This window comes from Streptomyces sp. NPDC054840 (assembly GCF_053611065.1).
In genome coordinates this window covers 1-56,483 of sequence record NZ_JBSGZP010000001.1, presented here as the reverse complement: position 1 = coordinate 56,483, position 56,483 = coordinate 1, and the positions used below count along the sequence as shown (strand labels likewise).

The following is a 56,483-nucleotide window of genomic DNA, read 5'->3' as shown; positions in this document are numbered from 1 at the left end:
GGACGTCGACGGTCTACTCAGAGGGCGGTGCGTGAGGTGATGTCCGTTTCGCTTTTTCGGGAGGGGCAAGCGGGCTGGCCACGGCGTCACCGGGCGGCTCCGGCCGCGGCTGGGTGAACAAGCCTTGCTCGGTCTCGACCACGACTGATCCGCAGATCCCACGACCACCTCCGAGATCAGTCGCGGCGTACAGCAGCGCTGCCGCTTCGATTGCTCACGGGAAGATCGCGCGGCAACGGGAGGCCTGCCGCGTGTCCCTGCGACATCGGTCGCAGCCAGCAGCAGTTCAAGTACGTTCACGCCGACGGTTCCCCTTCCGGTCGGCAAAGCAGTTTGCTCTCTTGGCGTCCGATGCTTTCTCATGATCTCGGAAGCCGTACAGGGAGGGCGGGATCATGAAATGGCGATGGGACAGGCAGCACCGAACGCAGAAGGGGTTCGGCGGAGCGGAGGCCCCGGAGAGCCGGGTGCTGCGGCACTGGGGCCTTCAGGGCGTCGAGTGGTGGCCGTGGCTGCGCCGCTCGCCGGTGGCCGTCGACCTGCTCGCGTGGTGGGGACACGCGGACGCCTACCGGGCCCTGGTCGGGGAGGATGCGTACCGGGAGCGGGGGCGCGAGCTGTTGTCCCGGGCGTCCCCCCGTGACTGCGCGGCGGCGGGCATGGGGTGCGAACGGCGCATCGACCGGGCGTGTCGCACTCCGGAGATCTGCGCTCTGGAGCCGGCCGCGCCGGGCCGTCGCGAGGGCCCGGCGCCGGGAGCGTGCAGCGGTTTCTACGGGGACACCTGGCTGAGGGTGAGGTTCAGCCCTGACGACCGGCATTGTGCGGTGTCCTGTCGTGAGGACGAGAAGTGGGCATCTCGCCTGTGGGTGGACGGCGTCCAGGTGGAAGCGGACGTGGCCCTGGACTTCGGGGGCCACTGGCAGGGGAACCGGTTCTACGTGGTGCAGGCCATGGGCCCGGACGACCATCCGATGCAGAGATGGGGCCCGGGAGGGGGCTGGATCGCCTCGTTGCTGATCCACGATATCGAGCGGGGCGCCTCGCGCCTGCTCGTGCCGGAAGACACCGAGGCGTGGACCGATCCCCTCGTCGTCCTGACCGGGGACGAGCTGAGGGTCTACGCGGACCGGGCGGCCCACGACGCCGACGAACCCGGCCGTGTGCTCCGCCTCGGCGAGGCCGTCGCCGACGACGGCACCGAGCCCGGGACCGACGGCTACTGAAGGAGGGCAGCCGGAATACGGGGAAAGGTGCCGTAGGGAAGCCGAGCCGGGTGGCTCCGGACTGGTTCCGCACCCGCTTCATGTCGTCTTCCAGCAGCGTCCCCTCTCCACCAGGTTCAGCCACGACGCGCTGGTGGGTGTGAAGTGCAGGTGGAACCGCGGGTGCGCCAGCAGCCACTTCTTCCCGTCCGGTGTCTTGTGGGTGGCGTAGTTGTCGAGGAGCAGATGGACCTGGAGGTCTGCGGGCACTTCCTTGTCGAGCTTGGTCACGAACTTCTCGACCTCGGCCGCCCGAAGATGACTTGCCAGTGGCGACTTCCAGGGCCGCGTAGAGGGTGGTGGTGCCGGCGCGGATGTAGTCGTGGCTGCGGCGTTCTGGAACGCTGGGCATCATCGGCAGGACCGGCTTGGACCGGTCCAGGGCCTGGATCTGCGGTTTCTCGTCCACGCAGAGGACCAGGGGCCTTCTCCGGCGGGTCGAGGCAGAGCGCGACGACGGCGCGGTCCTTGTCGATTAACAGCGGGCCCGTAGGACAGCTTGAACGTGTGCGACCCGTGCGGGGCCAGGGCGAACGCCGCCAGCTCCATGAGACCGTCCACTGCGACATGCCCGTGGCCGCGGCCAACGACCGGGTCGACCAGTGCGTCGCGTTCTTCGGCTTCTCTTCGAGCGTCTTGACGATCACCCGCTCGACATCCGCGTCCGTGATCTTCCGTGGGATACCCGGCCGTGGCTCGTCGCCCAGCACGTCTAGGCCGTGCTCGAAGGAGCGCCGCGCCAGGTGCGGACTCCGGAGCGATCCGCAGCCGCCGCGACACCTCCATGACCGAGTGCTCCTCTGCGCACTCCAGTACGGTCCGCGACCGCTGAGAAGACAACGGCGGAATCTCCGGACCAGGACGACTCATACCCAACTCACGACACACCTCAGACCCAGGTCACTAGCGCAGGGCAGGCAGCGACGCTGCCGGTGTGCTGGCAGCTGCCGCTCCGCTGCCGGATGTGGTGGCCGAGCTGACGGTGGCGCGAGGCGTACGAGACGTTAAAGGGGAGCGCCACCGACCGGTGCTCGCCGCTCAGCCGACTCGTGCAACCCTGCCGTTGTGCGCTGCCGGGCTACCGACACCAGAGCTTGTATCACTGCTTGGTCGGCACTCATCTCGGGGTGCCACTGCACGCCCAGGGCGAAGTGGTGCCGGGTGCTTTCGATGGCCTCGACTGTGCTGTCTTCGGCGTAGGCCGCGACCGCCAGGCCTGCGCCGAGGAGGTCGGCTGCCTGGTGGTGGTGCGTGGCCACCTGTCTGGTCCCGGGCAGGAGCGCGGCCAGACGGGTGCCCGGCACGGTGGTGATGGCATGCGGCGTGAAGAGTCCGAGATACCCGTTGTGGCCGTCGTGACCCACCTTCTCGGGCAGGTGCTGGATCAACGTGCCGCCCGCGTGAACGTTCATCAGCTGCATGCCCCTGCAGATTCCGAGGACGGGAATGTCACGGTCCAGACTGTTCTTGAGGACAGCGCGCTCCCACCGGTCGCGGGCGGGGACCGGAGTCCCCGCACACGGGTGGGGCTCGGCCCCGTACAGGGCGGGATCCAGGTCCTCACCTCCGGCGAGGATGACGCCGTCCAATCGCGCGATGACGTCCGCCGCCGCGCCCGGCGCATCGGGCGGCAGAAGGACGGCCCGGCCTTCGGCAGCCTGAACGCATGTGGCGTACGCTGCGGGCAGCAGTGCGGCGGGCAGCTCCCACTCTCCCCACCGCGCGTCGGTGAGGTAAGTGGTGATTCCGATAAGTGGCTTGCGCACGCAGCGCCCCTTTTCCCATGCAGCAGTCAAATCCAGTCAGATGACTGACCGCCCCCTGAAACCCCGGCCCGGCGACGGTTGCGGGCAACGCTGCACGGTGGGGCGGCAGGGCTCCGTTGCACGGACGGCGGTGCACGGGTGCACCTCGCGGCATGGGTACGGGGGCGGCCACGGCACGGAGCGAGACGGGTCACGCCCCTTGCCTGGTGGCAGAATCCTGCTGGCGTTCGTCCTTAAGCACAAGAAATGACATCTTTGTGTGAGGTAAGCCAGTCTTAACTCATGCAGATGCCAGATCCCCGCTTGCTCGCCACCTTGGAGTCCGTGGTGCGCCACGGCTCGTTCGCTGCCGCCGCCGGCGAACTCGGTTACAGCGCCCCCGCCGTCTCTCAGCAGATCGCCGAACTGGAACGCCGCGCAGGCCTTCGAGTCTTGGAGCGCCGTCCCGTGCGTCCCACGCCCGCCGGCCAGGTCCTCCTCGATGCCGAACAAGGGGTACGCTCCGCGCTGGCCGCAGCTGCCCTGGAACTCGACGCCCTGCGTGCCGGCACGTCCGGGCGGATCCGGCTCGGCGCTTTCGCCTCGGCCGCCACGAGCATCGTCCCGAAGGCTCTCGCGCAGTTGCAAACGTCGTACCCCGACGTCCGGGTCAGCCTCTCGCAGCTGGAGCCCGAGGCCGGCTACGGCCGGATCAAACGGGGAGACGCCGACCTTGCCGTGACTTATGACTACGACTTCATTCCCCAGCCGCCGCCGCGCACACTGCGCCGGACCTTGGTTGCACGGGACCCCGTCGTGGCGGTGCTTCCCGCGGGCCACGAGCTGGCCAGCCGGGAGGTCATCGACCTGGCGAGCCTGGCCGACGAGACGTGGGTAGCCGCGCCCGAGGCCGCGCTGCGGCTGGAGCTGCTTGCCCAGATGGCCAAGACATCAGGCTTCGAGGCCCGACTGGAGTACGAGGGCGACGACTTCAACACCATCCTGGGCTTCGTTGCCGCGGGCCTGTGTGTCGCGGTACTGCCCCGCTTGGCCCTGCCCCGCGGTGTGGCCAATGTTGTCGCGAGACCGCTGGCCAACCCGGAGCTGACACGGTTCATCTACACCGTACGCCTCGACACCCGCCACGCCCCCGAAGCGCTGCTGGCGCTCGAGCGAATGCTGACAATACAGGTCCGGGCAGTCATTGCCTGAGCCCCCGACCAGCCGTTCGGCGGTGCACTGACACATTCGATCATTTGTGAATACATACATCGTGGCGCCTGTCCCAGGTCGGGTGCTGCCAAACAATCGCCCTCGGGAGGCTCCTGGGGAGCTGACCGCTGTCGTGTAGTGACGTGACGCGGAAACCTCTTTCCGCATGAGCGCTGCCGTGATTCGACGTGGCGACATCGTGGCGCTGACTGATCACCGGTCTCGTGGCCGCGAACATGGCAGCCCGGCGTGGGCATGAGCGTCGCCCCCCGACATGGACGCCTCGGCGGTGGAGGAACACCGCCGACAGCCGATCACGCCGGTGGGGGGTCGACCTGGACTGGACGACGTGACCGATCAGGACTGGCCATGGGCATGAAGACCCGATCTCCGCCGGCCACGACCGAGTCGAGCCATGCGCCCGCCACGATGAGTACTCCCGCCGTGCCCGGCCGTCCCTGCCGGCTCGCAACCCGAGGCCCAAGCACGCGCAGGAAACGGGTGGCGGCTGTGAGCGGGCGCATCATGAGGGTGAGGCGTCGGATACGGCCCTCATCGTCGAGATCGAGATACTGGGTCTCCTCCAACCGCAGGCGACCGACATAACCCGCGGCGCGCAGGACCGCGTGCTGTCCTTCCTGGAACTGTGCCTCGTAGTGGATGCCGGTGAACACTTCGAATACGCTCGTCAGGAGTTCCTCGAGTTCACGGTGCCCCCGAAACGTGAACCGGTCCGTCAGTGGCGAAACGAGCTCAACCTCCTCGGACAGAGCGGCCACTGCCGCGCTCGCGTCCCCCGCCTCGCCGGCCATTCGCCAAGCTGCGACGTGATCAGTCATGCCATCCCCGCAAGGCGCTCGGCAATGACGAGAGTGCCGGGCGCTGCGCGCCCGCCCGGGCCCGGCTGGACCGAGACGCCCTCCGGATGAACCGCTCCACTGCAGGCACGACACGTGACGGACACCTCTAGAACCTCTCCGCAGTGGTGCCGAAACACGATTGGCGGACCATCCGGCGCGTGCCAGCGGTCGCCCCACTGGGTGAGTGCCAAAAGCACCGTCACGAGCTCCCGTCCTGATGCGGTGCGCACGTAACGGAACCGCTGGGGACGCGTGGAGTACTCGACCCGTTCCAGCACATCGCCGTCCACGAGTCTGTCGAGCCGATTCTTCAGCAGTGCGCGGGACACGCCAAGGTCGCGGACCAGCTCCTCAAAAGTGTCAATGCCTAGAGAGACGTCGCGCAAGACCAGCGGTGACCACCAGTCACCCATCACATTCAGGGAGCGCGACAGCGAACAGTGGAACGCTGCGAATGAGGCACGAGGCATGGCCACAACCTAGTGCATTCATATTCTGAACGCACTCACGAATCGGTTCGGCGGCTGCTGCGCTGGGGCCGCTCCTGGAATTGCCATCACCCACGGGCGCGAGATCCCGCACTTCGCGTGCCACCGATGGTTTGCCCTGAGCTGCATCGGGCGGCAGGTGCCTCGTGGCGTGATAGCCCTTTCGGTGAGGCGATGCCGGCACCCTATGGCGGGGATTCCACTCGTCCTGCCGGCGCCCACGACCAGTCCGCGAATACTGTGCCGCCCGACTCGTGTGGTGATCAAGTGGGAGTTTCCGAGTAATACCGTTGGAAAAAAATGACTGTTTATGGTCGTGTTATGTTTGCCGGGCTTTAGCGGCTGTGGGCCGCGGGTCGGCACCAGGGGATCGCCCTTGACGGATCTGCAGCGGGTGGGTGAGAACCGTGCGCGCCTCACTCCATCGCACTGCTGTGGACCGGGACGAAGCAGGCTCCGCGGGGCTTTATCCGTCACGGAAACCAGCAAGCGGCACGACCGCCGACCATGCCCGAGTAGACCGCTGAGGCAATGCCCGTCGCCCTGCCCCGATTTCGGGCGGGTGATAATGACGAAATGAAATGAGTGGAATGACTCGCCATCAATACCGCTGCTCAGTCCGTTGGTCGGACATGGACGTCTACGGGCACGTCAACAACGCCGTCTTCCTCACCTATCTGGAGGAAGCGCGCAGCGACATACTCGGTGGCCATGCCGCAAGAGCTGGTGTGGACACCTTCACAGCGGGCTGCGTGAGCGCGAAGCACGAGATCGAGTACAAGGCGCCCTTGGAGTGGCGCGAAACGCCAGTCACCGTCGAGGTCTGGGTTACCGGCCTCAGGGCGGTGTCATTCAGCCTCGCCTACGAGGTGAAGGACGAAGGGACTCTGTACGCGAGGGCAGCCTCCACGATGGTTCCCTACGACCTGGAGGGCAAGCGCCCGCGGCGCCTCACCGAGGCTGAACGCGCCTACCTCACAGAATTTCTGACGCAGCAGTGACCGCTTGACCGAGCCGGCCCGAGTCACCCCCACAGGACGACCGCTGACATGGGCGAGTGGACCCGCTGAACAAGTGCCATCGCCATACCGTGATGCGGGTAGGAAACAACGACGAAATGAAATGACTCGAATGACATCCCTGCTGCTCGGCCTGGGGGGCGCGGCCTCGCCGCCTCAATCCGTCTTCGCCCGCGGCTCATCCGTCGTGCTGCGGGATGAGTAGGTCACAACCTCCGATGAGGCAGGACGTCTGACCCGCCTCACTCGCACAAGAAAGAAACAAGTGAAGAATCGCTTTGCCCTATTCTGTGTTGTGTGTCTGTTGAGCCTGAGTGCGTGTTCCACGAATGGTCAGGTAATGCAACCCGCCGAGACGTCGTCGAGCATAACTCAGGCGGCACAATACCCGAACACGGATGCAGGTTTCCGGAAGCTGATCATAGCTGCACGTTTTGACAATGATGTGGTGGCTTCACTGGAGCCGAATGCCGCCGACTATGCAGCGGTCTTCGAGCCGGAGTTCGCGGCCAAAGCCGAGAAAATGTACGAAGAGTGGATCTGGTCCAAGCCCACCGCCACGCTTGACGTTGACCCTGAGAAGACCGAAATCAAGGTGGCGAAGGCTACCACAGACGCCATCAGGGATTGGTCGAATGAGGTTAGCGAAGAATTCCCCGGTGGATACGAGAGGGTGGCCCCTTACCTCAAGCCGGGAACGACGATCTATCAGTGGGAGTATCTGGAGCCGGGCGAAGTGCTCGGTATGGCGTACGACGGCATGGCATACGTCAATGGGCGCTGGGTGTGGTTCCCGAAGCCGTGGCGCGCCCTCGACTAGCCTGAGCCGAGCCCGTGTCCACGTGGTGAGGCGTCATTGGCCTCGAGTCTGGGGCGGGGACGCCTACGCGCTGGTCAGTGGTTGCGCCTGGCGGGCGCCCGGTGCCGCCGGCGTCTGCGATCAGTCCGCCCGGGGCTCAGGGCGCCCGGACCGTCGGCGGCGAGGAAATCACGGCAGGCAGCGTTCGGAGGGCACAACTTGGCGATGAGGGGAGGCAGCCCGCGCTGTGCGCTGCGCGTTGATCAGGCACCTCATCGACTCCATGGCCTGGGCGGCCGTTCCGCGGACGGGCCCGGTTGCGTCGGTCGGGTCACACGCCGCTGGTGCGGCAGGCTGGGGTACGGCCCGCGGCGGTGTCGAGCTGTTTGAGCCTGGTTTGTCAGGCCGGCTGAGCTCTGGTCGTCGACAGCAGCGCGGTTTCCGGGCGCCGTGGAGGCGAGAGACGGGGGGTCTACCGCGGCGGCGCGCAGTAAGCATGGCTTATCCGACACGAAGGTGTCTTTATTTGCGCTTACTTCTGTGCGACTGCAGGATTCTGCCGCGGGCAGGAGCGTGAGTCGCACGTGCCACCGCAACCTCTTCGTCGAGCGCGCCCGTGGTTCCCGTGTGTGATGCCTGCTCCGAGCCCGGATATGTCACCTCCCTCACAGGTCGGGCAGATCCGGTATCCCGGGCGGGGGATGACGGGCTGAGAGCACCGGCGGGAGCCCTACGTGCAAGAAGGGACAACGAGTGCACCCACCACCACGGTCGGTCGTTCCTGCACTGTCGGCCGTCGCAGCGGGGGAGTTGCCGCAGTTGACGGCAACTAGCCTGGGGGAGTGGCGACTTGGGCTCCGTCTTCTTCATCGGAGCGGGCGGCGTGCGGGCACCTCGTGAGTGCGTGGGGGACCAGTTCTGACGGACGGTGCCCGTGGCAGGTGCCGGGACAACTAGTGAGTCCGGCCTGTAGCCGGGAGTAGTCATCGACGCCTGGTGGGCTACGGCCAGTCTGTCTTGTGACAGGGGTCCGAACCAGCAGGCGAGGAGACGGCTTGCGGTGCCGGCTGCCGGATTGATGCGATCTGTCGCCAAATTCTCTAAACAGTTGAGCGTTTGACCTCTGATGTTCACGCTTTACCTGTCAAGTGCCCAGAGGCACGGCCTCGGGCCCCACCGATTCAGAAGCGAGTCGAGCATGGTGCGTGTCCGTTCATCCTTGACACAGCTGCCCGCCTATGTTCCGGGCCGCAAAGTGCCCGGCGCGGTAGTGCTGGCCAGCAACGAATCCCCCTACGGGCTGTTGCCCGGTGTAGCCGCAACGCTTACGGAGCTGGCCGGCGGCGTGTCGAGGTACCCCGACCTGAGCGCCACTTCCCTCGTGCGGGCGATAGCCGGGCACCACGAGGTCGAGCCGGAGCGGATTGCGGTAGGCGCCGGATCCTCGGAGGTCTGCGGACAGCTGCTGCACTCGGTCGTCGGCTTCGGCGACGAGGTCGTCTTCGGATGGCGGTCCTTCGAGGCGTATCCGATTCTCACGGCGGTCGCAGGCGGTGTAGCGGTACGGGTCCCGCTGCGCGACCATGCGCTGGACCTCGACGCCATGGCCGCGGCGATCACCGATCGGACCCGGCTGGTCTTCGTCTGTAACCCAAACAACCCCACCTCCACCGCGGTCGGTGAGAGGGCGCTCCTCGACTTCGCGGACCGTGTCCCGGAAGACGTGCTGATCGTCGTCGACGAGGCCTATCGTGAGTACGCGGATCCGGCGCTGGTCCCCGATGCCCTGGCCCTGCTCGGCGACCGCCCGAACGTGGTGGTTCTGCGGACGTTCTCCAAGGCCTACGGACTGGCGGGACTGCGCGTCGGCTACTGCGTGGCGCCGCCGTGGATCGCCGCTCATGTGCGCAAGGCGCAGGTACCGTTCAGCGTCAGCGCCCTCGCCCAGGAGGCCGCCGTCGTCGCCCTCGGCGAGCGCGCGGAAGTCGCCCGGCGGGCCGCCCTCACGGTCGTCGAACGGGAGCGCGTGACTCTGATGTTGCACGCGCTGGGCTTCGAAGTCCCCGACTCCCAGGCCAACTTCGTGTGGCTACCGCTTGCGGACGCGAGCGCTGACTTCGCCGTCCACTGTCTTGGCGGGCACGTCGTGGTCCGCCCGTTCCTCGGGGAGGGCGTCCGGGTGACGATCGGACTGCCGCAGGAGAACGAGGCTTTCCTTGATCTCGCCGCGACCTGGAGAGGCTGAAGGCCGTGCGCCCCAGTCCTTATGAGCGGCATCGCGAACTGCTTCAGCAAGCCGTGCGGGCCCTCGCCGCCGGTGAATGCCGGCGGCCCTTCACGGAGGCGACCGGACAGGATGCTGCCGACGCGGGCATGAGATCGGTCCGAACGGCTGCGAAGGTCTTCGACTCCCTGCTGGGACGGCCCTTCGAGCTCGACCAGCCCGGCGAGCTGGGCCGGGTGTGCACCGAGTCCTCGCCATACGGGATCGGCATGGGAATCGGTTACCCGCGATGCGACCCCGCAGCTCTGGTGGCGGCTGCCGCTCAGGCGACGGCCGGGTGGCGCGCCGCCGGCCCCCACCGACGCGCCGGGCTGGCCGTGGAGATACTGCGCCGGCTGAACACTCGCAGCCATGAGCTGGCCCTTGCGGCGCAGCACACCACGGGGCAGCCGCCGCAGGCGGCGTTCCGGTCCGCGGGGCCGCGCGCCCAGGACCGTGCGCTGGAGGCCGTGGCCCTTGCCTTCGCGGAGTCGGAGCGCGTTCCAGCGGACCTGAGCTGGGAGAGCGGCCAAGGGACCCAAGGGAGCGGGCAACCGTCGCCGATGCGGGGCACCAGCACCCTGGTGCCCCGCGGAGTGTCGCTGCTCATCGGTTGCCCCGACTATCCGCTCTGGAACGGCTACCCGGGTCTGTTCGCCAGCCTGGTGACCGGCAACCCGGTGATCGTCGCCCCGCATCCGCGTTCCGTGCTGCCGCTGGCCATCACCGTGCGCGTCGCCCGGCAGGTGCTGGCGGAGGCCGGCCACCCACCGGACATCGTGGCCCTCGCGGTGGCGGAACCAGCGGAACGGCTGCACGAGAGGCTGGCCACGGACCCGGGGGTGCGCATCGTCGATTTCACCGGATCGGCGCAGTTCGCCGGCTGGCTGAAGGAACATGCTCGCCAAGCCGCCACGTTCGTCGATCGGACCGGCCTGAACACGGTGATCGTCGACTCCACCGGTGACTACCGGGATCTCGTGCGCGGCCTGGCCCACTCCCTGTGCCGGTGCAGCGGCACGGTCCGCACCACGCCGCAGAACATCCTGGTGCCGACGACGGGCATCGCGACCGATGAGGGGCACAAGAGTCTGGGGGACTTCGGCGCCGACCTGGGTGAGGCCGTGGACCGGCTGCTCGGGCATCCCGCACGTGTGGCCAGGCTGCTGGGCGCGATCGCCAGCGATACGGTGCGGGCGGGGCTGGCGGAGGCCACGCGGTACGGCACCGTGCTCCATGCCTCCGGAGCGCTGCGCCATCCGAATCATCCGGGCGCCGATGTGCGCAGCCCCCTGCTCGTCCGCCTGGCGGCGCAGGACGAACGGATCTACGCCAGGGAGTGGCCGGGACCCGTCTCATTCCTTGTCGGTACCGACTCGACGTCGCACAGCCTGGCTCTCTTCCGCCGCACGGTGAGCCGCCACGGGGCGTCGTACGCCACCGTGCACTCGACCGACCCGCTGGTGCTGGCGGTCGCCGAGACGGCAGCACTGGACGCCGGGGTGCACCTGGTGCAGAACCTCGCAGACGACTTCCCCGCGGACCCCTCCTCAGCGGGCGCGGATTTGCCCCCCGAGGGCGCCCACTTCGTCACCGGGCGGTTCCGGGTGGTGCGGTCTCGGCAGCATGCGGCCGGGAGGGCCCCGGCCCCTGTCGTGGCGGCGGCCCCGAGACCGACCTCCATCGGGGCTGCGGAGTCGGCTCGGGCTCCGGCGCCGGACGCGGGTTCCGCTGCCGCGCTGGTCGACGTCTGAGTGACCGGCCAGTCATGCAGTCCAGTGCGTCCCGCGTCCCCGCACCTCGTCGAAGACCAGCCAGGTGCGGGTCGAGCGCACTCCCGGTACCGCCTGGATGCGCTCCAGCACGACCCGGCGCAGCACCGAGTTGTCCGGAGTGCGGACCAGCACCAAGACGTCGAAGTCGCCCGCAACGAGGGTGACATGCTCGACGTAGGGGATCTCGCGCAGTTCCCGCGAGGTGTCCCGCCACGCATTCTGATCGATCGTCAACGTCACGTACGCGCTCGTGCCGAGGCCGGCCCGCTGCGGATTCAGCTGCGTGCTGAAGCCCGTGATGACCTCCTCGGCCATCAGCCTGTTGATACGCGTGTACGCGTTGGCGCGCGAGATGTGCAGCTTGTCTGCGAGCGCCTTGATCGACACCCGGCCGTCGTCGAGGAGCCCGGCCAGGATATGCCGGTCGGTGTCGTCGAGCCGGACGGCAGTTCGTCCGGTCATGGACTCCGCGGGTGCATTTTGCTCGGACACTTTGCCCTCCTAGAGCGCGTCGTTCGGCAGTCCGTCGCTGGTTCGCCTGAAACCTTGAACAGATATTCCGCACTGGCGACGATACTCGCGTCAAGTGTCCAGAGAAAGTGAGTGGCCTCCATGCCCGTGAAGAACCTTCGCCAGACGGTCCAGGGCCTCCTGCCGTCCCTCACGCCGGTGCGGTTCGTGACCGAGGACGGCACGCCGGTGGCCAAGCCCGCGCCCGGCTACACAGAGCCTGCGCCGGAGGCGCTGCGCGAGGCCTACCGGCGGATGGTCGTGGGACGCCGGTTCGACACCCAGGCCACCGCGCTGACCAAGCAGGGGAGACTCGCGGTCTACCCGTCCAGCCGCGGCCAGGAGGCCTGCCAGATCGGCGCCGTGCTCGCGCTGCGCCCGGACGACTGGCTGTTTCCGACCTACCGCGACTCCGTGGCTCTGGTCGCCCGGGGCATCGACCCCCTCGAGGTGCTGACGCTGCTGCGCGGCGACTGGCACTGCGGATACGACCCGGCCGCCACCCGCGTCGCCCCCCAGTGCACCCCGCTGGCCACTCAGGTGCTGCACGCGACCGGCATGGCGGAGTCGTTGCGGCGCACAGGCGGAGACGGTGTGGCGATGGCCCTCGTAGGTGACGGTGCCACGAGTGAGGGGGACTTCCACGAGGCGCTGAACTTCGCTGCCGTCTTCCGTGCGCCGGTCGTCTTCTTCGTCCAGAACAACAAGTATGCGATCTCCGTGCCGCTGGCCCGGCAGTCCGCGGCGCCCGCCCTCGCGTACAAGGGCATCGGACACGGGGTGCGTTCCGAACAGGTCGACGGCAATGATCTGGTCGCCGTGCTGGCTGTACTGACCGCGGCGGTCGAGCATGCCCGTACAGGGCACGGACCGGTCCTGGTCGAGGCGCACACCTACCGCATGGACGCGCACACCAACGCCGACGACGCGACCCGCTACCGGGACGCGGCGGAGGTCGAACGATGGAGCGCCGCCGACCCGGTCAGCCGCCTTGAAACGTACCTGCGGGCCCGCGGCACCCTCACCGACGAGGACGTCGCGGCAGTGCGGGAGGAGGCCGAGACCCTGGCGACAGAGCTTCGCGCGGGCATGAACGAGGAGACCGTGCCCGACCTGCTGGAGCTCTTCGACCACGTCTACGCCGAGCCGACTCCGCAGCTGCGCGAACAGCGCGCCCTGCTCGCGGCCGAGCTGGCCGAAGACGCCGCTTCCGCCGCACTCGACACCCAGGAGAACTGACGGCCATGGCCAAGATCACGATGGCGCAGGCGCTGAACACCGCACTGCGCGACGCACTGCGCGAGGACGAGCGCGTGCTCGTCTTCGGCGAAGACGTCGGTCCGCTCGGCGGCGTCTTCCGGATCACCGACGGGCTGACCCGAGACTTCGGCGAACAGCGCTGCTTCGACACCCCGCTGGCCGAGGCCGGCATCGTAGGACTGGCCGTCGGCATGGCGATGGGCGGCTTCCAGCCCGTGGTGGAGATGCAGTTCGACGCCTTCGCCTATCCGGCCTTCGAACAGATCGCCTCACACGTAGCCAAGCTCCGCAACCGGACCCGGGGGCGGCTCGCGCTGCCGATGGTGATCCGAATCCCCTACGCGGGCGGCATCGGGGGAGTCGAGCACCACTGCGACTCCAGCGAGGCGTACTACGCGCACACCCCGGGCCTGAAAGTCGTCACCCCGGCGACGGCCGAGGACGCTTACTGGCTGCTGCGCGACGCCATAGCCGACCCCGACCCGGTGGTCTTCCTGGAGCCGAAGAAGCTGTACTGGTCGAAGGAGGAAACCGACCTGGAGCGCCGCGGAGCGCTGCCGTTCGGGCGGGCGGCGATCCGGCGGAAGGGCCGCGACGCCACGGTCGTCGCGTACGGGCCGTCGGTGCCGGTGGCGCTGGCCGCGGCCGAAGCGGCGGCGGCCGATGGCATCGAGCTGGAGGTCGTGGACCTGCGCACGCTGGTGCCCTTCGACGACGAGACGGTCACGGCATCGGTACACCGGACCGGGCGCTGCCTGGTCGTCCAGGAGGCCCAGGGCTTCGCCGGCGTGGGGGCGGAGATCGCCGCACGGGTGCAGGAGCGCTGTTTCCACTCGCTGGCCGCGCCGGTCCTGAGGGTGGCCGGTTTCGACATCCCGTATCCGCCGCCGAAGCTGGAGCACGCGCATCTGCCCAGCGTCGACCGGATCCTCGACGCCGTCGACCGTCTCCAGTTCAGCGACGCCCCGGACACTCGGCATCTGCCGAAGGGAACGGTCGCATGAGCACCGCAGCGCTTCAGGAGCAGCTTTTCCGGCTGCCCGATCTCGGCGAAGGGCTGACCGAGGCCGAGATCATCGAGTGGAAGGTCGCCGTCGGTGACACGGTGACGATCGACCAGATCGTCATCGAGGTCGAGACCGCCAAGGCCGCAGTCGAGGTGCCGGTCCCCTACGCGGGCACCGTGCTGCAACTGCACGCGGAGGCGGGTACGGCGCTGGAGGTGGGGAAGCCGCTGATCACGGTGGGTACGCCGACTTCCGGCCGGCCCGACGGCGCGGGAGAGGGCCCGGGCGCCCAGCCTCCCGTCGATTCGACGTCGGCCGACCCTGCGGCTGAGCGATACCGGGAGGAGGAGCAGGCCGGGTCCGGCAACGTCCTGATCGGCTACGGCACCGGCCACGGCCCGGCACCGCGTCGCCGCCGCCGACGCGGGGGCGTCGCGACGGGAGGCGGCACTGGTGCCGAGGCGGCGCCGTCCGGAGAGCTGCATGCTCCCCGGGTCATATCCCCCCTCGTACGCAGGATGGCGCGGGAACACGGGATCGACCTCGCCGCGTTGGCGCCATCGGGTCCCGCAGGTGTCGTGCTCAGACGAGATGTCGAGCAGGCCGTTGGGCGGGCCGGCCAGCTGGCGACGGACCCCGATACCGCACCGGTTACCCCGGACCGGCAGCAGTCGGCGGACCGCGCACCGCACGTCCGGCCTGCGCCGGACGGCCCTGAGCGCATCCCGCTGCGCGGAGTCCGCCGCGCGGTCGCGGACAAGCTCTCCCGCAGCCGCACCGAGATCCCCGACGCCACCACCTGGGTCGACGTGGACGCGACGAGCCTGCTCCAAGCCCGGAAGGCCATGCAGGCGGCGGACCCCGGCCGCCGCATCGGGCTGCTGGCCCTGCTGGCCCGTATCTGCGTCGCCGGGCTGCACCGCTTCCCGGAGCTGAACTCCACCGTTGACACCGAGCGGCGGGAGATCGTCCGCTTCAACGAGGTGCACCTCGGTTTCGCCGCCCAGACCGAACGCGGCCTGGTGGTCCCCGTCGTCCGCGACGCACAGCGCATGACGACCGCACAACTCGCCGCCGAGCTCGCCCGGTTGACCGGGCTGGCCCGCGACGGGGCCCTGCCGCCCGACCGTCTGACCGGCGGGACCTTCACCCTCAACAACTACGGCGTGTTCGGTGTCGATGGATCCACGCCCATCATCAACCACCCTGAGGCCGCTCTGCTCGGCGCGGGCCGCATCGTGGACAAACCCTGGGTGGTGGACGGCGCGCTGGCCGTCCGCAAGGTCATGCAGCTCTCCCTCAGCTTCGACCACCGGGTCTGCGACGGCGGTGTGGCCGGCGGGTTCCTGCGCTTCGTGGCCGACTGCGTGGAACGCCCGGCGATCCTGCTCGCCGACGTCTGATCCACGCCCGCTTCCCCCGCGTCTGCCCAGGCGCCTTGCACCCATAAACCTACCGAACGTTCGGCCAGGAGCTCTCAGTGACCACCGACCAGCATCCCGACTTCTTCGTCCGCCATGCGGCGCTGCTCGACCAGGCGGTGGAGTGTGCCGCCGACCGCACCTACTGGACGCCGTACCCGGAAACCCCCAGTACCTCTGCGTACGGGGCCGAGGCATCCCGGCTGGGCGAGGCCGCCTTCCACGGCCTCCTCGGCCAGCCCTTCCGCATCGAAGGGCATCCGGCCACCGGCACCGTGCCCGCCACCGAGGTTTCGCCCTACGGCTTCCCGCTCGGCGTCAGTTACCCGTACCTGGCGCCCGATGTGGCCGTCGCGACGGCCAAGTCAGCCGCAGTGGCATGGCGCGCCGCGAGCCCGGACATCCGGGCCGGCGTCGCCGCCGAGATCCTCGCCCGGCTGAACGAGGCGACCTTCGAGATCGCGTACGCCGTCCAGCACACCACCGGCCAGCCCTTCATGATGGCGTTCCAGGCCGGCGGTCCACACGCCCAGGACCGGGGTCTCGAAGCGGTCGCCCACGCATGGAACGAGCAAACGCGCCATCCGGTGGCGGCCTGCTGGAGGAAGCCCCAGCGCAAGGGCGGCCCGCTCGTCATGGACAAGACCTTCACCACCGTGGGACGCGGTGTGGCAGTGCTGATCGCCTGCAACACCTTCCCCACCTGGAACGGCTATCCGGGATTGTTCGCGAGTCTGGTCACCGGCAACCCGGTGGTCGTCAAGCCTCATCGACGTGCCGTGCTGCCACTGGCGATCACCGTGCGGATCGCCCGTGAGGTGCTGGCGGAGGCCGGCTTCGATCCGGACGTGGTACTGCTCGCCGCCGCGAAGCCCGACGAGCGCACCGCCCCTGCCCTGGCCACCCACCCCGATGTGCGCATCGTGGACTACACCGGCTCCAGCGAGTTCGGCGACTGGCTGGAGACCAACGCCCGCCAGGCCGCGGTCCACACCGAGAAGTCCGGGCTCAACACCGTCGTCGTGGACTCCACGGACGATTACGCTGGTCTGCTGCGCAACCTCGCCTTCTCCCTGTCGCTCTACAGCGGCCAGATGTGCACCACCCCGCAGAACATCCTCGTTCCCCGCAACGGCTTCCCCACCGACCAGGGGCGCCGTACGGCCGACGAGTTCGCCGCCGACCTCGGCGCCGCCCTGGACAGGCTGCTCGGCGACCCGGCCCGTGCGGCCGCCACCCTCGGCGCGATCGTGAACGACGGTGTCCTGAAGCGCGTGGCGGAGGCGGCGGAACTCGACCGTGTCGCCCATCCGTCGAGGCAAATCACCCACCCGGACTTCCCGGACGCGGCCGTCCGTTCCCCGCTGTTGGTCCGGCTCGAGGCCGAGACCGACGAAGAGACATACACGAGCGAGTGGTTCGGGCCGGTCTCCTTCGTCATCGGTACCGACTCCACCGCGCACGGCCTGCGTCTCCTGCACGACACCGTACGGCGCCACGGCGCGCTGACCGCCTCCGTGTACGCCACCGCCGAGGGTGTGCTGGAGGCGGCACGGGCAACCGCGCTGGAGGCGGGCGTGCACCTGTCGGAGAACCTGACCGGCGCGGTCTTCGTCAACCAGTCCGCCGCCTTCAGCGACTTCCACGGCACCGCGGCCAACCCCGCGGCCAATGCCGCCCTCACCGACCCGGCGTTCGTCACCGGACGCTTCTCGGTCGTCCAGTCCCGGCGCCACGCACCCGCAGAGGAGCACGTCGATGCGTGATGATGAGGTCTACCTGGTCGACGGGGCCCGCACTCCGCTCGGCCGCCACCGAGGCGCCCTGGCCTCCGTACGCCCCGACGATCTGGCCGCCCTCGTGGTCGGCGAGGCGGTACGTCGCTCTGGCATCCCGGCCGACACCGTGGACGAGGTGATCCTCGGCGCCGCGAACCAGGCGGGCGAGGACAACCGGGACGTGGCCCGGATGGCCGTCCTGCTGGCCGGACTGCCGGACACCGTGCCCGGATACACCGTCAACCGGCTGTGCGCGTCCGGACTGACGGCCGTCGCCTCGGCCGCCCAGGCGATTCGTGCGGGGGAGGCAGACCTGGTCGTCGCGGGCGGAGTGGAGTCAATGACCCGTGCCCCCTGGGTGATGGCCAAGCCCGGCACGCCCTGGGCCCGGCCCGGCGAGGTCCACGACACCTCCCTCGGCTGGCGCTTCACCAACCCGCGCTTTCCCGCCGCGACCAGCCTGTCCATGGGCGAGACCGCCGAGGAGGTCGCCGCCCTGGACGGCATCACCCGCCTTGAGGCGGACACCTTCGCGCTGCGCAGCCACCGCCGGGCGGAGGCCGCCCAGAGCGCGGGCCGCTTCAAGGAGGAGATCGTGCCGGTGCGGGTGGCGCACGGCGAGGTGACCCAGGACGAGGGGCCGCGGCCGTCCACCTCGCTGGAGAAGCTCGGCGGACTGCGCACGTCCTTCCGCAGCGACGGGATCGTCACCGCGGGCAACTCCTCGCCGCTGTCCGACGGGGCCGCGGCCCTGGTGGTGGCGAGTCGGGCGGCGGTCGAACGGTACGGCCTCACTCCCCGGGCCCGCGTCGTCACCGCCGCCTCGGCGGGGGTCGAGCCCCGCCTGATGGGGCTCGGGCCCGTGCCGGCCACCTTGAGGGCGCTCGACCGGGCGGGCTGGCGGTCCGACGACCTGGACGCCGTCGAGGTGAACGAGGCCTTCGCCGCCCAAGCGCTGGCGGTCGTCCGACGCCTGCGGCTCGACGAGGACCGCGTCAATGCCGACGGCGGCGCCATCGCCCTCGGACACCCGCTCGGCTGCTCCGGCGCCCGCATCCTGCTCACCCTGCTCGGACGCATGGAACGCGAGGACGCCCGACGGGGACTGGCGACCATGTGTGTGGGGGTCGGCCAAGGCGTGGCGATGCTCGTGGAGCGCGTATGAGCACGCGGGAGGGCACGGCGTACGAGACCCTGCGGGTCGAGGAGCGCGCGGACCGGGTCGTCGTGGCCCTGCACCGGCCCGAGGCGCGCAACGCCATCAGCAGCGGCATGATCGCCGAGCTGCACAGCGTGTGCGAGGACCTGGAGCGCGAGCCGAGGCTGCTGCTGCTCACCGGGCACGGCGGGGTCTTCGCTGGCGGTGCCGACATCGCCGAACTGCGGCGGCGTGGCCGGGAGGAGGCGCTGCAGGGAATCAACAGCCGTCTGTTCGAGCGGGTGCGCATGCTGCCCATGCCCACCGTGGCCGCTGTGGACGGCTGGGCGCTGGGCGGCGGCGCCGAGCTGGCGTACGCCTGCGACATCCGGATCGCCGGGCCGAACGCGGTCTTCGGCAACCCCGAACCGGGCCTGGGCATCCTCGCCGCCGCCGGGGCCTGCTGGCGGCTGCGGGAGCTGCTCGGCGAGTCGGTGGCCAAACAGGTCCTGCTTGCCGGGCGGAACCTCGACGCACCTGCCGCGCTCGCATGTGGGCTGGTCACGGACGTCGTACCGGCCGAGCGGCTGATCTCCGAGGCGCACACCCTGCTGGACCGCATGGCCCGCTCCTCGCCGCTCGCCCTGCGGCTGACCAAGCTCGTCACCGACGCGCCGGGTGCCCATCCGGTGGCCGACGACCTCGCCCAGGCCGTGCTGTTCGAGGGCCGCGACAAGGAGGAGCGCATGACGCGATTCCTGGAGAAGAACGAGAAGAACGGAGGCCGGGCATGACCTCGGCATCAGCACCGCCCGCCGTCGTGGGGGTGATCGGCGGCGGCCGGATGGGGACGGGTATTGCCCAGTCCTTCGCGGCCGCAGGGTCGTCCGTGGTCGTCGTGGAACACGACGAAGCGGCCGCGACCGTCGCGCTGGACCGCATCGCCGACGGGCTGCGGCGGGCCGCCGAGCGCGGCGGGCCCGGCGGATCCGCCGCCGGTCACGTACCGAACCGGGTCACCGCCGTCACCTCGATCGCCGGACTACCGGCCGACGCCGATCTCGTCGTAGAGGCGGTACCGGAGGATGCCGCGCTCAAGGCCCGGCTGCTTGCCGCCGCCGAGCGGGCCGTGGGGGAGCGCTGCGTACTCGCCACCAACACCAGTTCCCTGCCGGTCACCGAACTCGCGGCGGCCCTGAAGCGGCCGGGACGCTTCCTGGGCATGCACTTCTTCAACCCGGTGCCTGTCTCCGCGCTCGTCGAACTGGTCCTCACTCCTGACACCACCGCGGAGACTCTGACGGCGGCGGTCGGCTGGACGCACGCCCTGGGCAAGCAGAAGGTCGTCGTCCAGGACTCGCCGGGATTCGCCAGCAGCCGTCTCGGCCTGGCCCTCGGTCTGGAGGCGGTCCGCATGGTCGAGGAGGGGGTCGCCGAGCCGGAGGCCATCGACACGGCCATGCGCCTGGGATACCGGCACCCGATGGGGCCGCTGCGCCTCACCGACGTGGTGGGTCTCGACGTACGGCTGGCCATCGCCGACCACCTGCACAGGACGCTCGGGGAGCGGTTCGCCCCACCGGCGTTGCTGCGGGAGAAGGTCGCCCGCGGCGAGCTGGGCCGCAAGACGGGGAAGGGGTTCTATCCATGGCCGTGACCGATGGTGCGCCCACCGAGGCTCAGGAGCCGGGCCGCCCCGCCCGTCACGGGGTCGCCTACAACGTCACCGACGCCGTGGCCGTCATCGAGCTGCGCGGTCCCGGGAGCGGCAACGCGCTCGACACTCACATGCGCAGCGCGCTCCTCATGGCGGCACGCCGCCTGACCACGGACACCGCACGCGGTGTACGGGCGGCCCTGATCACCGCCAGCGGAAGGCATTTCTGCGTCGGCCAGGACCTCAGGGAGCACGCCCGGCTGCTGAACACCGCGCCCGAGGCGGCCTTCGCGAACCTTCCCAACGACTACAACCCGCTGCTGAAGGAGTTGTACGGGCTGCCGGTCCCGCTCGTCGTGGCCGTCGAGGGCGCGTGTGTCGGGGCCGGGCTCGGCATCGCGCTCTGCGCCGATGTACGTGTCGCCGCCGAAGGAGCCCGCTTCGCGACCGCCTTCACCGGCCTCGGCCTGGCCTCCGACTCGGGGGTCGCCCGCGGCCTCGCCCGCCAGCTCGGTCCTTCACGGACCGCAGGACTCATGCTCCTCGGAGACCGCTTCTCCGCCCAGGACGCCGAACGCTGGGGCCTGGTCCACCGCGTTGTGGCGGACGGCTCGGCCACGGCTGAAGGGCTGGCCGTCGCCCGCTCCCTCGCAGATGGCCCCACCGCCGCACACCGAGAGATCAAGGCACTGCTGCGGTCCGCGGCCACCGCCCCCCTGCCGGCCGCGCTGGAGCGCGAAGCCGTGATCCAGCGCCGGCTCGGCGCCACCGAGGACCACCACGAAGCCGTCACGGCCTTCCTCGAACGCCGCAGCCCCGCCTTCCGCGGCCAATGACCCACTCACCGAGTACGACGGGACACGCACACCCATGAACACCCCCACCCTCACACCATCCGGGCCCCAGGGCCCCGAGGCCACCTTCGAGGAGACCATCGCCCGCGACCAGCGCATCGAGCCCCGGGACTGGATGCCCGACGGCTACCGCACCACACTGATCCGGCAGATCGCCCAGCATGCCCACTCCGAGATCATCGGCATGCAGCCCGAGGGCGAGTGGATCACCCGGGCGCCCTCGCTGCGTCGCAAGGCCATCCTCTTCGCCAAGGTGCAGGACGAGGCCGGGCACGGGCTGTACCTCTACTCCGCGGCTGAGACCCTCGGGGCGGACCGCACGGACATGACGGCGCGTCTGATCGACGGCCGCCAGAAGTACTCGTCCATCTTCAACTACCCGACCCAGACCTTCGCCGACGTCGGCGTGATCGGCTGGTTCGTGGACGGCGCGGCGATTTGCAACCAGGTGCCCCTGTGCCGTACGTCGTACGGCCCGTACGGGCGCGCCATGGTCCGCGTGTGCAAGGAGGAGTCCTTCCACCAGCGGCAGGGGTACGAACTCCTGCTGACGATGATGCGCGGCACCGACGAGCAGCGGGAGATGGTGCAGGACGCGGTGAACCGCTGGTGGTGGCCGTCGCTGATGATGTTCGGCCCGCCGGACGCCGACTCGCCCAACTCCGTGCGATCCATGGCCTGGAAGATCAAACGGCACTCCAACGACGAGCTGCGACAGCGGTTCGTCGACATGACCGTGCCGCAGGCCCAGAAGCTCGGCGTCACCCTGCCCGACCCCGGCCTGCGGTGGAACGAGGAGCGCGGGCACCACGACTTCGGCGCCCCCGACTGGGACGAGCTGAAGCGCGTGGTCTCCGGCGACGGACCGTGCAACGCCGAACGGATTGCACGGCGCCGGGCCGCCCACGAGGAGGGCGCCTGGGTGCGGGAGGCGGCCTCGGCCCATGCCTCCAAGCGGGCGACCCGGGTGCGTGAAGGAGCGGCGGCATGAGCGGCACCGACCGGACTTCCGCCGGCGGACCCGTCCGCATACGGGACGAGTGGCCGCTGTACGAGGTGTTCGTCCGGGGCAAGCGTGGACTGAACCATGTCCACGTGGGCTCCCTGCGCGCGCCCGACGACGCGATGGCCCTTGTCCACGCCCGCGACCTGTACACCCGGCGCAACGAGGGCGTGAGTGTCTGGGCCGTGCGATCCGACTCCATCGCCGCCTCCACCCTCGCCGAGAAGGATCCCTTCTTCGCGCCCAGCGGCGACAAGGTCTACCGGCACCCGACCTTCTACGACATCCCCGACGACGTACCCCACATCTAGGAGCGGCCGCCAATGAGTCACGAGGATCTGTACGTCGACCACGACAACGCGCAGTGGGCGTTCGGCACCGGTTTCACCGACCCCCTGCACGGCATCGACCAGAGGGTGCCGGACGGCATCGACGCCGGAGACCTTGCCGCCTGCTGTTTGGCCCTGGGCGACGACGCCCTGGTGTCCGCCCAGCGGCTCGCCGAGTGGTGCACACGCGCCCCGGAACTGGAGGAGGAACTCGCCCTGGCCAACATCGGCCTCGACCTGCTCGGCCAGGCCCGGCTGCTGTATGCCAGGACGGGACGGGCCGACGGTACGGGCCGCGGCGAGGACGCGTACGCCTACTTCCGTGATCCAGACGGCTTCCGCAACCTACGGCTGGCCGAACTGCCCGGCGGCGACTTCGCCTTCACGATCACACGGCTGCTCGTGTTGTCCGTCTGGCGGCTGGCCGTCTTCGAGGAGCTCACCAGCGCTCCTGATCCGGTGCTCGCCGCCATCGCCGCCAAGAGCGTGAAGGAGCTCTCCTACCATTGCCACTACGCCGCGGTGTGGACCGTGCGCTTGGGCGACGGGACTCCCGAGTCCCGTGACCGTCTCAGAACGGCGCTGTTCGACGTCGCGCCCTGGCTGGGAGAACCACTGACCGACCGGACCGCAGCCGGTCTGGGCGCCGAGTCCGCAGTGGTCGCCGACCGGACGCTGCGGCATCTCGCCGACGTCCTGGTGCGAGCGGGATTCGACCCCTCCGAGGTCCTGCCTCTCGGCCCGGCGTCCGCCCCCGCCATACCCGGCTCCGGCCGCGACGGTGACCGTACCGAACACCTAGCGCCGCTCCTCACCGAACTCCAGAGCATCGCCCGCGCACACCCGCAGGCGCAATGGTGACGCTCGCGGATGCCGGCGAGCACCGCCGAGATGCGGCGCACCGCGCCTGGCGTACCGCCTGCGAGATCCCCGATCCTGAACTGCCCATGCTGACCCTCGCCGACCTCGGAGTGCTCCGCGGTGTCGAGGTGGAGCAGGACGGTACGGTCGTCGTGCGGCTCACCCCGACCTACTCAGGCTGTCCCGCCGTGGCCGAGATGCGGGCTGAAGCCGCCACCCGGCTGCAGGCGGACGGCTTTCCCGCCGTTCGGGTCGTCACCGTGCTCGACCCGCCCTGGACTACCGACTGGATCACATCCCAGGGCCGTCTCAAGCTCGCCGAACACGGCATCGCACCACCGGGGCCTCGGCGCCTCAGCGAATCCGGGCCGGTGTGGCTGTCCCTCGGGCCGGCCCCGGCGGATGTGCCCTGCCCGCGCTGCGCCTCGGTCGATACCGAGGAGATCTCACGGTTCGCCGCAACCGCCTGCTTGGCGCTCCGCCGCTGCGGCACCTGCCTGGAGCCCTTCGAGCACCTCAAGGACCTTTGATGACGACCCCCTCCCGTCCCCCCGTCACGGCGCGGACCCGTCTGCGTCCCACCTTCCACGCCCTGCGCGTCGCAGCGGTTGAGGGGCTGTGCTCCGACGCCACCGCGCTCACCCTCGCGATACCGGACCGTCTGGCCGAGGAATTCGCGTTTCTCCCCGGCCAGTGCCTCACCGTGCGCCGGGAGATCGACGGCCGCGACGAGCGCCGCTCCTACTCCATCTGCTCCCCCGTCGGGGAACCTCTGCGTATTGGCATCCGCGTCGTACCCGGCGGCCTGTTCTCTTCCTGGCTCGTCCACGGTGTGCGCCCAGGAGACACCCTTGAGGTGATGGGGCCGGCCGGTGCTTTCACCCCCGACCTCAGCGCAGCCGGACAACCCGGTGATTCCGGTCAACCCGGTGGCCTCGGCCATTACGTGCTCATCGCTGCCGGATCCGGCATCACACCGATGCTGTCGATCGCCGCCTCCGTACTCGCCGCCGACGGCTCATCCCGCATCACCCTCCTCTACGGCAACCGGCGCACCGATTCGGTGATGTTCGCGGACGAACTGGCAGACCTGAAAGACCAGTACCCGGCCCGCTTCCAGCTTGTTCACGTGTTGTCCCGCGAGCCGCGCGGGGCCGAAATGCTCTCCGGCCGCCTCGATGCGGCGCGGCTCACCGCCCTGCTCGATGCCCTGGTCGACACCGACGGCGTCGACCAATGGTGGCTGTGCGGTCCGCACGGCATGGTCCGTGACTCCAGCGCCATCCTGGCCGGGCTCGGCGTCCCGGCTGACCGAATCCACCAGGAACTGTTCCACGCCGATGAAGAACCGCCCGCTGCCCGCCACGAGGTCTCGGCGATCGGTCTCGCCACGAGCGAAGTCACCGTCGTCCTGGATGGCAGGGTCACCAGGTTCCCGGCCCCCCGGGACCGCACCGTCCTCGACGCTGCCCAACAGCTCCGCCCCGACCTGCCGTTCGCCTGCAGAGGCGGCGTCTGCGGGACGTGCCGCGCCCTGGTGACCCAGGGCCGGGGGGACATGCGTCGCAACTACGCCCTGGAGCCCGCGGAGGTGGCTGCGGGATACGTCTTGACCTGCCAGACCCGCCCCGCATCGGACGAGCTCACCGTGGACTTCGACATGTGAGCGCGAACATGTCGACAACGTTCGGTTTTCTCGACGATGAACGATCGGAAACCTGCGCTGGAAAAGGCGCATGCCGTTCGGCACAGTAAGCCCGGGTCAATCAATCGCTCTTTTCGAACACATGTTCGGTGTGACGGGTGAAAGCCTGCTTGCCGCCTTGGTCCCCGACGCGGGAGACCGCGCAAACTCGGGCCGCCCGCAACGTTCGTTGACCGACGGCGTGCGCCTATCGAAATCTTGAGCGGACCGGCAGTAACGGACCGCACTGCATCAACTTATGGAAAGTGAGAGCAAGGCGTGAGTGAGCAGCCGCTCGTAAAGCCCGGAGCGCCCTCCAGACCGGCCCGGCCCAATGTCGACGCTGGAGACGCCGGTTACAGCAAGTCGTTGAAGTCCCGGCACGTCAGCATGATCGCCATCGGCGGTGCCATCGGCACCGGCCTCTTCCTCGGTGCCGGCGGCCGCCTCGCCGAGGCCGGCCCGTCGTTGTTCGTCGCGTACGCGGTCTGCGGCTTCTTCGCCTTCCTCGTCGTCCGCGCGCTCGGCGAACTCGTCCTGTACCGGCCCTCGTCCGGCGCCTTTGTGTCGTACGCCCGGGAGTTCCTCGGCGAGAAGGGCGCCTACACCGCAGGCTGGATGTACTTCCTGAACTGGGCCACGACCGGTATCGCCGACATCACCGCGGTGGCCACCTACACGCACTACTGGGGCATGTTCTCCGACATACCCCAATGGGTGATCGCGCTGATCGCCCTGGCGGTCGTCCTCGCGGTCAACCTGATCTCGGTGCGGATCTTCGGCGAGCTGGAGTTTTGGTTCGCAATCGTCAAGGTCGGCGCCCTTGTCCTCTTCATGTGTATCGGCATCTTCCTGCTGGTGACCCAACACCCCGTCGACGGTCACAACCCCGGTCTGTCCGTGATCAGCGACAACGGGGGCGTCTTCCCCAACGGTCTGCTGCCCATGCTCCTGATCACCCAAGGCGTCATCTTCGCCTACGCCGCAGTCGAGCTGGTCGGCGTTACGGCGGGTGAGACCGAGAACCCCGAGAAGATCATGCCCAAGGCGATCAACTCGATCATGTGGCGCGTGGCGCTGTTCTACGTCGGCTCGGTCATCCTGCTCTCGATGCTGCTTCCGTGGAACAAGTACGTCGCTGGCGAGAGCCCCTTTGTGACGGTGCTGTCCAACATCGGTGTCCCCGCCGCGGGCGGCGTGATGAACCTCGTCGTCCTCACCGCGGCAATGTCCTCGCTCAACTCCGGCCTCTACTCGACCGGCCGTATCCTGCGCTCCATGGCGATGTCCGGCTCGGCGCCGAGGTTCACGAGTGCGATGAGCCGCAGCCAGGTTCCCTACGGTGGCATCCTGCTCACGACCGGTATCTGCGTGCTCGGCGTCGGCCTCAACTTCGTCGTACCGGCGGAGGCGTTCGAGATCGTCCTGAACTTCGCGGCGATCGGCATCCTGGCCACGTGGGGCATGATCATGATCTGCCACCTGCTCTTCTGGCGGAAGACGCAGCAGGGCGAGCTGACGCGTCCTGGCTACCGGCTGCCCGGCTCGCCGTGGACCGAGATCGTGACCCTCGGCTTCCTGGCCTCCGTCCTGGTGCTGATGTATGCCGACGGCGGGGCCGCACGCACCACCGTGCTGTGTCTTCCGCTGATCGTCGGGGCCCTCGTCGCCGGGTGGTTCGGCGTGCGCGGCCGGGTGGCCGGCATGCGCAGGGCAGCCGAGGACGCCCAAGCCAGGCCATGACCTCGACGGCGACACATCGGGGCGGCTCGCCCACGCATCAGTGGCGTGACATCACCTGCCTGATACGGGCCGTGCCGCCAACCTGCCCAGGACGCATTCAACGTGCCCTCGTAACGCTCTTCAATGGCCCGGTGGTCGCCTTACGATCCGACCGCGCCCCAGGGATTCCTGGCCACCGCACACCCCTCGATACGGCACCCAGACCTAGCGCCGGAGGCGCTGATCCTTGTAATCCGCCGCCGTCAGCCCGAGTCAACCGCGAGGCGTAGCGTGACATCACACTCTGCGCGTCCGGCACAAGCTCTCCCACGAGAAAGCCAGCTGTTTCAGGCGCTGTCATGTTCGATCTTCACCGGCTCAGACTTCTCAGGGAGCTCAAGCACCGCGGCACGCTGGCCGCCGTTGCCGCTGCCTTGTCCTACAGTCCATCGACCATTTCTCAGCAGTTGTCGCTGCTGGAGTCCGAGGTCGGCGTCCGGCTACTGGAACACGTCGGTCGGCGGGTACGCCTCACCCAACAGGCGGAGATTCTCGTCGCCCACACCGAGGCTGTCCTGGAGCGGCTGGAACGCGCAGAGACCGACATCGCGACATCCTTGACCGATTTGACCGGAACACTCCGCATCGCCTCCTTTCAGAGTGCGGCGCTGGCCCTGGTCCCCACCGCACTGAACTTGTTGCATGCCGCTCATCCGCTGCTGCGTGTCCATCTCACTCAGATGGAGCGGGAAAGTGCCATTTCTGCTCTGCTAGCGCGTGACTTCGATCTGATCATCGACGTGGAGTACCCCGGTATTCCCGGCCCCCGGCCCGCGGAGGTGGAGCAGGAGGAGTTGTGTGAGGACACCCTGCATCTGGCTCATCCGGCCATTGGGGGCATGGCCGACCCCATGGAGGCTCTCCTCAGCCTGGCAGGACAGCCGTGGATCATGGAGCCCGAAGGAACCATGGCTCGCCGCTGGTCGATGGCACTGTGCCGCGAAGCAGGCTTCGAACCCGACATCCGTTACGAGTCCACCGATCACTTCCTGCATCTGCGGCTAGCCGAACAGGGTCATGCGGCCGCGCTGCTTCCGGGTTTGGCATGGCACGGCCGTCCCCCGACCGTCCCCATACAGCCACTGCCACGGGCTCATCACAGACGCAGACTGCTCACTGCCGTGCGTCGCGGAGGCGGCCAGCACCCCACCATCAAAGCCGCCCGACAGGCACTGCTCCAGGCTGCTGAGCAGCTGGTGCTGTGACCGGATGAGCCGCGGGGGCCCTGCTCTTGTCAGGCCAGACGTCTGAGCACGTCTTCGACCGCGTCGATGAGCGGATCGCCTTCAGTGCCTGCCCGCCGTATGAGACCCAGTTCGACGTCAGGAAGTTCTGGCAGGCCGCCGTACGCGGCGGTGCCGGGTTCCACGCAGGCGGGCAGTAGAGCCGCAGCGCCGAGGCCGGCCCGGACGGCGGCTTGCACGGCGGCCAGGCTGGTGCTTTCGAAAACAACACGCCATGTACGTCCGTTGGCTTCCAGCGCGTCGAGCACCGGCGTGCGCCAGCGACACGGCAGGGAGAACAGCACGAGAGGGAGGGGGTCAGCGCCTGGATCCAGTCCGGGCCCGACGGCCCATCTCAGCGGCAACCGAATCGTCCAGCGCGGTAGGCCGGGCAGGTAGGACGGATCACACAGGGCGATGTGGATGCGTCCGGAGGAAAAGGCCTCCCTCATGTACGGCCCAGGAGCGCTGACCACTTCCAGCGTCGCTTCGGGGTTAAGGCGGGCAAAATCGGCAAGTGCCTGGGGAAACGGTGCAGCGGCGAGGTCCTCGATCAGTCCCACACCGCAATGACCCGTCACCGTTCGCCTTGTTGCGGTGAGCGCCTGGGCAGACAGGGCCAGGATCCGCTCGGCATAGGGCAGCTATGCCTCGCCAGCCTTGGTCGGGCTCACTCCGGTGGCCGTACGGTGCAGCAGTGGCTGTCCGACGGAGCGTTCGAGCTTCCGCAGCTGCTGGCTGAGGGCCGGCTGGCTGTACCCGAGCGCGGCTGCGGCGCGACTGATACTGCCGAGGCGGGCGCAGCTGACGAACATCCGCAGCAACGACGTCTCTAGATCGCGGTCGAAGGCCATAACCGCACGTTATACGGCCCCCTGTTCATTGGGTAGTTCCATCTGAAGGAGCGAATCATTAGCGTCAGTCCCATGCACTACTTCCACGTCGATGTGTTCAGCTCTCGGCCCTTCAGCGGCAACAGCCTCACTGTCTTCCCCGATGCCGCCCAGCTCAGCAGCGGCCAGATGGCGGCCATCACGCGGGAAATGCGCCACTTCGAATCGATCTTCCTGACAGGTGAGGACGCGGGAGACGGAGCTTGGCGGGCCCGCGTCTTCGACCTCGTCGAGGAACTCGACTTCGCCGGCCACCCTGTCATCGGAGCCGCCTGCGTCCTGCACGCGCTGCACGGCAGTGGCGACCGTGAGACGTGGACGATGAAATTGAAAGCCCGCACGGTGGAGATCACCACACACCGGCGTGGTCCTGGGCGGTACGCGAGCGTGCTGGATCAGGGCGCTCCCTCCTTCCTCGGCCAGCCGGACCGCAAGGACCTGGCGTCTTGGTTTTCGCTGAATGAAGAAGACCTGGATGCGGATCTCCCGCCCGAGGTGGTCTCCACCGGTCTGCGCTACCTGGTGCTGCCGGTACGCAGCGGCGCACTCGAACGGGCCCGGATCGCTTTCGATCTCGACACGCCGCTTTCCAGTCTCGGCGCACAGTTCGCCTATCTCCTCGATGCCGACACCTTGGAGTCACGGCACTGGAACAACGACGGGATCGGCGAGGACGTGGCGACCGGAAGCGGAGCAGGATGTGCCGCCGCCTATCTGCGCCGCCACGGCCGCATCCGCGACGGGGAAAAGGTGGTCCTCAGACAGGGCCGGTTCACTGGCCGTCCCAGCCAGATGACGATCAGCGCGCAGGGCCCGAGTGGGGACGTCCGCTCGGTACAGGTCGGCGGCGAAGTCTCGTTCGTCGCGAACGGACGTTTGGAGGAGCTGCCAGCATGAGCGGGTTGCTGGAATACTTCCGGTCCGACAGCCGTCGTCTGGTCGCTGTCGGGTGAACCCATCCGGGGGAGCGGGCCAGGTTCGACGCTATCCTTTTGCGGAGTCGGTCACGACTTCTCTCTGACGGCTCGGCCGGAAGAGCGTCGGCGATGTCACTTAAAGGATGCCGCGTCCGGCAGAGCAGTTTCTCGACCTGCAGCCAGTGGCACTGGCACAGCAAACGTAAGCCGCATCTCGTCAGGGAAGACCCATGCTCAGATTCCTAGCCGCCGAAGCCGATTCGACGTCCATAAGAGCAGGACAAACCGGGCCGGACTCGGATGCCGAATTCCGTGCCGTGCCGGTTGGTCAGTTGCACAGACTGGATCAATATACTCATGAACGCTGAACTTCCTACCGGATATGAGATATCCGCAGACCCCGCCCGCCTCGATCCTACGCTGATCCACCAGTGGCTGTCACAGGACTCCTACTGGGCCGTTGGTCGATCCAGGGAAAAACAGGACATGGCGATCGCCTGTTCCCTCAACTTCGGCGTCTACGACAGTGTCTCAGGCGCCCAGGTCGGTTATGCCCGTGTTGTCACTGACTCGGCCACCTTCGCCTGGTTGTGTGACGTCTACATCGCACGCGACGCACGTGGCAAGGGCCTGGGAACCGCTCTGGCCACTGCGATCCGGGACCATCTTTCTCCTTACGGCCTGCGTCGAATCCTGCTGGCCACCGCGGACGCGCACGCGGTCTATGCCAAGGTGGGCTTCGCATCACTGGAGAAACCGGAGAAGTGGATGACTCTAGGGGAGCAGTGAGCCCCGAAGCACCTCGATACGGGGAACGCGAGACCGGACCAAGGCAGGCGGTACGAGCTGCCGCAATGTGGTGCGCGGGAAAGCCAAGCGCCTCGCCGTAGTTGCGGTTCGACGGATTCGGAACACCGCTCCGCCGACTCGTCCCAACACGCTGCGACGCTCTTCGGCGTGTGGTCCTATGAGACCGGACGGGATCAGGGAGAGGCATGCCGGAAGACCAGTCGGGCCTGTATCAGGCAGGCGAAACGGTGCTGTTGGTCAAGGTGCCCGAAGCCGAGCCGCTCGTGGGCGGATGGCGCCGGCGGTTCGACTCCTCGGCCGGAGCCAGGCTTCCGGCGCACGTGACGGTGCTCTATCCATTTCTGGACCATGGCCGCATCGATGCCGACGTGCTCGGCGCGCTCGAATTACTCGTTGGTGCCCACGGAGCCTTCGACATCCGGTTTGAAGGCTTCGGGCGGTTCCCCGACGTGCTCTTCCTGGTGCCGACACCGGGGGGTCCGCTGCGGGCTCTTACTCAAGCCGTCTGCGAACGATGGCCGGAGGTCCCGCCCTATGGGGGCCGGTTCGTCGAGCTCGTCCCGCACCTGACGGTGGCCCATGGTCAGGAGCGGAGCGTATTCGACGAGGCCGAGGCCGCCCTCACCGGTCGTCTGCCGGTCACCGCCCGCGTTTCGGCGGTTCAGCTTTTGGTTTGCGACGGCGAGTCCTGGCATGAACAGGCGGCCTTTCCCCTGCGCGGTCGAGGTGAATCATGTCGATGAGGTCGTCGCGGCTGGTGAGGTTGCCGTACCGAAGGTCGCAATCCGCCAGAATCCGCCCGGACCTGCGAAGCGGAGATCACCGTGCGGTTGGGGTCAGGTGTGCGGCGATTGCCCAGCGTGTCGACTCCGGGCAGGGGTGGGGTACTGGTGGCGGCTGCGACCACCGCCAGCTCTAATACTGCAACGGTGTTTGCTGTGTTGGTTTGTTGGTTTCAGGTGGTGTGTGGCCGCGTCGCTTGTAATGGCTGATGCGGGCCTGAAACTGTCGGCGGCGCCGCCAGTGTGACCAGTGCAGGACGTGGTCGGTGCTCGGACGGGGCCCGGTGAGTCGGCTGATCAGGCGGCGGAGTTCGGGGAGGGCGAGGGGGATGAGCTGGGAGGATCCGTTTCTGCTTTCCCGGTGTCGAGTTCCCGGCCCCCCACGGCGGTGAGGCAGGCATGTGCGGCCATGGCCAGGGTCATGTGGTGGTGCCAGCCGTCGTAGCGGCTGACCTGACAGTCGTCCAGGCCGCACTCGCCTTCGCGGTCTGGAAGCATTCCTCGACCGCCCATCGGCTGCCGGCGATGCGGATCAGCTTGCCCAGTGTGGTTTCGGCCGGGCCATAGGCTGCTTCGGGAGGCAGTGGCGGATGCACTGTCGGAGCGGAAGCAATGAAGGGCATCGCATGGTAATCACTGATCCGGCTTCCTACCAGATCCTCAGCCAAGAGACGGCCGAGCAGGGTTTCGCCCTCCCGGAGAAGGCAATGCGCCCGGCGCGTCGCTTCCCTGCCAGGCAGGAGATCCGCCTGTACACCGGCGGACTTCACGTATCCCGTGGCGTCTCCGCCGGTGCGGGCCCGGCGGGGACGCCGTACAGCGTGATCGTGGACGGCGATCTGACCGTGGACGGCGATCTGCTGTGGTCGACGAACGTCGGCGGTCTGCTTCTGGTGACCGGCAGCGTACGAGCCGTCAACGTCCTGCTCTCCGGCTGCCCTGAGATGGCGGTTCGCGGCAACCTGACGGTAGCCAACGCTATTCACGGTAGCTATGACACCGCAGGCGGCCGGCTCACCGTTGACGGCGAGACCACCGCCAGGACCATCCTCAATCCTCCCGGTTGCACGATGAAGTTCGCCAGCAATCCACGAGCCGTCCTCATCGGAAAAATGACGGGGTACCCGACCCACTTCCACTTCGACGAACTGAGTGAGGTCGTGAAGCCGGATCTGCTCGACCAGGAGGGCCGGGCAGATCAGCGCAAAATCCGCGAAACCCTGTCCGCGGCCCTTGGAATCCTGGACTCAGGAGTGCGCATAGCGCCGGGTTACGACGTCTGGTGACCAGGCCCCTCCGCTTGCCATCGGCTGCCGCGAAGAGACATTCGACCCGCCTATCGCGCCAGTCCTGCTCCGCGAAAGGTCGTGGAGGGGTGAGGTCCGGCCCTGGCACCGCGAGGACCGCCGGCACTGGGTAATCGCTCGCTGCAGCGTCAGCCGGCCGCAGGAGATCTCCTATAGCATCGCCTACTGCCCGGCCGAGACCACCCTCGACGAACTGATCCGCGTCGCGGGCAGCCGGTGGGCGGTCGAGGAATGCTTCCAGACCGCCAAGCAGGAATGCGGCCTGGACGACTACCAAGTCCGCCGATATCCCGGCTGGCACCGCCACATCACCCTCGCCATGGCCGCCCACGCCTGCCTCACCGTCCTGAAGGCCCGCGAGGCCGACACAGGGAGAGCACAAACGGATCCTCCCAGCTCATACCCCTCACCCTCCCCGAAATCCGACGCCTGATCACCCGCCTCACCCACCGCCGACCACCACCCGTCAAACACGTCCTGCACTGGTCAAACTGGCGCCGCAGACGACAGTTCCAGGCCCGCACCAGCCACTACAAACGACGCGGCCACACCACCAGAAGCTGCCAACCAGTCAACCCAAAGACTGTTGCAGTAGCAACTCGGACCGGTGCAACCGGGACTGCCCAGGCTGCCAGGCAACCTCAGCCCCTCCGCCCCCGGGCCGCAACTGGACCGTCTGGAGGTTCGCTACCGGGCTCCTCCGCGGAAATCGGCTCTACTCCGAAAGCCTGCCGGCGCGCCGCAGCTCGCCGTTCTTGGCCCGAAGCCGCCTGATCTCCCCAGCCCCTCGGACGCGACGCCGGGCCGCTGACCGGCGTCCATGGCTCTGTAGGTGAGTTTCAGGAATCGGCCTCCCCTCTTGCTCCGCCCTCCACGGACGCGGCGTCCACGCGCCGGGAGCGCATCCTGCGGGAGTGGACACACGCGTGAGCCCGGCGGGCGAACGGTCAACTCCGCGCAGGGCCCGTACGGCGGAGAACAGCCGCCACAGATGTTCCTGCTCCTGGAGACGCGGGACGGTGCGGAGGAGGTGCGGGTGCCGGCGGCGACCAGGGGCTACACCTGGGCTCCGCGCTCGGGCGGTTTCGGCATGCCACCGCTGTGGTCCCGGCTAATCCGGGCGTGGCCGTGGTCGATCCGACCGGTGCGTGCGGCGGCTGCGGGACTCGGGGGGAGCGGACCGGCACACACGTCAGGCGTCAGCCGTGGAGATGGTAGGACTGTCCTGGATCACCGAGGACTCGGTGTACGCCGCTCACCACCCCCAGCGCCGCCGCATACCTCACCTTCATGGACGGCCCCTGTGCCTGCCGCCTGTGTTTTCGACAGCCGGCTCCCTGGGCCGCATCGAGAGCCCGCACGCCCTCGCCGCAACCACTCTCGCCTTCTCGAACGCCACCCTGCGGCACGAACCCGGTGACCTGGCTGGCGTTCTGTCAGCCTACGGCGGCCTCAGCGTCTGGTCCCGACAGCGCCTGGCGTGTAGCGGGCGAGAGGGACCCCCGGATCAGTGGAAATCGAGGGGGTCGCAAGTCGATGCGTTCGGTTTCTCCCTGCTACTACGGCTCTTGGTCTTCCGTGAGTGCGTCGTTGTACTGCTGCTCACTGACGCGGACGACTCTGTTGGTGGCACCCCCGGCCGTCACTTCGGGGTGGTCTCCGTTGGAGGCCCGCACCCAGGCCGCCGTGTTGTTGAGGCCTTCGACTCTGAGGGTACTGACGATCTTCACTGCCACCCCATTGACGTTCCCGCGGACCGTCAGGATGTCGGCGGACTCCACGTAGATCGAGTTATGGCTGCCGCTGACGGTGACGGTCCCGCAATCCCCCTCGATGAAGAAACTGCTGGACTCAGCGTCGATGGTCGTGTCGCGTCCCCTGCAGTCGGCGGACTGCACATTATTAGTGCCGGTGAGCTGAAGCGGCTTGGCTGTGCTGGACGGCGGCGAACCGGAAGCCCCGCCGGCACTGCTGTCGGCGGCACCTGTGCTGGGGGCTCCGGTGGTCTGCAACGATGACGACGCCTCCTTGGCCGGCGTCGTGACGTCGGCTGCGCAACCGGTCACGAGCGAGAGTGCAAGGGTCATGACAGCAGTGGGCAGCAGTTTCGAGACATGCATGGCGAAGTGTTCCTTGTGGTGGTAACTGTGCGGGCCCGGAATGCCGGCGCTTTGTTGATCAAAACTTCACAAAGGAGACGTCGTTTCACTTGGGGAGTCGGCCGCAGTTGATGAGGGCTGCGGCGATGGGACGAAGGCCAGGAAGTGGGCCTTCCGGTTGAACTCCAGCCGGGTCCTGCCCCCTTGGGCGGGGTCCGCAGCGAGGCGTGCAGCGCCTCCAGGATGTGCCTGCCGACGCCGAGGGCCGGGACCGCTGCTTCGACACGCAGCCCGGGGACAGCGGCACGCTCCCCCCGGTACTCATCGGCAGCATGTCCGTGCAAGGTCACCCTGGCGATGTTTCGCCCGGCACCGCCGGGCGTCTGCGGCCGATGAAGAGAACCACTGCTCCTGCGGTCAGTGCTGAAGCTGAGGTAAGGCCCAACCGCAACCTGGTCTGCCGCTGGACCTCGAGCACAACCGATTCATTGCGCACCCAGGATTCCGCATTCCACGCTTCGTCCCGAAGTTCCCATTCGCGTTGCACGTTCGCAGCCTGATCCGCCTCGCGCAACTTGCGATCCGCCAGCGCGCGATTGAAGTCCCTGGAGTTCTCGGTCTCGTTGACGCGTGTGTGGACTTGCATGGTCAGGGCGCCGACAAGACCGCCGACGACCAGTAGCGCCACACCGATCAATCGCGCCGAGGCTTTGCTTGGTACCACTGGGCGTCGGCGACCGAGCATGAGGATTACGGCGCCTGCGATCAGTGCCGAAGCCGTGATCGCGCCGAACCACAACCTGTCCTGCTTCTGGTCGTCCAATTCAGCCAGATCAAACTCGGACCACCCAGTCCAAGACCGAGCCTCCTGAAGCAAGTGATGCTGATGAAGGTTGACGGCCTCATTCGCCTCGAGCATGTAGCGGTCCGCCAGGTAGAGACTGCGGTCCGCGCGGGCCGCGGCTTGCTGGACGTGCATGTCAACGTATGTGGTGAGGGCGCCGAGGAGAACTGCCACGAACAGCAACATGACACCGGATATAAAATACTTGCGACTCACCGTCAAACCTCAAATTTTGATTTCGGGGCATGCCCCTCTGGCTTTCTGGAGGATGGCGGAGCTGTATTCAATCCTCCATGTGTACGGGGTCCTTTCAGAATGCTGGGGTCTTGCGGGCGAGCGTAAGCGGCGAGGGCCGTGGAGCCAGGCGATGGCGGACTTGGCAACCCACCGCACCGCGCCGGGGCCGGCCCTGCTTGCCCCGCACCGGCGGCACGCGGTCGACCAGCGGCAGGAACTGCGTGACGTCGTTGCGGGCCGCCGAACGGCACCCGCAGCGGGTGCCGTGTGCGTCGGTCGGCACGTGGTGCTTCGAGCCCGGACGTGCACGGTCAACCGGACTCGGGCCGGCCTTTAGGAGGCCGGTGCCGACGGCGCCGCCAATTGGCGATCACGCTGACGTACAGGATTTCAACGACTTGCTGTAACCGGCGTCTCCTGCCTCGACACTGAGATAGACCGCTCCCTATGGCGCCGCAGGCATCAGGAGAGACTGCTCACTCATGCCGGCTCTCACTTTCCATGGGTAGTGTGGTGCGTCCGTACTGCCGTCCGGCAGGTCAACGGATTGCAGGTGGACACGGTTGGTGTGGCGTGATCGCTCGCGTGCGGACCGGGACGCAATCAGGCTCCGCAAGACCACCGGCCGTTCGTTCGGGTGATTGATGGATTCGGAGCTACTGTGCCGATCAGCCAGCACTTTTTCTAGCGCAAGTTTCCGATCATTCATCGTCGAGAGAATCGAACGTTAGCCTCAAGTCAGGTTCAGACGCTGACGGTTTCCGTGAGCGGCCCGTCGCGACCGTCACGTTACTCACGTAGATCCACGGCTTCGAAGAGTTCCACGGATGCCACGGAGGTGGGCGCGACGCGGGTTGTCACCCGGTGACGCCACCGATCGTGAGGCGTGGGTCCGCCACCTTGTCGCCCTTCAACCAGCTCGGCCGCGCCCGGCCTCCAGCACCATGCGGCAGCCCGCCGTGCCCAGCCGCCCGCTGTGGGAAGGACAGCCCTTACGTGCTGGCCCCCAACCTGCGAAAGGGAAGATCCCGATCGTGGCGAGGCTTGATCTGCGGCGCGAACGCGGCCGGTCCGGCGTTCCTGGCGCTTCAGCCGTGACCACCTCCAGCCCCTCGACAATCGCGACAGGGCACCCCGCGGGGAAGCAGCCGACGCCCGAGCCCGCGCCGGATCATCAATGCACGCTGCCACGGTGAGAGCCAGCTTCGGCCCTGGCCTGCGGGCTGTTGTATCCCGTTGATGCGGCTGCCGTGATACCTCGGTGGTGGGCGGTCGAGAGGCAGGTCATGCAGGATAACGTGTCGACGTATCGCGGATGTTCAGGTAGAAGTCGATGAGTTTGACTGTGGCGAAGGCTGTGGCCCCGATGCGCAGAGCGTTGACCCCGAACCAGGCCCAGGCAAGTGTGTCGACGCGCGCCGGGTCGTTGATCGGAGGCCCGAAATACAGCGTACGGTTGATTTGCGTGACGGCGACGAAGGTGAGCGCGGCCATGGCGAGATGGCCGTAGGTGGCGAGTCGCAGGCGAGTCTGGTTCGCGGGCGACAGCCCGCCCCGCTTCAGCCAGAGAAAGGCCAGCGAGCCCAGGGCCGGGACAGCCACGATCGCATAGTAGAAGACCGGGTTGGTGACCGAATGGTACGGGTCCCACAAAGACTGGGCTTCCACAGCATGTGCGCCCATCATCATGTTCGGGACATCGACGATCTCCTCATAGAGGAAACCGAAGAAGAACCACGCGTGGCACAGAATCGCTGTGCCCGCGGTGGGGCCTATACGGGCATGCAAGGGGGACGCCTCCTGGATGGAAGAATAGAGCCGACCCCCATCAAATTGTCAAACTCTTTACATATCAACTTGCTTGAAGACTCGCGCGTAGGGAGGGGGCGACCTCCCTCGCCTGCTGACGGGGGAACTGACCGACCTCAGCAAGGCGATCGACTTGATAGCAGCGCTGCGGCAAGCCGGATCGGTATCAACCAGATACACCTATTTTGCTTGGAACGGCTGGGGGCATCAGGGACTCATGAGCACGGGTCAGGTCGTCGGTCCCCGTGCTGACGACTGCCGCCATCAGCGCTATGGCCACCCGGATGGAGGCTCGGGGGTATGCGCGTCGTGAATGGATCCAACGACAGACGCAGGGTGCTGCTGCCCGGCGTCTCGGTGCTGGCACGGCAGGTGTCGGAGGCCCCGCACGGGGGCCGAGTGGTGTCTGTACGAGGCGGTGGCCCGTCGCGCGCCGGGCCGATGATGCGCTCGCGCCGGCGCTGGCTGAGCTTGCTGGTGGTGCCGTAGAACAAGCGGGTCTCGGAGCTGGAGCGGCGGCTGCGTATGCCGCCGACGAAGTCGATGAGGACCGCGATGGCGCGGGCGATGGAGCGAGTGGAGGAGATTTCCGCGTTCGCGCTGGGGCGGGTGAACCTGTCGAGGGTGCCGGTGAACCGGCTGTCCCCGCGGGCCCGGTACGGGTAGCTGAGCAAGGCGCAGACGATCGAGAGCTCGGCGGGTGGCGCGGGCCCGTTGGGCAGCGACCGACGCCGGAGGTGAGGCATACCGGGCTCTGATCGAGGGCCGGAGGCACCCGTGGCCCCGGTTCCGTTGTCCGGAGTGCGGGGGGATACCTGGTACGCCAGCGACAGCCCGCTCGGCATCTGGAAACGGTCGGACAGCCGGTATTGCTCGCCGCGGTGCCGCGCGAGGGCCGCGTAAGTGTGTCCGCACCACAGATGGGCCAGTACGCGCAGAGCTTGTCGGCTCGCTGGAAGTCGGCGCCAGAGCGTCCCCCGCTGGCGTTGTCGCACGACCAGCAGGTCGTACAGGAACCGCAGGGCCGACCTGGGCAGAACGACATCTGATGGGTAGGCAAGCACACAAAGCTCGGGCGGGGCTCTGGCGCCTGGCCTTGGATGGCGAGCGGCTTGTGGAACACTGTTTTTGACGGTGCCCAAATCGTCCATTCGGGGATGAGGCTACGGGCGACGCGAAGACGACTCTCTTCTCTCTTCAAAGGTGAACGCATGAGCCAGCATGTGACAGTCCTGTGCTGGAACCTCAAACGCAACGGTGCTGGTGACACCACCAAGCGGCGGCGTGCCCACGAGCTGCTGGCATCCCTCGACCCTCACCTCGTCCTCCGCCAAGAGATGGATGGTGCTGCGGCGGACGGCAACCGGATCATGTACGAGGTTGAGGCTGTCCTTGGCTTGCGCGGCTGGCTCGGCCCCCGAGCCTGTACGGCCGTCTTCGCGAACCCGACGCTGTTCCAGCCGCTGAGGGTGTGTGAGGACGTCGGCCCTGTTTGGGTTCATCCACCCACGGTTGCGGTCTTCCGCTTCACACCAGGCGGCAGCCAGTCCCTGCCCCTTGTTGTGGCTTCTTATCACCTGAACCACGCCTCGGCCACAACCCGCCAGGCCGAGGTGGAGCGGCTGACGAAGTGGGCCGACCGCAAGTGGACGATGCCGGACGGCGAGCGGATGCTGATGCCCGCCCTCATGGGCGGTGACAACAACTCCTACCCGGTGCCCGGTCTGGAAGGGGACCTCCCCCTGCCGGATTTGGAACAGATCGCCGACCGGCCGCACCGGCTCCACCGCTCCCACATCGGCCGCGATGGGCAGCGGCTGTTGGACACCTGCCCTGATGAGGCTCTGCGCACCGCCGGCCTGGAGGACGTGGCCCGCTATTGGGCGAACACCCGTGATGGCGACAAGGCAGCCGCGTCCCGCACGATGAACGCCAGTCCGACGCACGGCCCGGACACGCGGATCGACAGGATCTACGCCACGCCCGCCCTACTCGGAGCGGTGAGGGAGGTCGACGTGATCGAGGTCGAACCGGGTATATCAGACCACCACATCGTCCGTCTGACCCTTGACGCCGACCGCCTGACCGACGCCCTCACTTACCGGCCCCGGAGGCAAGCCGCGCCAGCTGTAGCATCCGAAACGATCGACGACTGAAGCGCCCACCTTACGACCAAACCGGGACCGGCGCCTGCCGTGGGCCAACCGTGCTCGGCACCATGCCCGCAAGATCACGTCCACGGGTATTGCCGACGTAAGCCCCAAAGCCGGCACATGGAGGCCGCGGCGACCGACGACGCGCTGGCTCTGTTCGTGCTGCTGATGCAGGTGAGGCTGATCAGCGCCGCGCGCCGCGCGCCAGACCGGGACTGGGTGGCGGCCCGGGGCCGAGTGGCGAAGGCGTCACGGATGCTCGATGGGGTGTTCCGGCTGTGGAGCGAGCAGCAGGACCTGGTTGCCGAGAGCGGCGCGGATCTGGATGCGGGCGCGATGTGGCGGGCGCTGGAGACGGAGATCGGCCAAGGGGACCATCAGAACAGCCATTAACGCTAAGCACTTGATCTTGCGAGAGCAGGACCCCGGCGGGAAGGCGTTCGCCGGGGTCGCCGGTCGCCAGGTCATCCAAGGGGAGTGGCTCCGGCGTTTGGGTGGGGCTGGGCCTGGAGCCGGTCGCGGAGGTCGATCTCTTCGGGGGTAAGCGGCTCCCCGGGGCGGCGGATGCGGACGGGCTTGGGCCGAAGCGGCAGGCCGTGGTCTGCGACGGCATGTTCAGCTTCTGCGAGTACTCGGTAGAGGGATGCGACGGATGGGGACTTGCCTGCGTTCTTCCCACTTGATGGTGAGCTTCTTCGCGATGTCCGGGACGGGGACGCCCTTGTCCTTACAGTGCGACGGCGAAGGTGTACGGCCCGCCGGAGAAACGCGAGGTCGCCTGGTACCTGGTGGATCGGGCAACCGCGCACAGGATCGGCGGACGGCACCCGCTCAGTTCCCGTTCCGCACCAGCAGCCCGTCCACCAGGTGCTCCAGTGCCTCCGTCATCTCCGTGCGGGTGGCCCCGGGATCGTCCGCGTGCGCGACCATCAGCGCCGCCTCGTCCAGCGCGCCGAGAAGGATGTGGGCCAGCGGCGGTACGGGCCGGGGGGCCAGCGCCCCGGCCGCCATCGCCGCCTCCAGGGCCGCCGTGATCACTCCGAGGCCGTGCTCCTGGCCGATCTCCCGCCACCGCCGCCAGCCCAGCACCCCTGGGGCGTCCAGCAGCAGAACGCGTTCCACGTCCGGCTCGGCGAAGGCGTCGAGAAACGCGCGCGCCCCCGCCTTAAGCGCCTGCACCGGATCCGTGGCGGTCGTCATGACCTGCCCGGCGATCCGCTCGGTCAGCTCCGCCTCGACCGTCTGCACCGTGGCGTCGAACAGATCGTTCTTGTCCCGGAACTGGTGGTAGAGCGCCCCCCGGGTCACCCCGGCGGCCCGGACGATCTCCTCGGTCCCCACCCCCGCGTAGCCGCGCTCGCCGAACAGCGACCGGGCGGCGGCGATGAGAGCCGCCCGGGTCGCCCGGGAACGCTGGGTGTGCTTGGTGCCGGTCGATTCCATCCTGCCCCCTTGAGTTCCGTACAGCCTGTATGCCACTCTACATGCATACAGTCTGTACGTAATTTGCCCCGAAGGGTGCCCGCCATGCCACAGCTCACGCTTGACCAGGGAACCGTCCACTACCGGGACACCGGAGAAGGCGAGCCTGTGCTGCTTCTGCACGGGTACCTCATGGACAGCAGGCTCTGGGAACCGGTCGTCGCCCGGCTCGCCCCAGACTTCCGGTGCATCACCCCCGACCTGCCCCTCGGTGCCCACCGCACCCCGATGAACCCCGGCACGGACCTCAGCCTCCCGGGGATCGCCCGGCTGGTCGCGGATTTGATCGTCGCGCTCGATCTGCCCCGGGTGACCCTGGTCGGTAACGATCTCGGCACCGCCGTCGCCCAGCTCGTCGCCGCCCGTCATCCCGAGCTGATCGGGCGTCTCGTCCTCACCAACGGCGAGTGCTTCGACAACTGCCCGTCACCCTGGTTCAGATCACTTGTCCCCGCCTCCAGGGTGCCCGGTCTGCTCACCCTGGTTTTCCAGGCCCTGCGGCTGCGTGCCGTTCGTCGCATGCCCTTCGGGTTCGGCCTGCTGACCAGGGGCGCACTGCCCCACGATCTGATCGACGACTGGCTGGGGGCCTTCTTCGCCGACCCCGGCGTCCGGCGCGACTGCGTCAAGGTCACCCGTGGGATCGTCCCCACGGCCCTGCTCGAACCGGCAAGGCGGCTCGCCTCCTTCGACCGGCCCACCCTGCTGGCCTTCGCCCGCGAGGACCGGCTCTTCCCCTACGCGCACGGCGAGCGACTGGCCGCGATCGTGCCCGGCGCCCAGCTGGAGACCATTCCCGACAGCCGCACCTGGGTGATGCGCGACCAACCCGATCTGACAGCCCTGCTCATCAGCGAGTTCATCCGCAACACCCCCACCGGCGCCACACCGGCGGACGCCACTCCCGCCTGATCCTGGTCCAGGACCCACTGCCCGTGACGCGCCCTAGTGACCGGGTTTTGAGGTGTGGGCTCGCCCCATGAGTCGTGTTCTGTTTCAGATCATGTGGGTCCGGTGTCCTCATGGCATGGGCGATAACAGGCTGCCACCACTGGTGCTGTCGGAAGCTGAGCAGCTGACACTGCAGAGCTGGGCCAGACGGCGCCCCTCTCGGCGAGACGGACTGCGCGACGGCCCGTGAACACCCGCCTACGTCTGGCGATCACAGAACGGCGACATGCCCGTCCCGACGCCCCCGCCACCCCGGCTGGCGGGCGAGACTGCTTCCCGCCCGCCCGTCTAGGCGTCCGGCCGCGCCCACTCCGATCGAGGGAAACAATGTCCAGAACGCCCATCGCACTCGCCTCGCTGACGTCGCTGGCGGCGGCTGCCGCACTGCTGGCGACCGGCTGTGCGGGAAGGGCCGACGGCGTGGAAGCCAGCGGCTGCCGGGACGACGGAGGCTGGTCAGCGCAGCAACAGGCGCAGTGGCTGCGCTCCGCCGTGTCATTCGATGAGGACGCGTCCGGCGAGGAGGCAGTCGTCGAGGTCCGCCCGCGGGGCACGGCCGACGGCCGGCCGCTGTGCGCACCAGTCACCGTACAGGTCCAGTTCTGGCGGCTCACCGCCACGGCGTCGGGCAACGAACTGAGTCCGGCTCTTCGCGTGCAACTGGGCACGGATGGAAGCGAGAAGCGGCTCTTCGGGCTCCCGCCGGGCCTATCCGCTGCGGAACGCGACGCATGCACCGGCGTCCTCATGGCCGTCTACGCCGGCACCCCCCTGACCGCCGATGAACTGCCCGAAGGAATCGACCGCCTAGGCGGCGACGGGGTACCGGAGGTGACGTTCCGGACCGACCGGCTCGCTGCTCACCGGCTGATTTCGCCGCCGGACCGGGAGCGGTGTGAGGCGGACACCGGGGCGGCGGAAAGTGCCACGACCGCCCCCTCCGCCACCTCAAACCGATGGGGCCTCGACCATCGATGAGCGGCCCCGGCGAGGCCCGCGGAGTCACAGCAGGGCAGAAGCCGTCTCCCAGCCCTCACGACACACGATCACGCGCCGGAGCGGGCCCTGTCTGCGGCCGGCAACGCCTGCCGTAGAGCGGAGTACCTGCTGTCGTGGGCCCGCGTGCCCTCGACGTCCGTCCAGGTCACGGGAGTGACAGCGCGTACTCGGGCGGGTCCGGCGCACAATGAGTACTAACACTGGTGCCGTCGAGAAGGATGAACCCGTGGACGAGCGCAGGGCCGCATCGGTGAACCGGGGCCCCGCCGCAGCGGCGGCGGACGCCGGAGGGCTGGTCACCGCGTGGAGCGACGCGGCCCGCCGCCTGCTCGGCTTCGAGCCCGGGGACGTGATTGGCTGCTTCGTGGCGGATCTGCTGGCCGAACCACTGCCGGTCGATGCCCTGCGCAGCCTGGCCGAGCCGGACGAGTGGAGCGGTACGGTCGTGGTGCAGCACCGGGACGGCCACCCCGTCGAGGTGCGGCTGGACGCGCACCCGCTGCTCGACGGGGCCGGTGCCGTCCACTGGTTTCTCACGGCCACCGTGCCAGAGCCGGCGGCGCAGCTGCAGAAGTGGGCGCTGGAGCAGTTCCCCGTCCCGGTGGCCCTCTTCGACCAGGACGGGCTCGCGGTGTCCACCAACTCCGCGATGGAGGGGGTGATGGGTAGGCCCTCCAGGGATCTGCTCGGCCGTCGGGTGGGCGAATCGGTCGACGGCCTGCGGCGCCTCCCCGGCTTCGAGGGCCTTGGTGACGCGGTGCAGCGGGTCCTGCGTACGGGCGAGACCATGCCGTACGAGGCCTGGCTACACGCCCCCGGCGAGCCCCGCGAACACGCCTGGCTGGTGTCCCTCAGCCCGCTGAAGGACAATGCGGGCCGGATACGAGGCTTGTGTCTGGCGGCCATGGACAGTACAGAGCAGTTCCTCGCCCGGCGCAGACTGAGCGTCCTCAACGAGTCCAGCGTCAGGATCGGCTCCACCCTCGACGTGGCCCGCACCGCCGAGGAACTGGCCGAGGTGTACACGGCGCACTTCGCTGACTTCGCTCTCGTGGACCTGCTGGAGTCCGCGCTGGCCGGGGACGAGACGGGCGCTATGCCCGATGCCGCGCCCGTCTTCCGTCGCACCGCCTGCCGGTCCGTGCTAGAGGGCTGTCCCGAGGTGACGATCCCCGTCGGTGCCACGCACGGCTACCGCAAGGACTCGCCGCAGGGACGCGTGCTGACGGACGGCCGCGGTCTGTTCCACGCCGTCGACGAAGCCGGGCGGCGATGGTGGGCCGCGGACTCCCCTGACAGTGTCCGAAGCATCGACACCCACGGCATCCATACCCTGTTGGTGGTGCCGCTGCGGGCCCGCGGCATCACGCTCGGCCTGGCGATCCTCGGCCGCCACCGGACACCGGAACCCTTCGACGACGACGATCTGCTGCTCGCCAAGGAACTCGCAGCACGCGCGGCGGTGTGTGTCGACAACGCCCGCCGCTACACACGGGAACGCGACACGGCACTCGCCCTCCAGCGCAGTCTGCTCCCGCAGCACGCACCCAGACAGGCGGCCGTAGAGGTCGCCTCCCGTTACCGGCCAGCGAGCTCCCGCGCCGGCATCGGCGGCGACTGGTTCGATGTCATCCCCCTATCCGGAGCCCGGGTGGCCCTCGTCGTGGGCGATGTCGTCGGCCACGGGGTGCAGGCGTCCGCCACCATGGGTCGGCTCCGCACCGCCGTACGCACCCTCGCCGACGTCGACCTCGCCCCCGACGAACTGCTCACCCAGCTCGACGACATCGTCCTGCGCCTGGACTCCGAGCGGACACAGGATGCCGCCGAGGAACCACCGAGCCCGGGCGAGGTCGGAGCCACCTGCCTCTACGCCGTCTACGACCCCATCTCACGCCGCTGTACCATGGCCCGCGCCGGTCACCCTGTCCCGGCCATGGTCACCCCTGACGGCAAGGTCTCCTTCCTCGACCTGCCGATAGGACCCCCCTTGGGGCTGGGCGGTCTGCCGTTCGAAACCGCGGAGTTCGACATCTCCGAGGGCAGCATCCTCGCCCTCTACACTGATGGCCTCGTCCACGCCCCCGACCGCGACCTCGACGACGGACTCGCGATGCTCCGCCGGGCCCTCGGCGGCCCCGGCCGTGCACTGGAGGAGATCTGTGACGGAGTCCTACAAAGTCTGGTGCCCGACCGGCCCGCCGACGACGTCGCCCTCCTCGTGGTCCGTATCCGTGCGCTCGAAGCCAGCCGGGTCGCCGCCTGGGACGTACCCGCGGACCCTTCCTCCGTCGCCCGCGCCCGTGCACTGGCCTGCGAGCAACTGGCCACCTGGCACCTGCAGGACCTCGGCTTCGTTACCGAACTCGTCGTCAGCGAACTCGTCACCAACGCCATCCGTTACGGCGGATCCCCCATCCAACTGCGCCTGATCCTTGACACAGCGCTCATCTGCGAGGTCTCGGACTCCAGCAGCACGGCCCCCCACATGCGCCGGGCCCGCGTGTTCGACGAGGGAGGCCGCGGTCTACTGCTCGTCGCCCAGCTCACCCAGCGCTGGGGCAGCCGCCACACCCGCACGGGCAAGACGATCTGGGCCGAGCAGGCCCTGCCCACCGGACGCGCGGAGAACGGGCCTCAGGCACCGTAAGCGACACAGGATCCAGCCGAGGCGCCGTAGGCGGTGGTGGGGAAAAGCCACTCGCGCGGCGATGAGTTCCGTCGTGCGCCGGTCCATGTGGACGGAGATGCGCTTGTCATCGATCAGGGTCATCAGGGTGTGCGGGCGAGCGATGACCCGACGATCGGTTTCCTGAACGCGGACGTGGCGCGGTTCTGCGCCGGCCTGGATGATCTGGCTGTGCCGTTCCTACTTGGATCCTGGTGTCGACCGCGCCCCTCAGCCGGGTCGGGGCCGAGGGCACCGAGGAGCCGACAGCCGTCGGAGTACCAGAAGGGGAGGCGGGAACGGTCGCGGACGCGGATGCCGAAGTGGACGGCGATGGGGACGCGGGCGCCCGGGAAGACGCCGCCGCAGGGGTCCCGGGGTCACAGTCGCCGCGGGCGGACCGTCAGACGCGCAGGGTCGCCTCCAGAACGGTGACCGCGTGCCCGGTGAGCAGGACACGGTCCGCCCGCAGCTCCGTACTGACCAGGCCGGTGCGGGCGGACGCCTGGAATCCGGTGAGGACGCCGGACCTGCCCAGCCGCGCCGACCAGTAGGGGGCGAGCGCCGTGTGGGCGCTGCCGGTCACCGGGTCCTCGGGGATGCCGTTGGCGGGCACGAAGAAGCGGGAGACGAAGTCGTAGCCGGACCCCGGCGCGGCCGCAGCGGCGGTGACGATGACCCCCCACAGTTCCTCACGCCTGGTCAGGGCCGCGATCGCCCCGAGGTCGGGGCGCAGCCCCCGTACGGCCGCCTCGTCGGGCAGCACGGTCAGGAGATGGCCCAGGGCGCCGGTACGGAAGGTCGCCTCGGGCCGCAGCCCCAGCGCCTTGGCGAGGCCGCCGGGGACGGGGACCTCAATGGCCGGCGCGGCCGGGAAGTCCAGGGTGATCTCCCCCTCCTCCCCGGCATGCGCGATGAGCAGGCCGTGGAAGCGGCTGCGGAACCGCACCGACCCGCTGGCCGGCAGCAGCCCGTCCCGTTCCAGCGAGTGCGCCGTGGCCAAAGTGGCATGGCCGCACAGGCCGACCTCGACGGTCGGGGTGAACCAGCGGATCTCCCAATCGGCCTCGCCCCCGGCCGGCAGCGGCAGGGCGAAGGCCGTCTCCGCGTGGTTCAGCTCCGCGGCGATCTGCTGCAGCCGCGTGTCGTCCGGCCACTCCCCGGCCGGGAGCAGACAGACACCGGCGGGGTTTCCGGCGAAGGGTCGGGTGGTGAAGGCGTCTACGATCTGGATTCGCATGCCAAGAAAGTTAGCGAGGCCAACCGTCACCAAAGGAAGGCCAATTCCGCGAGAGTGGCCTGCCTGTCCTGCCCGTCCGGCGGGGCTCTCGTCAGTCGAGGGGCTTGCCGAAGTTGAAGGCGGTCACGGCCGTCCGCTCGCGGAAGTAGAAGCGGTGCCTCGACGAGGGCGGCCGCGGTCTGCTGCTCGTCGCCCAGCTCACCCAGCGCTGGGGCAGCCGCCACACGCACGGGCGACACGATCTGGGCCGAGCAGACCCTGCCCGCCCGGACCACGGAAGACGAGCCGAAGTGTCCTGGAACCGAGGAGCCGTCCGGCCCGGGCGCCGTGGGCGGTGCGGAGAAGGAGCTATTCGCGCGACGATGAGTTCCCGCCGTGGGCCCCTCCGCCGGTCCGTCGCGAGGGCGGTGAGCTACCCCCGAGGGCTTTGTGCCCCGGGTGGGCAGCCCCCTCGGAAAGGGGCGCGGACGGCAAGGACGGCGGGGGCACCACTGTCGGCGGTGCGAAACGCACCGGGCAGAACGGGACGCCGGGTTGCGAGCGCAGGGCGTCGCGCAATCCGGATTCACAGGCTCCAGGACGCCGCGCGCGACCGCGCTTGTCGGTACGTTCTGACATGCGCGCAACATCCTCCCCCGCAGGAGGTCCTTTCCTCGGCTGTCGGCGATCGCGGCGGCGGTCCTGGGCGGGCTCACCGCTGCCGTCACCCCGGCCACGTTCGACGCTGCGTGACACCAGTAGCTCGGTGCTCGTCCAGCGGTACACCCTGAACATTGTGCGCCGGACCCGCCCGAGTACGCGCTGTCACTCCCGTGAGCAGGACGGACTTCGGGGGCGCGCAGGCCCGACTGCGGTGGGCACCTTCGACAGGCGGGGCACCTTGCTGAAGCGGCGGGTGTGGTAGGCGGAGGCGACGGCACAGCAGCGCGAGCGGCACGGCGAGCCGGGCTGTGCGTCACACTTCGCAGGCGTGCTGTTCGACATCGTCGGCGTCCGACCGGCTGGTCGGGGAAGGCTGCTGAGGGTCCGTCATGGGTCCGGATTTTTGCACAATGCAAGTCTCAGAAGGAGGTCCGTCCCTCTTTTTACTCCAGCTGTAGATCGTGATCTTGCTGGTGGGGCCGGTGTGGGTATGGCTGCGGCCACCGTTGATCATCGTGAGTTGTGTGGACTAACGAAGAGACGGTGGCCGCAGGTCACAGCATAGATCCCACCCGCTGGCGGGCGAGCTTTGAGGTCCTCATGGGCCGGATCGCCGGACGGTTCGCGCGGGTCGAACCCCGGCGGCGGGCTGGGCGGTTGGTGCTTGGATTGCTCGCGGACCTGCCCCGCAAGAATTGCTGGACGATCGCCGAATGGGCCGGGGAAGCAGCGCCACACGGCATGCAGCACCTGCTGTGCCGCGCGGCCTGGGATGCCGACGCCGTGCGGGACGATGTCCGCGACTACGTCGTCGAGCACCTCCGTGAAAAGGCCGCGGTGCTGGTCGTCGACGAGACCGGCCACGTGAAGAAGGGCTCTCACACCGTCGGCGTCCAGCGCCAGTACACCGGCACCGCCGGGGCCCGTATTTCAATAAGTGCTCGGTAGAGGGGTGTTGGTGCGAGTCTGTGATATGACTCCGTGTCTGTCAGGCCGCGCTGCCACCCGTGCCCTGCGAACTAAGTTCGATCAGATCCTGCCGCACTTCGATGAGCGTCGCCGCCGGTTGTACCTGGCCAGTGAGGCGACGGCTCTCGGGCACGGCGGGATCGTCCGGGTCGCAGCCGCCTCCGGCACCAGCACTGCCACCATCGCGCGAGGTATTGCCGAGCTGGCCGGTGGCTCCTCGCCGACCCGACGGGTCCGGGCTCCAGGCGCCGGCCGCAAGCGGCTGACAGACACCGAATCCGGTCTGCTGCCCGCGCTGGAGTGGCTGATCGAGCCGCACACTCGAGGCGACCCCGTCTCTCCGTTGCGATGGACCACGTTGTCGTTACGGGCTCTGGCCTCGACCCTCACCACACAGGGCCACCCGATCAGCGCTTCAACCGTCGGACACCTGCTGCACACCCTGGGCTACAGCCTGCAGGGAACCGCGAAGACAACAGAGGGCATCAGCCATCCGGACCGTGATGCCCAGTTCACCCACCTCAATGCCACCGCCACCGAGTTCCTCAACGACGCCCAGCCAGTGATCAGCGTCGACACCAAGGCCAAGGAGTGGCTCGGCAACCGTGACCGGCCCGGTCGCACCTGGCGGCCGGGCAAGAACGCGATCAAGGTGGACTGCCACACGTTCACCACCAACGACCAGCCCATGGCGATCCCCTACGGGATCTACGACATCGCCAACAACACCGGGTGGGTCAACGTCGGCACCGACCACGACACCGCCCAGTTCGCGGTGGAGTCCATCCGCCGCTGGTGGCAGCACCGCGGACGGGCGGACCACCCGAATGCCGGCCGGCTCCTGATCACCGCCGACTCCGGCGGCTCCAACGACCCCCGCCGCTGGACCTGGAAGAGCAACCTGGCCGCCTTCGCACGAGAGAGCGGCCTGGAGATCACGGTCTGTCACCTACCGCCGGGGACTTCGAAGTGGAACAAGATAGAGCACCGGATGTTCTGCCACATCACCGCGAACTGGCGGGGGCGACCGCTGACCAGCTACCAAGTGGTCCTCGAGACCATCGCCGCCACAACAACCAAGACCGGCCTGACCATTGGGGCCGAACTGGACACAGGAAGCTACGACCTCGGCATCAGCGTCACACCCGCCGAGTTCCACGCCCTTCCGATCACACCCAACGCCTTCCACGGCGACTGGAACTACACACTGTCTCCCGTGCCACCGCGAACACCCTACGCGCCGGCAAGCACTCGCCGGACCGATCCGGCCCTGACCATGATGCTCACCAGACCAGCCCTGACCGGCATGTCACGAACCGCTTTCGACCATTTGGTAGCCGTCTCGGAACCTTTCTGGGATGCCATGGCCGAGGCGGCATTCCAGCGACGCTTCCACCGTCCGCGCAGCTACCGCCACCCGCAGACCAGCAGCGTGGACCACACCCACCGGCTCCTGGCAGCCATCCTGCGCCGCCGCAGAGCGGTGACCATGACGTTCCTAGCCCAATTACTGGGCGTCAACCGCACCAACCTGTCCATCCAATACCAGGACGGAAAACGGCTCCTGGACCTGCACGGAATCCTCGTCACGCCGATACCCGGATCGCCCGCCCGCACATTGGCACAGCTACACGCCCGAACAACCCTCGCGGAAACCCGTGATTGACAGTTATTGAAATACGGGCCCCCGGGCGGATCGAGAACTCCCAGGTCGCCGTCTACGTGGTCTACGCTGGGCAGCGCGGACACGCCGCAGTGGACCGGGAGCTGTACATCCCGCGCTCGTGGACCAGCGATCCGGATCGCTGTCAGGCCGCCGGGCTCGACGACGAGCTCACCTTCAAGACCAAGCCGGAACTGGCCACTGCGATGATCGAACGATTCCTGGACGCCGGACACCAGGCCGCCTGGGTTGCCGGGGACGAGGTCTACGGCGGCAACCCGAAACTGCGGGCCGCGCTGGAGGCACGGGGCGTCGGCTATGTGCTGGCCGTGGCCTGCTCGGCCGAGGTGACCACTGGCGCCAGCAAGCTCCGGGCCGACGCGCTGGCCAAGAAGCTGCCCAAGCGTGCCTGGCAGCCATTGTCCGCCGGCGACGGCGCGAAGGGCCACCGCTTCTACCATTGGGCCGTCATCGACCTGGCCGAGGATGCCCCCGGCCACCGCCAGCTACTGATCCGGCGCAACCGCAGCAACGGTGAACTTGCCTACTACCGCTGCCACTCGCCGCAGGCCGTCCCGCTGACCACCCTGGTCAGAGTTGCTGGATCAAGGTGGCGGGTGGAAGAGACCTTCCAGGCCGAGAAGGGCTTGGCCGGACTGGACGAGCATCAAGTCCGCCGCTACTCGTCCTGGACCCGCTGGGTCACTCTGGCCATGCTCGCCCATGCCTTCCTCACCGTCGTTCGAGCCGACGAACACGCCCAGCACGATGCCCCTGACGGGCTGATCCCGCTGTCCTGCAACGAGATCCAGCGACTCTTCATCACCCTGGCCGTCCGGCCCCACCACACGGCGGCACACCGGCTCGACTGGTCCCGCTGGCGACGACGCCACCAAGCCCGAGCACGCGCCTGCCACTACCGACGACAGGCAGCCACCACATGAAGATCACGATCTTGCTCGTCGGAGTCTCCGGAGACGAGGAAAGCCGCGTGCGAAATAGACGAGACGGCGAGGGCGTTGCGATGACGGTTGCCCTGTCAGGAGCCTTCGTTCCGACAGAGGAGGCGATCGCGCGATGATCCCCGGGTGGGATCACGGCTTCACGGATCAAGGAGTCTCACTGATGGTCAGTGTGAGTATGGAGACTACGGAACAGACAGAGCAGCGGCTACGCCGTGTGATCGCTCAGGCTGACCTCGTCGTGCACGACGGCGTCTGGTGTTTTGAAGAGTCTCCGGCCGACCAGCCGCCGACGCTCACCGCCGAGACGCTGGCAGTCGTTCGGGACCGGGAGAGCTGGAGCCGCCTGGTCCCGCTCACCCAGGAGGGCGACGGCGTCGAAAGCTTCGGAATCTTCTCCTTCCACTTCGCCGATCACATGGACAACAGCGGTTTCGTCGGCTGGCTGGCCACCCACCTCAAGGTTGAGCTGGGGACCGGCGTCTTTGTTGTCTGTGGCAGCAACCGCGCCCGCGGCGGTATCTATGACTACTGGGGCTGCCCCATCGACTTGCTGGATCAGGCCATCGCGGTCGTCAGGACACTCCGAGACAGCTGATCTGTATGCAGGCGGAGATCCATCCACAAACGGTGAAGATCACGATCTACGGCTGGAGTATTTTGCGTGAGAACGGGTTCTGAGAGGGCGTTTGAAGTAGGCGTATTGCCGCTTATGCCCTAATAGGTTCCTCGCCAGGTTGATGTGGTCTCGTCCGGTATGCGCTTGGCGAGGTTGTCGATGGAGGCGATGTGGATCATGGCTTCGGAGCTGGTGGTGAGGGTCTCGTAGTCGCGGGCGAGGCGGCGGTGCATCATGATTCAGCCGATGCTCCGCTCTACTACTCAGCGCCGTTTCACGACGTGAAATCCGCGGACTCCGGGGTTTCTGTGGACTACTTCGACGTCGATTCCGAGCTGGGCGCCGTGCTCGACGACAGCGTTTTTGAAGCCGGTGTCGACCCAGCTCTTGGAGATGGTCGGGTACATCTCCTTGGCCTGGTCGAGCAGGCGTATTCCCATGGCGTTCTCGGAGAGGCCGGCGCCGGTGACGGTCACGGCGAGGATGAGGCCGATCGTGTCGGTGAGGATGCCCCGTTTCCGTCCGACGATCTTCTTGGCGGCATCGGTTCCCTGGCTGGTCAGGGGCACGTTGGTGGAGGTTTTGACGCTCTGGGTGTCGATGACCGAGGCGGTCGGCGCGGGCTCGCGGCCTTCCTTGACGCGGGCCAGGCCGGTGGGGTCATAGTTGAGCTGGGCGAAGATTCCCTCGTCACGCCAGGCCGCGTAGTAGAAATAGACCGTGCCGTGGCCCGGGAAGTCGTGCGGAAGGTATTTCCAGGGGATTCCCGTGCGGTTGACGTAGAGAATTGCGTTGAACGCGTCACGTAAATCGACCTTGGGAGGCTGGCCGGTGGGCCTGCGGTCGAGCCGGGCCTTCCGCCAGGCTGTTAACGTCGGCTCGATCAGGGCCCATCGGGCGTCGGACAGGTCGCTGGGGTAGGGCTTGCGCTGGTTCACGCCGTAGCGTGAGCATGGCTGCGGCGGAGGGTGCCGTTCCGCTGCTGCTCGGCGTTTCCGCCTCATCTTCGAACCAGACGGACTTCATGCATGAGGAGCGGAGCAAACGGGCGGCCGCGTCGAGGAGGCCACGGAGGCGAGGGGGTGCGTAGGGGGCAAACACCTCAAACAAGACAGCCCTGAAACCTACTTACTGGCACAGACTCTCTTTCAATGCCCACTGAGAGCCGATCGTAGTTCACTGGCAAAGGATGGCGAGCTCAAGCGGTTAGCGCATCACCGCTGTTCAAGAGGTCAGCGTAGACCTCTGCCGGAGTGCGGTAGCCATGGGTCTTGCGCGGCCGATGGTTGAGTTCATGGGCGATGGGCGATGGCATCCAGGTCGGCCTGGCTGAACGTACGGAGGTCCGCGCCCTTGGCCAGGTACTGCCGAAGCAGCCGGTTGGTGTTCTCGTTGGTGCCGCGCTGCCACGGGCTCCGAGGCGTGCAGAGGTAGATCGGCATCTCCCGTCTCGGCGGTGATGGCCTGGTGCTCGGCTATCTCTCGCCCTCGATCCCAGGTGAGCGTCCGCCGCAGTTGCGGCGGGATGCCGAGGAGGCTCATGGTGAGGTGCGAAGTGACCTGCTCCGCCTTGTGCCGTCAGGGAGCGCGACGATGGCCCTGTAGCGGCTAGCGGGCTTTTGGGCGAGCTTGGGCCGGCGCCCACACGTGTAGGCGGCCTCGTCGGCGGAAGCGGCTCGGTAGCGGTCCCGGTCACTGTTGCGGGCGATTTCGCGGGAGACGGTCGAAGGCGATCTGCCCGGCCTTCCGGCCAGCTGCCGGGCGAACTCTCCGGCGGTGATGCCTCAGGATATCTCGTCGCGTTCGCCACCGGTCAGATGCCGCGCTGATCGCTACCGCGGAGTGAGACGGATACCGCCGCCCTGGTAAAGGAACTGACGGACGTGATGCATCGGCGCCCCGAGCGCCCGCCCGATCAAACTGAACGTCTGCCCCTCGCGCCAGCGTCTCCAAATCTCATCCTGCTGAGCCGGCGAAAACCCGTAGTCACGCACCTGTGCCTCCACGATCACATGTCATCCGTGGGTGGTGCGTTGATCACTTGAGGGTGCCATCGTTTGTGCGAATCCGGTTCCGGGCCGCTACTTCGCGGGCGACGCCGGTGGACGAGGGTTCCGGCGGTGGTCTCCTGCGGCGGGGCTGGGTGCGGTGAACGGCGTCGGGTCCGGTCGGCGGCCCGGCAGCGGTCAGTTCGGGTGCAGGGCTTCGGCTCGCTCTTGGAGGGCTTCGAGCAGTGCGCGCACAGGTGGCGCGGGTGGCGTGCCTGGTGCGGTGTAGACGCCGATGCGGCGCTTGGCGGTGGGCGTGACGGGCAGGGCGCGGGTGTCGTTCCGGTCCTCGACGGCCAGGAAAGGGATGATGGCGATTCCGACTCCCGCCGCGACGAGCGCCTGCATGAAGCGGAAATCGCTGGAGCGACAGATCACCTTGGGCGTGAGGCCGTGCGCGGAGGTGAGCGCGTCGACCGCGTCTCCTAGCAGGTCCCATCCGTGAATCCATGGTTCGTCGGCGACGTCTTCGAGACGGGCCGCTCGGCGCGAGGCGAGTCGGTGGTCGGCGGATACAACCAAGCGCAGGTCATCGTGCAGGAGCGGGTGGTAGGTGCAGCGGGCTGCGGCGTCCTTCCAGCTCGGTGGGGGATGCCTGGTGTTGAAGTGGTAGACGAGGGCAATATCGGCGCGGCCGTCACCGAGGGCGGCCAGAGCCTGAGTAGGTTCGGATTCGATCACCGTTGTGTCGACGTGGGTGTCGCGTCGCGCCGCGAGTGCTGCCAGTGCGGGCGCGAGTAGGAAGGCGCCGGCGCTGGGGAAAGTGGCGACGGTCACCGTGGGCGGGCCCTGGTCACGCAGCTGGGCCAGTGTCCGGTGGGCCCGGTGCAGTTCGCCGTGGACGGTGTCGGCGGTGCGCGCGAGGACCTGGCCCGCCGGGGTGAGGGTGACGCCTCGGGTGCTGCGTTCGAAGAGCCTCAACCCGGCGGCGCGTTCGAGGGCCGCCATCTGCTGGGAGACCGCCGACGGGGTCATCTGCAGTGCCTGGGCCGCGCGGGCGAAGCTCCCGCGGTGGGCCACCTCGCGGAACAGGACGAGCCGCTGCACCTCAATCATCAGTTCCCCTTACTGCCTAGTGAGCAATATCGTACTTCTGCTTACGACGCATCGATGTCAGCGTGGCCGCATGATGTTCGATGCACGAGAACGCTCCGGGGCCGCCCTGGCTCTCGGGGCGGTATGCCTCATCGGCGGGTCCGTCGCCGCTGCCACCCACCTTCACGGCTATCCGCTCATCGGCGGACAGGCCGTCCGCTACGGGCTCGCGACCGTGTTCCTGCTGGTCTGGGCCCGCATACGCAGGCACACCTTCATACGGCCCTCCCCGGCCCAGATGGCATGGGTCTTTCTGCTGGCCGCGACCGGGATGGCCGGGTACGGCGTCGTGCTCGTCTACGCCACCTCGATGACCTCGCCGGGCAATGTCGGTGTCGCGCTGGGCGCCGCACCTTTGATCATCGTCCTGGTCCAGTCCCTGCTCGCTCAGGTGCGTCCCTCCCGGAGCCTGATGGCCGGGGCCCTGTGTGTGGCCTGCGGGTCCGCTGTGGCGCAGCTGTCCACCGGCGGCACAGTGCAGTGGAGCGCCCAGGGCTTCGCGTGGTCGTGCCTGGCCCTCACCGGAGTGTGCGCGGTCACACTGCTCGGTGCGCCCGCCACCAAGGCGCTCGGATCGCTGACCGCTATCACCTACGCGTGCGCCCTCGCCTCGGGCATGCTCTTCCTGACCGCCGTGATCACGGGCTCGGTCACCGGGACCCCTGTGCTGCGGCGACCGAGCGGCGCCGAGCTCTCGGCACTGGCCTTCCTCGCCCTCGGCGTGACCATGGTCGTCTTCCTGATGTGGTACGGAGCCGTCGAGCGGCTCGGTACCGGCCGGACCGGCCTCTTCAACGGCCTCATCCCCCTGGCCTCACTTCTGGCCCTGTCCGTGACCGGCACGGCAACCGCCTCCCTCAACCAGATCGCGGGAGCCGCGCTCGTCCTCATCGGCGTCGCCTTCGGACTCCGGGTCAGGAAACGAGACACCCCACCCCCCAGGGCGGCCGCGGCCGAGCACGTGACTGGCGCCCGCCCCCATAGCTGATGCACTCCCAGGGCCGCCTTGTGACGGGCGGACCGGGGCAGCGACGGACGCACCTGGCTTGTCCCGGGGCTCGCCTGGCCCCAGCCCCGACCCCCGGCCCCTGTGGAAGATCAGCCCTACCCGCCGTCGTCGTCATCGTCCAGTTCGGGTGTGTCCGGGTCGCGCAGGGGCCGCAGGGCGCTGGAGTCGGCTGGAGGCGGGGAAGCTGTAGCGACCGAGCACGTCGAGGTTCTCGTGCCCAAGGACCGGCATCAACCTCCTGGGTCACTCCCTGTTCAACATCAAGGCCAACAGCCCCAGCCAGGGCCTGCGCCCCTTCCGCGCCCCCGACGCCGACGATATGGACGAGGTCTGACGGCCGCACGGCCGGGAC

46 protein-coding genes and 10 pseudogenes are annotated in these 56,483 nt (G+C 68.2%); 37 read left to right on the top strand and 19 right to left on the bottom strand.

The genetic code is table 11. The features are described from left to right. Positions 1–395: 395 nt before the first annotated feature. Complete coding sequence (locus ACWGIU_RS00280) at positions 396–1,226, top strand: hypothetical protein (RefSeq protein WP_453701454.1); 831 nt, start codon at positions 396–398, stop codon at positions 1,224–1,226. A 78-nt stretch (positions 1,227–1,304) separates the two neighbouring features. Here ACWGIU_RS00280 and ACWGIU_RS00275 read toward each other — a convergent pair whose 3' ends face one another. The 3 genes from ACWGIU_RS00275 to ACWGIU_RS00265 form a co-directional block, all read right to left on the bottom strand. Continuing rightward, positions 1,305–1,496: a transposase gene (locus tag ACWGIU_RS00275; RefSeq protein ID WP_453701453.1), complete on the bottom strand. Its 192-nt coding sequence runs from the start codon at positions 1,494–1,496 to the stop codon at positions 1,305–1,307. Further along, positions 1,493–1,975: a hypothetical protein gene (locus ACWGIU_RS00270; protein WP_453701452.1), complete on the bottom strand. Its 483-nt coding sequence runs from the start codon at positions 1,973–1,975 to the stop codon at positions 1,493–1,495. Before ACWGIU_RS00270 ends, ACWGIU_RS00275 begins: the two co-directional genes overlap by 4 nt. A 294-nt stretch (positions 1,976–2,269) precedes the next feature. Then, positions 2,270–3,031, bottom strand: coding sequence for a gamma-glutamyl-gamma-aminobutyrate hydrolase family protein (locus tag ACWGIU_RS00265; RefSeq protein ID WP_453701451.1), 762 nt, complete (start codon positions 3,029–3,031; stop codon positions 2,270–2,272). Positions 3,032–3,334: 303 nt separating this feature from the next. Here ACWGIU_RS00265 and ACWGIU_RS00260 point away from each other — a divergent pair, with 303 nt between their 5' ends. Beyond that, positions 3,335–4,222, top strand: a complete 888-nt coding sequence (locus ACWGIU_RS00260; RefSeq protein WP_453701450.1) for a LysR family transcriptional regulator — start codon at positions 3,335–3,337, stop codon at positions 4,220–4,222. Between the two features lie 314 nt (positions 4,223–4,536). Here the strand turns inward: ACWGIU_RS00260 and ACWGIU_RS00255 are convergent, their stop codons facing one another. Further along, positions 4,537–5,061 (bottom strand): hypothetical protein, encoded by a 525-nt coding sequence (locus ACWGIU_RS00255; RefSeq protein WP_453701449.1) that lies wholly within the window; start codon positions 5,059–5,061, stop codon positions 4,537–4,539. Continuing rightward, on the bottom strand, positions 5,058–5,552 hold the full coding sequence (locus ACWGIU_RS00250) for a winged helix-turn-helix transcriptional regulator (RefSeq protein WP_453701448.1): 495 nt from the start codon (positions 5,550–5,552) through the stop codon (positions 5,058–5,060). The genes ACWGIU_RS00255 and ACWGIU_RS00250 overlap by 4 nt, the downstream gene beginning before the upstream one ends. A 599-nt stretch (positions 5,553–6,151) precedes the next feature. Between ACWGIU_RS00250 and ACWGIU_RS00245 the strand changes: the two genes are divergently transcribed. The 4 genes from ACWGIU_RS00245 (at position 6,152) to ACWGIU_RS00230 (ending at position 11,405) form a co-directional block, all read left to right on the top strand. Continuing rightward, on the top strand, positions 6,152–6,571 hold the full coding sequence (locus ACWGIU_RS00245) for an acyl-CoA thioesterase (protein WP_453701447.1): 420 nt from the start codon (positions 6,152–6,154) through the stop codon (positions 6,569–6,571). 358 nt (positions 6,572–6,929) lie between these two features. Next, the gene (locus tag ACWGIU_RS00240) at positions 6,930–7,409 is read left to right on the top strand and encodes a hypothetical protein (RefSeq protein ID WP_453701446.1); all 480 of its coding nucleotides are present in this window, start codon (positions 6,930–6,932) and stop codon (positions 7,407–7,409) included. A gap of 1,177 nt (positions 7,410–8,586) precedes the next feature. Further along, on the top strand, positions 8,587–9,633 hold the full coding sequence (locus ACWGIU_RS00235; protein WP_453701445.1) for a histidinol-phosphate transaminase: 1,047 nt from the start codon (positions 8,587–8,589) through the stop codon (positions 9,631–9,633). Then, positions 9,621–11,405, top strand: a complete 1,785-nt coding sequence (locus ACWGIU_RS00230) for an aldehyde dehydrogenase family protein (RefSeq protein ID WP_453701461.1) — start codon at positions 9,621–9,623, stop codon at positions 11,403–11,405. The genes ACWGIU_RS00235 and ACWGIU_RS00230 overlap by 13 nt, the downstream gene beginning before the upstream one ends. A 12-nt stretch (positions 11,406–11,417) precedes the next feature. Here the strand turns inward: ACWGIU_RS00230 and ACWGIU_RS00225 are convergent, their stop codons facing one another. Beyond that, entirely contained in the window at positions 11,418–11,888 is a 471-nt protein-coding gene (locus ACWGIU_RS00225; protein WP_030302939.1) for an Lrp/AsnC family transcriptional regulator, read from the bottom strand. Positions 11,889–12,038: 150 nt separating this feature from the next. On the opposite strand from ACWGIU_RS00225, the gene pdhA reads away from it, so the two are divergent. From pdhA to ACWGIU_RS00150, 15 genes are all read left to right on the top strand, one after another. Continuing rightward, the gene (gene pdhA, locus ACWGIU_RS00220; protein ID WP_453701444.1) at positions 12,039–13,175 is read left to right on the top strand and encodes a pyruvate dehydrogenase (acetyl-transferring) E1 component subunit alpha; all 1,137 of its coding nucleotides are present in this window, start codon (positions 12,039–12,041) and stop codon (positions 13,173–13,175) included. A 5-nt stretch (positions 13,176–13,180) separates the two neighbouring features. Beyond that, entirely contained in the window at positions 13,181–14,200 is a 1,020-nt protein-coding gene (locus tag ACWGIU_RS00215) for an alpha-ketoacid dehydrogenase subunit beta (protein ID WP_453701443.1), read from the top strand. Continuing rightward, complete coding sequence (locus tag ACWGIU_RS00210; RefSeq protein ID WP_453701442.1) at positions 14,197–15,606, top strand: dihydrolipoamide acetyltransferase family protein; 1,410 nt, start codon at positions 14,197–14,199, stop codon at positions 15,604–15,606. The genes ACWGIU_RS00215 and ACWGIU_RS00210 overlap by 4 nt, the downstream gene beginning before the upstream one ends. Positions 15,607–15,683: 77 nt before the next feature. Beyond that, positions 15,684–17,390, top strand: a complete 1,707-nt coding sequence (gene paaN / locus ACWGIU_RS00205) for a phenylacetic acid degradation protein PaaN (RefSeq protein WP_453701441.1) — start codon at positions 15,684–15,686, stop codon at positions 17,388–17,390. After that, positions 17,383–18,567 (top strand): thiolase family protein, encoded by a 1,185-nt coding sequence (locus tag ACWGIU_RS00200; protein WP_453701440.1) that lies wholly within the window; start codon positions 17,383–17,385, stop codon positions 18,565–18,567. The genes paaN and ACWGIU_RS00200 overlap by 8 nt, the downstream gene beginning before the upstream one ends. Further along, positions 18,564–19,334: an enoyl-CoA hydratase/isomerase family protein gene (locus ACWGIU_RS00195; RefSeq protein ID WP_453701439.1), complete on the top strand. Its 771-nt coding sequence runs from the start codon at positions 18,564–18,566 to the stop codon at positions 19,332–19,334. The genes ACWGIU_RS00200 and ACWGIU_RS00195 overlap by 4 nt, the downstream gene beginning before the upstream one ends. Then, complete coding sequence (locus ACWGIU_RS00190) at positions 19,331–20,197, top strand: 3-hydroxyacyl-CoA dehydrogenase family protein (RefSeq protein WP_453701438.1); 867 nt, start codon at positions 19,331–19,333, stop codon at positions 20,195–20,197. The genes ACWGIU_RS00195 and ACWGIU_RS00190 overlap by 4 nt, the downstream gene beginning before the upstream one ends. Then, positions 20,188–21,033, top strand: coding sequence for an enoyl-CoA hydratase/isomerase family protein (locus ACWGIU_RS00185; protein WP_453701437.1), 846 nt, complete (start codon positions 20,188–20,190; stop codon positions 21,031–21,033). The genes ACWGIU_RS00190 and ACWGIU_RS00185 overlap by 10 nt, the downstream gene beginning before the upstream one ends. A 34-nt stretch (positions 21,034–21,067) precedes the next feature. Then, positions 21,068–22,042: a 1,2-phenylacetyl-CoA epoxidase subunit PaaA gene (gene paaA / locus ACWGIU_RS00180; protein WP_453701436.1), complete on the top strand. Its 975-nt coding sequence runs from the start codon at positions 21,068–21,070 to the stop codon at positions 22,040–22,042. After that, the gene (paaB, locus tag ACWGIU_RS00175; RefSeq protein WP_030830736.1) at positions 22,039–22,365 is read left to right on the top strand and encodes a 1,2-phenylacetyl-CoA epoxidase subunit PaaB; all 327 of its coding nucleotides are present in this window, start codon (positions 22,039–22,041) and stop codon (positions 22,363–22,365) included. Before paaA ends, paaB begins: the two co-directional genes overlap by 4 nt. Positions 22,366–22,377: 12 nt before the next feature. Beyond that, a complete protein-coding gene (paaC, locus tag ACWGIU_RS00170; protein WP_386120388.1) occupies positions 22,378–23,244 on the top strand; it encodes a 1,2-phenylacetyl-CoA epoxidase subunit PaaC in 867 nt (288 codons plus the stop codon). After that, positions 23,238–23,774 (top strand): 1,2-phenylacetyl-CoA epoxidase subunit PaaD, encoded by a 537-nt coding sequence (gene paaD / locus ACWGIU_RS00165; protein ID WP_314245591.1) that lies wholly within the window; start codon positions 23,238–23,240, stop codon positions 23,772–23,774. The genes paaC and paaD overlap by 7 nt, the downstream gene beginning before the upstream one ends. Next, positions 23,774–24,910, top strand: coding sequence for a 1,2-phenylacetyl-CoA epoxidase subunit PaaE (paaE, locus tag ACWGIU_RS00160; RefSeq protein ID WP_405941216.1), 1,137 nt, complete (start codon positions 23,774–23,776; stop codon positions 24,908–24,910). Before paaD ends, paaE begins: the two co-directional genes overlap by 1 nt. 297 nt (positions 24,911–25,207) lie before the next feature. Beyond that, a complete protein-coding gene (locus tag ACWGIU_RS00155; protein ID WP_405941215.1) occupies positions 25,208–26,671 on the top strand; it encodes an amino acid permease in 1,464 nt (487 codons plus the stop codon). 338 nt (positions 26,672–27,009) lie between these two features. Beyond that, positions 27,010–27,915, top strand: coding sequence for a LysR substrate-binding domain-containing protein (locus ACWGIU_RS00150; RefSeq protein WP_030830728.1), 906 nt, complete (start codon positions 27,010–27,012; stop codon positions 27,913–27,915). Between the two features lie 29 nt (positions 27,916–27,944). Here ACWGIU_RS00150 and ACWGIU_RS00145 read toward each other — a convergent pair whose 3' ends face one another. Together ACWGIU_RS00145 and ACWGIU_RS00140 are read right to left on the bottom strand one after the other, a co-directional pair. Continuing rightward, positions 27,945–28,514: a LysR substrate-binding domain-containing protein gene (locus ACWGIU_RS00145; protein ID WP_453701435.1), complete on the bottom strand. Its 570-nt coding sequence runs from the start codon at positions 28,512–28,514 to the stop codon at positions 27,945–27,947. Between the two features lie 63 nt (positions 28,515–28,577). Then, positions 28,578–28,787: a LysR family transcriptional regulator gene (locus ACWGIU_RS00140; RefSeq protein ID WP_453701434.1), complete on the bottom strand. Its 210-nt coding sequence runs from the start codon at positions 28,785–28,787 to the stop codon at positions 28,578–28,580. Positions 28,788–28,859: 72 nt separating this feature from the next. On the opposite strand from ACWGIU_RS00140, the gene ACWGIU_RS00135 reads away from it, so the two are divergent. From ACWGIU_RS00135 to ACWGIU_RS00125, 3 genes are all read left to right on the top strand, one after another. Continuing rightward, a complete protein-coding gene (locus tag ACWGIU_RS00135) occupies positions 28,860–29,723 on the top strand; it encodes a PhzF family phenazine biosynthesis protein (RefSeq protein WP_252308825.1) in 864 nt (287 codons plus the stop codon). A gap of 377 nt (positions 29,724–30,100) precedes the next feature. Then, positions 30,101–30,532, top strand: coding sequence for a GNAT family N-acetyltransferase (locus ACWGIU_RS00130; protein ID WP_453701433.1), 432 nt, complete (start codon positions 30,101–30,103; stop codon positions 30,530–30,532). Positions 30,533–30,738: 206 nt separating this feature from the next. Beyond that, on the top strand, positions 30,739–31,296 hold the full coding sequence (locus ACWGIU_RS00125; RefSeq protein WP_314245599.1) for a 2'-5' RNA ligase family protein: 558 nt from the start codon (positions 30,739–30,741) through the stop codon (positions 31,294–31,296). Between the two features lie 336 nt (positions 31,297–31,632). Here the strand turns inward: ACWGIU_RS00125 and ACWGIU_RS00120 are convergent. Beyond that, a pseudogene (locus tag ACWGIU_RS00120) lies at positions 31,633–31,904 on the bottom strand (IS701 family transposase); the annotation flags it as partial. Between the two features lie 57 nt (positions 31,905–31,961). Between ACWGIU_RS00120 and ACWGIU_RS00115 the strand changes: the two are divergent. Then, positions 31,962–32,621: a hypothetical protein gene (locus tag ACWGIU_RS00115; protein ID WP_314245601.1), complete on the top strand. Its 660-nt coding sequence runs from the start codon at positions 31,962–31,964 to the stop codon at positions 32,619–32,621. 85 nt (positions 32,622–32,706) lie between these two features. Next, positions 32,707–33,075 (top strand): annotated as a pseudogene (locus ACWGIU_RS00110) (IS701 family transposase); the annotation flags it as partial. 1,126 nt (positions 33,076–34,201) lie between these two features. Here the strand turns inward: ACWGIU_RS00110 and ACWGIU_RS00105 are convergent. The 5 genes and pseudogenes from ACWGIU_RS00105 to ACWGIU_RS00085 form a co-directional block, all read right to left on the bottom strand. After that, complete coding sequence (locus ACWGIU_RS00105) at positions 34,202–34,762, bottom strand: DUF3060 domain-containing protein (RefSeq protein WP_314245603.1); 561 nt, start codon at positions 34,760–34,762, stop codon at positions 34,202–34,204. 325 nt (positions 34,763–35,087) lie between these two features. Further along, on the bottom strand, positions 35,088–35,771 hold the full coding sequence (locus tag ACWGIU_RS00100; RefSeq protein ID WP_453701432.1) for a hypothetical protein: 684 nt from the start codon (positions 35,769–35,771) through the stop codon (positions 35,088–35,090). A gap of 214 nt (positions 35,772–35,985) precedes the next feature. Next, positions 35,986–36,156: pseudogene (locus ACWGIU_RS00095) on the bottom strand (IS5/IS1182 family transposase); the annotation flags it as partial. A gap of 950 nt (positions 36,157–37,106) precedes the next feature. Beyond that, positions 37,107–37,610 carry a hypothetical protein gene (locus ACWGIU_RS00090; protein WP_453701431.1) on the bottom strand — a complete coding sequence of 168 codons (504 nt, stop codon included), beginning with the start codon at positions 37,608–37,610 and terminating at the stop codon, positions 37,107–37,109. A 908-nt stretch (positions 37,611–38,518) separates the two neighbouring features. After that, positions 38,519–38,695, bottom strand: a pseudogene (locus ACWGIU_RS00085) (IS5/IS1182 family transposase); the annotation flags it as partial. 147 nt (positions 38,696–38,842) lie between these two features. Here ACWGIU_RS00085 and ACWGIU_RS00080 point away from each other — a divergent pair. Beyond that, positions 38,843–39,787 (top strand): endonuclease/exonuclease/phosphatase family protein, encoded by a 945-nt coding sequence (locus tag ACWGIU_RS00080; RefSeq protein WP_386088959.1) that lies wholly within the window; start codon positions 38,843–38,845, stop codon positions 39,785–39,787. A gap of 117 nt (positions 39,788–39,904) precedes the next feature. Then, complete coding sequence (locus tag ACWGIU_RS00075) at positions 39,905–40,177, top strand: hypothetical protein (RefSeq protein WP_266599576.1); 273 nt, start codon at positions 39,905–39,907, stop codon at positions 40,175–40,177. Between the two features lie 438 nt (positions 40,178–40,615). Here the strand turns inward: ACWGIU_RS00075 and ACWGIU_RS00070 are convergent, their stop codons facing one another. Beyond that, positions 40,616–41,227, bottom strand: a complete 612-nt coding sequence (locus ACWGIU_RS00070; protein ID WP_252308819.1) for a TetR/AcrR family transcriptional regulator — start codon at positions 41,225–41,227, stop codon at positions 40,616–40,618. An 84-nt stretch (positions 41,228–41,311) separates the two neighbouring features. On the opposite strand from ACWGIU_RS00070, the gene ACWGIU_RS00065 reads away from it, so the two are divergent. The 3 genes from ACWGIU_RS00065 to ACWGIU_RS00055 all read left to right on the top strand — a co-directional run bounded on the left by ACWGIU_RS00065 (position 41,312) and on the right by ACWGIU_RS00055 (position 45,866). Then, complete coding sequence (locus ACWGIU_RS00065) at positions 41,312–42,178, top strand: alpha/beta fold hydrolase (protein WP_386088964.1); 867 nt, start codon at positions 41,312–41,314, stop codon at positions 42,176–42,178. Positions 42,179–42,544: 366 nt separating this feature from the next. Next, positions 42,545–43,195: a hypothetical protein gene (locus ACWGIU_RS00060; RefSeq protein ID WP_252308817.1), complete on the top strand. Its 651-nt coding sequence runs from the start codon at positions 42,545–42,547 to the stop codon at positions 43,193–43,195. A gap of 208 nt (positions 43,196–43,403) precedes the next feature. Then, positions 43,404–45,866 (top strand): SpoIIE family protein phosphatase, encoded by a 2,463-nt coding sequence (locus ACWGIU_RS00055; RefSeq protein WP_453701430.1) that lies wholly within the window; start codon positions 43,404–43,406, stop codon positions 45,864–45,866. Positions 45,867–46,287: 421 nt separating this feature from the next. On the opposite strand, the gene ACWGIU_RS00050 is transcribed toward ACWGIU_RS00055, so the two are convergent. Then, positions 46,288–47,124 carry a PhzF family phenazine biosynthesis protein gene (locus tag ACWGIU_RS00050; protein ID WP_453701429.1) on the bottom strand — a complete coding sequence of 279 codons (837 nt, stop codon included), beginning with the start codon at positions 47,122–47,124 and terminating at the stop codon, positions 46,288–46,290. Between the two features lie 152 nt (positions 47,125–47,276). Here ACWGIU_RS00050 and ACWGIU_RS00045 point away from each other — a divergent pair. The 5 genes and pseudogenes from ACWGIU_RS00045 to ACWGIU_RS00025 all read left to right on the top strand — a co-directional run. Next, positions 47,277–47,490: pseudogene (locus ACWGIU_RS00045) on the top strand (hypothetical protein); the annotation flags it as partial. An 876-nt stretch (positions 47,491–48,366) separates the two neighbouring features. Beyond that, a pseudogene (locus ACWGIU_RS00040) lies at positions 48,367–48,687 on the top strand (transposase); the annotation flags it as partial. A gap of 52 nt (positions 48,688–48,739) precedes the next feature. Beyond that, positions 48,740–50,397: pseudogene (locus tag ACWGIU_RS00035) on the top strand (ISAzo13 family transposase). Positions 50,398–50,424: 27 nt separating this feature from the next. Next, a pseudogene (locus ACWGIU_RS00030) lies at positions 50,425–51,342 on the top strand (IS701 family transposase); the annotation flags it as partial. Positions 51,343–51,523: 181 nt separating this feature from the next. Beyond that, on the top strand, positions 51,524–51,958 hold the full coding sequence (locus ACWGIU_RS00025; protein WP_453701428.1) for a DUF6196 family protein: 435 nt from the start codon (positions 51,524–51,526) through the stop codon (positions 51,956–51,958). 119 nt (positions 51,959–52,077) lie between these two features. On the opposite strand, the pseudogene ACWGIU_RS00020 reads toward ACWGIU_RS00025, so the two are convergent. The 3 genes and pseudogenes from ACWGIU_RS00020 to ACWGIU_RS00010 form a co-directional block, all read right to left on the bottom strand. Beyond that, positions 52,078–52,917 (bottom strand): annotated as a pseudogene (locus tag ACWGIU_RS00020) (IS5 family transposase). Between the two features lie 260 nt (positions 52,918–53,177). After that, positions 53,178–53,491: pseudogene (locus tag ACWGIU_RS00015) on the bottom strand (IS30 family transposase); the annotation flags it as partial. 674 nt (positions 53,492–54,165) lie between these two features. Further along, positions 54,166–55,083 (bottom strand): LysR family transcriptional regulator, encoded by a 918-nt coding sequence (locus tag ACWGIU_RS00010; RefSeq protein ID WP_453701427.1) that lies wholly within the window; start codon positions 55,081–55,083, stop codon positions 54,166–54,168. 70 nt (positions 55,084–55,153) lie between these two features. Here ACWGIU_RS00010 and ACWGIU_RS00005 point away from each other — a divergent pair, with 70 nt between their 5' ends. Beyond that, positions 55,154–56,110 carry a DMT family transporter gene (locus ACWGIU_RS00005; protein ID WP_453701426.1) on the top strand — a complete coding sequence of 319 codons (957 nt, stop codon included), beginning with the start codon at positions 55,154–55,156 and terminating at the stop codon, positions 56,108–56,110. Positions 56,111–56,483 lie beyond the last annotated feature (373 nt).

What these genes read in the sequence shown, in the direction of transcription:
- ACWGIU_RS00280 (WP_453701454.1), top strand. Translation starts at nt 396, where the DNA reads ATGAAATGGCGATGGGACAGGCAGCACCGAACGCAGAAGGGGTTCGGC.
- ACWGIU_RS00255 (WP_453701449.1), bottom strand. Translation starts at nt 5,061, where the DNA reads ATGACTGATCACGTCGCAGCTTGGCGAATGGCCGGCGAGGCGGGGGAC.
- ACWGIU_RS00250 (WP_453701448.1), bottom strand. Translation starts at nt 5,552, where the DNA reads ATGCCTCGTGCCTCATTCGCAGCGTTCCACTGTTCGCTGTCGCGCTCC.
- ACWGIU_RS00245 (WP_453701447.1), top strand. Translation starts at nt 6,152, where the DNA reads ATGAGTGGAATGACTCGCCATCAATACCGCTGCTCAGTCCGTTGGTCG.
- ACWGIU_RS00240 (WP_453701446.1), top strand. Translation starts at nt 6,930, where the DNA reads ATGCAACCCGCCGAGACGTCGTCGAGCATAACTCAGGCGGCACAATAC.
- ACWGIU_RS00235 (WP_453701445.1), top strand. Translation starts at nt 8,587, where the DNA reads ATGGTGCGTGTCCGTTCATCCTTGACACAGCTGCCCGCCTATGTTCCG.
- ACWGIU_RS00225 (WP_030302939.1), bottom strand. Translation starts at nt 11,888, where the DNA reads ATGACCGGACGAACTGCCGTCCGGCTCGACGACACCGACCGGCATATC.
- pdhA (WP_453701444.1), top strand. Translation starts at nt 12,039, where the DNA reads ATGCCCGTGAAGAACCTTCGCCAGACGGTCCAGGGCCTCCTGCCGTCC.
- ACWGIU_RS00215 (WP_453701443.1), top strand. Translation starts at nt 13,181, where the DNA reads ATGGCCAAGATCACGATGGCGCAGGCGCTGAACACCGCACTGCGCGAC.
- ACWGIU_RS00210 (WP_453701442.1), top strand. Translation starts at nt 14,197, where the DNA reads ATGAGCACCGCAGCGCTTCAGGAGCAGCTTTTCCGGCTGCCCGATCTC.
- ACWGIU_RS00200 (WP_453701440.1), top strand. Translation starts at nt 17,383, where the DNA reads ATGCGTGATGATGAGGTCTACCTGGTCGACGGGGCCCGCACTCCGCTC.
- ACWGIU_RS00195 (WP_453701439.1), top strand. Translation starts at nt 18,564, where the DNA reads ATGAGCACGCGGGAGGGCACGGCGTACGAGACCCTGCGGGTCGAGGAG.
- ACWGIU_RS00190 (WP_453701438.1), top strand. Translation starts at nt 19,331, where the DNA reads ATGACCTCGGCATCAGCACCGCCCGCCGTCGTGGGGGTGATCGGCGGC.
- ACWGIU_RS00185 (WP_453701437.1), top strand. Translation starts at nt 20,188, where the DNA reads ATGGCCGTGACCGATGGTGCGCCCACCGAGGCTCAGGAGCCGGGCCGC.
- paaA (WP_453701436.1), top strand. Translation starts at nt 21,068, where the DNA reads ATGAACACCCCCACCCTCACACCATCCGGGCCCCAGGGCCCCGAGGCC.
- paaB (WP_030830736.1), top strand. Translation starts at nt 22,039, where the DNA reads ATGAGCGGCACCGACCGGACTTCCGCCGGCGGACCCGTCCGCATACGG.
- paaC (WP_386120388.1), top strand. Translation starts at nt 22,378, where the DNA reads ATGAGTCACGAGGATCTGTACGTCGACCACGACAACGCGCAGTGGGCG.
- paaD (WP_314245591.1), top strand. Translation starts at nt 23,238, where the DNA reads ATGGTGACGCTCGCGGATGCCGGCGAGCACCGCCGAGATGCGGCGCAC.
- paaE (WP_405941216.1), top strand. Translation starts at nt 23,774, where the DNA reads ATGACGACCCCCTCCCGTCCCCCCGTCACGGCGCGGACCCGTCTGCGT.
- ACWGIU_RS00150 (WP_030830728.1), top strand. Translation starts at nt 27,010, where the DNA reads ATGTTCGATCTTCACCGGCTCAGACTTCTCAGGGAGCTCAAGCACCGC.
- ACWGIU_RS00140 (WP_453701434.1), bottom strand. Translation starts at nt 28,787, where the DNA reads ATGGCCTTCGACCGCGATCTAGAGACGTCGTTGCTGCGGATGTTCGTC.
- ACWGIU_RS00135 (WP_252308825.1), top strand. Translation starts at nt 28,860, where the DNA reads ATGCACTACTTCCACGTCGATGTGTTCAGCTCTCGGCCCTTCAGCGGC.
- ACWGIU_RS00130 (WP_453701433.1), top strand. Translation starts at nt 30,101, where the DNA reads ATGAACGCTGAACTTCCTACCGGATATGAGATATCCGCAGACCCCGCC.
- ACWGIU_RS00125 (WP_314245599.1), top strand. Translation starts at nt 30,739, where the DNA reads ATGCCGGAAGACCAGTCGGGCCTGTATCAGGCAGGCGAAACGGTGCTG.
- ACWGIU_RS00115 (WP_314245601.1), top strand. Translation starts at nt 31,962, where the DNA reads ATGGTAATCACTGATCCGGCTTCCTACCAGATCCTCAGCCAAGAGACG.
- ACWGIU_RS00105 (WP_314245603.1), bottom strand. Translation starts at nt 34,762, where the DNA reads ATGCATGTCTCGAAACTGCTGCCCACTGCTGTCATGACCCTTGCACTC.
- ACWGIU_RS00100 (WP_453701432.1), bottom strand. Translation starts at nt 35,771, where the DNA reads ATGTTGCTGTTCGTGGCAGTTCTCCTCGGCGCCCTCACCACATACGTT.
- ACWGIU_RS00080 (WP_386088959.1), top strand. Translation starts at nt 38,843, where the DNA reads ATGAGCCAGCATGTGACAGTCCTGTGCTGGAACCTCAAACGCAACGGT.
- ACWGIU_RS00075 (WP_266599576.1), top strand. Translation starts at nt 39,905, where the DNA reads ATGGAGGCCGCGGCGACCGACGACGCGCTGGCTCTGTTCGTGCTGCTG.
- ACWGIU_RS00070 (WP_252308819.1), bottom strand. Translation starts at nt 41,227, where the DNA reads ATGGAATCGACCGGCACCAAGCACACCCAGCGTTCCCGGGCGACCCGG.
- ACWGIU_RS00065 (WP_386088964.1), top strand. Translation starts at nt 41,312, where the DNA reads ATGCCACAGCTCACGCTTGACCAGGGAACCGTCCACTACCGGGACACC.
- ACWGIU_RS00060 (WP_252308817.1), top strand. Translation starts at nt 42,545, where the DNA reads ATGTCCAGAACGCCCATCGCACTCGCCTCGCTGACGTCGCTGGCGGCG.
- ACWGIU_RS00055 (WP_453701430.1), top strand. Translation starts at nt 43,404, where the DNA reads ATGAGTACTAACACTGGTGCCGTCGAGAAGGATGAACCCGTGGACGAG.
- ACWGIU_RS00050 (WP_453701429.1), bottom strand. Translation starts at nt 47,124, where the DNA reads ATGCGAATCCAGATCGTAGACGCCTTCACCACCCGACCCTTCGCCGGA.
- ACWGIU_RS00025 (WP_453701428.1), top strand. Translation starts at nt 51,524, where the DNA reads ATGGTCAGTGTGAGTATGGAGACTACGGAACAGACAGAGCAGCGGCTA.
- ACWGIU_RS00010 (WP_453701427.1), bottom strand. Translation starts at nt 55,083, where the DNA reads ATGATTGAGGTGCAGCGGCTCGTCCTGTTCCGCGAGGTGGCCCACCGC.
- ACWGIU_RS00005 (WP_453701426.1), top strand. Translation starts at nt 55,154, where the DNA reads ATGATGTTCGATGCACGAGAACGCTCCGGGGCCGCCCTGGCTCTCGGG.